Here is a 49,993-nt window from a genome sequence, read left to right as displayed (position 1 = left end):
TGTCGCCTGACAGAACAACCATACCTACAGTTAATCCTTCAGGAGCTATCATATATCTTTTTTCGCCATCGGCAAAGTGCAATAATGCTATACGTGCCGACCGGTTAGGATCATACTCGATAGTTGCCACTTTTGCAGGGATATCAAATTTATTACGTTTGAAATCTATTAACCTGTAAGCTTGTTTATGGCCACCACCTAAATAGCGCATGGTCATCTTACCGCTGTTGTTACGTCCGCCCGATCTTGTGTTCACCGAAACCACCAACGTTTTTTCAGGAACGTTAGTTGTGATATCCGATGTACTGGTATCAATGCGGAAGCGGGTACCCGGCGTAACCGGTTTAAATCTTTTAACTGCCATCTTTATATATTATATACCACTATAAAAATCAATTATTTCTCCGCCTTTCAACGTAATGATCGCTTTTTTGTAAGTTGCAGCGCGGCCGCTAACGGCGCCTGCCTTAGTATTGCGGGTCTTTAGTTTTCCAACGTATTTCATAGTGTTTACAGCTTTCACGTTAACACCATACATAGCCTCAACGGCTCCTTTGATCTGAATTTTGTTAGCTCTGTGATCAACTTTGAAAGCATAACGATTAAGCTTCTCTGTTAATTGAGTTACTTTTTCAGTAAGTAAGGGTTTCTTTAAAATTTCCATAATTACTTAGTTAATGCTTCCTCCAAAGTTTTAAGAGCACCTGTGGTTAAGATCAGCTTGCCTGCGTTTAACACATCATAAGTGTTTAGCTGGTTTGCCAGGATAACCTTAGTTTTTTTCAGGTTTCTGCTTGATAAATAAACATTGTTATTTGCAGCGCCTAATACTAAAAGTGTTTTCACATCACTAACATTAAGATCTGCTGTAAGCTGTATGTAGCTTTTTGTTTTGATCGAGTCAAAAGTAAAGTCTTCTACAACTACTATGCTGCTGTCTTTTGCTTTGTATGATAAAGCAGAGTTACGTGCCAGTGATTTAAGTTTCTTGTTTAACTTGAAACTGTAATCGCGCGGCTGCGGACCGAAAACACGGCCACCACCATTAAATAATGGAGATTTTACACTACCTGCACGGGCACCACCGGTACCTTTTTGCTTATATAATTTGCGGGTTGAACCTGCAATTTCGTTACGCTGTTTTGATTTGTGTGTACCTTGACGCTGATTAGCTAAATACTGCTTAACATCAAGATATATTGCGTGATCGTTTGGTTCAATACCGAATACGGATTCAGGAAGTTGCACCTTGGCACCTGTTTCTTTACCTGATACATTTACTACGTTAACTTCCATCTTATTTATCCACTATTACGAATGAACCCTTAGCTCCCGGGATGGAACCTTTAACAACCAACAGATTTTGCTCTGCGAAAACTTTCACAACCTGAAGGTTCTGAATTTTAACGCGCTCATTTCCCATCTGCCCGGCCATACGCATACCTTTAAATACACGTGAAGGCCATGACGAAGCTCCTAACGAACCTGGTGCACGTAAACGATTGTGCTGACCGTGAGTTTGCATACCCACACCACCAAAACCGTGACGCTTTACCACACCCTGGAAACCTTTACCTTTTGAGGTACCAACCACATCCACAAAATCGCCGATCTCAAAAATCCCAACGGTAACAGTGTCACCTAATGATTTTTCATCCTCGAAAGTTTTGAATTCAACCAGTTTACGTTTTGGTGTAGTACCGGCTTTTTGGAAATGGCCTTTTAAAGGACCTGTAGTGTGCTTGTCTTTTTTCTCGCCATATGCAAGCTGAACAGCTGCATATCCGTCTGTTTCAACAGACCTGATCTGTGTTACCACGCAAGGGCCAGCTTCGATTACTGTGCAGGGAATATTTTTTCCTGCTTCATCGAAAATGCTGGTCATTCCTACTTTTTTACCAATAATTCCTGACATTTTCTTTTTTAGTTTGTGTCCATCGAAGCAGTAGGGCTTCGTTCAAGACATATTATTTCCCCCGTAAGGGACGGCAAAGATAGAACTTTTACATTAATTGTCAAATAGTTAATGAGTTATTTTTTTATAAATTATTTTGAGGGGGATTTTGAGGAGAAATAGTTGATTAAGTGAGGGGTTGGATGGGTGGGATTAAGTTAATAAACAGGAGATATTTTTAAACAACGTTTATTAAACTGTTGTATATACGTTAAAATTTCTTTTATCCTCACTTGGATGTTTGAAATTAAACAGTTTGATTGTCCTTTTGGTAATCCTCAGAATTAGAAATCGTGACTAAACCAAACGTCTGTCTTTGTGAGTGATATTCAACCAATCATCATTTCTACCTTAAATAAATTTTGAAGATTTGCGAAGTTTTGAAACCCTCGTAAATCTGAAATTTTCAACTACCTGTACTACTATCTAAGACTTTTAATTCTAATCAATAATTGTTCTTCGGCTATAGTGCTTAATGATGATTTATCATATATGGATAACAGGAAAATCTCCTCGTTCATAAATCTTACATGAGTAATTACCCTGGCTCCGCCAGATTTACCCTTATTTTTTGAGGATATGCTCATGCATATTTTATAACAATTGTTACCAATAGATTCTCCTGACCTCGGGTTTTCATTCAAGAGATTGATAACTGCTTCTAAATCCTTTTTTAAAGAGCCATGCTTTTTTAAAGAGCCATGCTTTTTTAAAAGCTTTTTAAACTCCCGCTCAAAAAACGGGGTAAAATTAATACTATAGCTCATTTAACAATCGGTCGATCGTTTTGGCTTTAACCTTTCCTTGTTGGTGCAGGTTTACAAACTCAATGGCCTCATCAAACTCCTTTAAAAATTTCTTATCCTTTCGCGATAGTTTTTCTGTGACATGGGTTAGGTTTCTGTCCTCTTTTGAATTTGAATCACTAATAATTACTTTCCCCCCTAACTGTTCAATCAAATCTGACAGTGTCTTTTCAATCTTTTCCGGAATTTCAATAGTGAGCGTTGTCATATAACAAATTTAAGACAATTACCTTGAATAATAAAAAGTTTAGGCTCATTCAATTTACAAAAATTTCAAAATTTGACAGCTACAATTAATATTGTAACTTATATTAACTTTTACCATGGAGATGGTTCAGACACTCCGAAGTTTTGAAAATTAATCACCTTATTAGGATAATGAATATCCCGTTCCAGTTGAATGGATTTATTGGAATGGATTAGTATTATTATACTTGATATTGTAAATATATTTGGGAAACTAATATATATTATGCATATTTTTACATATGTAAATCATACCTATCCTTACCGATTTTAAACGGGTTTCCTAACTATTTTAATATGAACCTCTACTATTTAAAAAAAATCGGCTTAAATGCATTAACTGTATTGTTAATGCTGTCAATATCACCAATGGTGAAAGGTCAACTTCTAACTAAACTAAGTAAAACATTTAATGAAGGGGCGGATGTGGTGAAAAGTTTAGGAAGACTGGCAGATGCCACGAAAATGACCGCTGCCCAGTTTAATAAAAATGTTAAAGTGGTTAAAGGCACTCCTGCAGGCCAGGGCACCCCGGCAACCCCGGTGCCTGTAGTTGGCAAAGCTACTGAACCTAAATTTAAGAACGGGAAATTCACAAACTTTACCTGGGAGCCTGTATCATATTTTGATGGCCAGCTATTCCCATCAAGTATTATTTGCATGTCGACCTACAGGGGGCAATTAACACCAATGTTAGAGGCAATAAGCAGGCCTTTGGGCTTTAGAATAATCAGCAAGTCATCTAATATCCCGCTTCATTGGGAGATAGAATGTGTTGAAAAAAAATACTTTGATAAACTTACCGGAACTATAGTTTTCCAGGATGCCGGCAGGGAAGTAGACCTGCAGCCGGAGTTACCCTGGAACTTTGAAACATTAGGTAATCAATTTAGCAGCGCCCCATTAAATGTATACTTCAGAATTTTTGATGATGACGGGAATAAAGAAGAAAAAACAATACCAATTTATATAAGAAGCATAAATGATTGTATTACCGGTTATAAAGATCAGTCATTAGATTTTTTATTTACAGGCTATATCCAGGAACAACATCCCGAAATTGATAAAATATTAAAGGAAGCCTTAAACACAAAAATGATAGATGCCATTTTAGGTTACCAGGGCGGTGAAAATTATGTAGATCTGCAGGTTGCAGCTATATGGAGAGTTTTACACGACAGAGGGTTCCAATATAGCAGTATTACAAAAACTACAGGTAATAATGCTGCTATTAATAGTCAGCAAGTTCGCTCATTTGATAATTCAATAAAAACAAGCCAGGCAAATTGTGTTGATGGCACAATAGTGTTTGCCTCAATTTTAAGAAAAATAGGGATCCATACTTTTCTCGTTTTGCCGCCAGGTCATTGTTTTTTAGGTTACTATGCTGATAATGCAAAAACTAAAGTACGCTATCTCGAAACTACTATGCTCTCTGAATCAGGTTACATTGACAGTAAAAATAAAACCATTTTGCTTAGTGCTGCAAAAACTCCAGCTGCAAAAACCGTAGTTTATAAAGAATTATTTATTGCTGCGATAAAGAGCGCAAGTATTGAATTTGCACAGGAAAAAGCAAAAAACAGTGTTCAAACAATAGATGTTGATGAAATGCGGGAATTAGTCAGGCCCATGCCTATTTATAGTAAGCTGTAAAAAAAATGCTTTAAGTAGATAAAGCAATGTGTACCTGCCCCAAATGCAAACACTCATTCTATAATAAAAGCCAGTCGCATTCCTGTGGCAGCTCTAATTTGCAAAACCCGCCCAATATTTTATCTTTACCTTATGAAATGTTTATACCCTTTGCTTATCAGTCTATGAAATTAAACATCACCCGCTTTTTAAGCATTTGCATCATAATAGTGCTATTTAGCTGCAAAGAAAACCCAAACAAACATAGCCGCCTTGGCAACGCTACCCGCGAGGATAAGAATGGCTGGATCTATGTACACCTTGCAGGTTCACCGGCTGATATTGGATATCAGCATGGCTTTTTGGTTGCCAAAGAGATTGATACCTTAATTAAGGTGATGCAATATTACCTGCCGACTACCAGCGGTAAGGATTGGGCTTTTTACCGCGCTGCCTCGCAACGGTTTTTATGGAAAAAGATTGATAAGGAATATCAGGAGGAAATAAAAGGTATTGCAGAAGGCCTGCAGGCAAAAGGCATGCAGTATGATACGCTGGATATTATTGCCTTAAATGCCAATATTGAGCTGTCACAATACTACGTTGCTGGTCTGAATAATAAAGTTAAACCGGGCAGCGGCGATAATAAAGCACCGGGCAATTGCAGCGCTTTTATTGCCACCGGCAGCTTTACAAAAGATCATAAAATTGTGATAGGCCATAATAACTGGACAGATTATATTGTTGGCGAACGCTGGAATGTAATTGCTGATATTAAACCCGAAAAAGGGAACCACATGCTGATGGATGTAGCACCGGGCTTTATCCATAGCGGTGATGATTTTGTAGTAACCAACAGCGGGATTTTAATTACGGAAACTACTATTACCGGTTTTAAAGGCTTTGACACTACCCGCACACCCGAGTTTGTACGTGCACGTAAAGCGGCGCAGTATGCCCGCAGCATTGATGATGTGGTAAAAATAATGACTACCGATAACAACGGCGGCTATGCAAACGACTGGTTAATAGGCGATACCAAAACCAACGAAGTTGCCAAGCTTGAGCTGGGCCTTAAGAATTATAAAGTATGGCGATCAAAAGATACGGCGATTATCGGGTCGAATTTTCCGAGTGACCCTAAGCTGATAAAGGAGGAAACCACCTTTAAGGTGAATAACAAGGAAAGTTCACCTAACGCCCGCAGGCTGCGGATGGAAAAACTGGTAGCTGTTGATTATAAAGGGAAGCTTGATGAGGGCACCGGTAAAACAATTGAAGGTGATACTTATGATGCGTTGCACGGCAAAAATGCCTACAACCGCTGTGTAATTGACGGGCATGTGGATGAAGACCCCGTTGGTGTTCCTGAATGGAGTGAGGGTCCGTTTTACCCGATGGGCGCTGTACAGGGAAAAGTTAGCAGCACGGCACTGGCTAAAAAAATGTCGCTATGGGCACATATGGGTCACCCGGGTGGCGCTGATTTTTTAGCTGCTCCCTTCTTTAAAAAGCATCCGGAGTATTTTAAAACCCAGGGCAAATATTTAAGGGATATGAAAGCTTACCCGTGGACGTTGTTTAGCGCGGACCGGTGATTTAATATGATTAAATGATTTCGCTGATTCTTGATCCATTAGCGAAATCATTTAATCATTCTAATCAACGACTTATTCACTCATCAACCTTCGTATCAACTCCGCGCTCTGTTTATTTCCTTCTTCCAGTCTTCCGTCAAAAAATGCCTGCACATCATTAAACTGCCTTTTGTAACCTTGCATATCACCATGACCAATGATTGACGACCATTCCCTTACGGCCGAGTGAAACTCCAGATCATCACCACGGATGGTTTTATCATATAAAGCAGTTACTATCGATTCTTCCAGGAGTTCTTCATTTTTAAACAGGTATTCGGCTATGCCAAGGCGCAAACGAAACGGTGGAGTTTGACAGATGAGGTTATCATAAGGGTTTACTCCCAAATGGTACCAGGCATCAACCATACTTAAGATACTTAAATGAGAATTAGGCTTTTGTTGCTCCGGCTTTTGAGAGAGGGAAAATTCCTTCATCACCGAATCATTCAGCATAATAGGCTTGCGGCTTTCATGGAAAACAAAATCCCGGGCACGGTAAAGCCTGGCCCTGAATACTTCCTCCTCCTCCTTTATCATCAGCTTAAATAATTCCGATTCAGATACCGCATAACGCTTCACTTGCTGCCTGGCATACGGATTAAGGATAGCCAGGCCGGCATAAACGTGCGCCTTATAGCTAAAGATGCGCAGCGTGGTCAGGATCTTTACATTATCAATACCACCTATGTACGATGCATTTTCCCATGGAAAAAACCCGGCCTCTTTCCAGGCAGTGCCCATGCTTTCAAAACCAACATGGGTTACAGCCTGCGTATCGGCAACTATTTTATCATGCTCATGGTAATCGTTCATCTCCACAATGTCTGACCCTATTGCTGTGAAAAGATCCAGCATCCGTTGGTATGCATCATCATCTGCGCGATGACGGATCAGGATCAGCGTTTGTCCTTTAGGCTTAAAGCCGGGGCCATGCATCCCGTGAAAAGTAATAATTTGCGCATCAGCGGGCAGGTATTTCTCAAACGTGGTAATCTCCGGGGTTTTAACGGATGTTTGTCCGGCCACGATAGCGCCATATTTTGTTGATGAACCACATTCGGCAACAACCTGCAGCATCTTGTCGGCCTCAACCGAATAGATGATCAGATCACAAATTCGCGATACCTCCAACCCGCTATCCATAATTTTAATATGGTAAGGAGAAAGTTCTTCTTCCAGCCGGTTGCGGTTTTCGGGAAGATCGCAGCCGCAAACCTGGTAACCCGCATCTGCAAAAGCTTTGGCGTACAAACGCCCCATATCACCTAAGCCAATAATGCCTATATTCATGCTGCTAATATAAGTATGAGTAGCAAAATTCCGTACTAAACCTTACATTCGCTTTTATAAAAGGGGTTTTTAACACAATAAAAACCTTAAAAGCCCTGTTTTGTTAATATTATTGAACCAAATTTATACTATGAACAAGCTTTTTATTGTAAAATTATTCATCATTATAACGTTGATTTTCGCTGGCGCTGCTCCTGTTTTTTCAAATAACAATAAAAATTTTGTTGCTGTGCATAAAACACTTATGCAAATCCCTGCTGCTAAAGCGGCACCCGTGGAAGTAAAACAAGCGCCGGCTTACAAGCTGATCCACAGGAAACCTACCAAGGAAGACTCGGCCCTTATGCGGGATAAAACATTGAGCGGGCAGTATAAATATCTTTTAACTAAAACATATCACATCCAGGAGCCCTTTATTACCTCATTTTATAGAAATTTAAAAGATACAATAAATGTTGAGCGCCGTAAACTGCAGGAAGCCGAAACAAAGCTTGCTGCCCAAACTAAAACTACCAGCGACCTGCAAACCAATGTAAGTGAAAAAGAAAAATCGCTGGCGCAATCAAATGCCAGGGTTAATTCGGTAAACTTTTTGGGTATTTATATTGATAAATCTGTTTATAACCTAATAATGTGGGGGCTGGTGATTGTATTGGGCGCTACTGCCGCAGTGGTGATAGTCCGTTCGGGAAGTCACAGCCGCGAAGCCAGGTATAGGATAAATCTTTATAACGAGCTTGAAGAAGAGTTTAAAACATACAAAGCAAAGGCTAACGAAAAGGAAAAGAAACTTGCCCGCGAGCTGCAAACTGAGCGCAATAAGCTGGATGAACTGTTGGGAAGAAGTTAAGTAACCACTGCATGAAAGCCTACCTGTTTGGATGGAACCCTGCTAAATGGGAATGGCCCGGTCTGGATGACGACATTGAAAAGCTTAAAGCCGCCGGAACATTGGAAGACAACTGGAGCGTGGTAAGCCATAAAACCATTCAATCCGGCGACAGAGCATACATTGTACGGGTAGGTGTTGAGCCCAAAGGAATTTTTGCTTCTGGTTTCATTACTTCTCAGCCTTATCAAGCATTTAGAAAAGGCAGGGCATATTATCGAATTGAGATTACGCTTGATGTTTTACTCCATCCGGGTAAAGAGCAGATCCTTGCTATGGAGATTTTAAAAACAGGCAACCTTGCTGAACAAAACTGGACGCCGCAGGCATCAGGCATATCTATAAGGCTGCAATTGGTTGATGAATTAGAAGGTGTTTGGCTTAACTTTTTAGGTACGAAAGAGGAATTTAATCTTTAAAACAGATCCGTCATAAAACCGGCTTTTCGCATTTTCGATTGCGATAAAGCAGTGGAGTTTTATATCTTAATATTGTATTTATACAATCAGCGTATATTTGCATTTGATGGTATCATCGCAACTATCATTCATAAAATATTATGTCCGTAAAAAAACGCAATCCGCGTATCCGGCCGGTCTTTAAAGTATCAGCTATAGATGATCAGGAAAAGTTTAAACCATTACCTCCCCCATCCGGAAGCCCTCCTTACCGGCTTAATATTGAAAGGGTTTTACCTGGAATTGATCAAAACAAACTTGTTTTTCACATGGTGGGAGATACCGGCAGCCTGCGTTTACCTGGTTTTCAGAGGTTAGTAGCTAATGAAATGACGCTTCAATACCAGAATGCGATTACAGATGCAGATCGTCCGCAGTTCCTGTTCCATTTGGGCGATGTAGTTTATAATTTTGGACAAGCATCACAGTATTACGACCAGTTTTTTTCTCCATATAAAAATTACCCAGCACCCATATTTGCTATTCCCGGAAATCATGATGCGGATGTTGACCCCTTAGATCCTGAAAAACCACAAAGCCTGGATGCTTTCAGAGCAGTATTTTGTAATACAGAGGTGAAATCAATAGACCTTGCAGGTGATACTAACCGCAAAACAAACATACAACCAAACATATACTGGACCCTTCGTACTCCTTTAGCTGATATTATTGGTTTATGTAGCAATGTCCCAAAATTTGGTACTGTAACTGAAGAACAGAAAGATTGGTTTATCAACGAACTAAAAACACTTTCCGCTGGAAAAAAAGCGCTTATTGTGTGCATTCACCATTCGCCTTATTCGGCTGATATAAATCACGGCTCCAGCCTGCACATGCAGCGATTATTGGATGAAGCATTTTCTGCCGCCAACGTATTGCCTGATATCGTATTTAGCGGTCATGTGCACAATTATCAGCGGTTTAATAAAACCTATCCCGGTGGAAAAGTAGTTCCGTTTATAGTAGCCGGTGCCGGCGGTTATTCTGACTTACATGAATTGGCTGAGCCTAACGATCCTCAATTTCCGGATGAAAGCAGCCTGCTTAACGATGTTGAATTAAAAAACTACTGCGATGAAGCGCACGGTTTTTTGAAGATCAAACTCTCAAAAGAAAAAGAAGGTATTGTTTTATCCGGTGAGTATTATACTATCCCGCATACTGACTTAAGCAATACAGGCGCCACCTTATATGATTCTTTTACGGTAAGTATTAATTAAAGATCTCTGGAGTTTATAATTTCAAAATAAGCGGGTTCGAGACAAAGGAAAGGCTACTCTTTACAGAATGGCCTTTCTTTAATATCTGGCTTATCATAAAAATATTGGGTCTTGCCTGTTATCCCAGAAAAATAAAACTATTATGATGGAACCGTCAATCTCATAAAACATTGAGCAGTTTCGATGGATAAAAGCTTTGCGGATGTTCACGTCAAAGCTATCAACTTAAACACGAACGGCGCAGATGAAATTATTTCCAGAACGTGGGCAACCCTCTCTTCAAATTGGTCTGCATATTTTGCGCCCCACCTGTTTTCAACCTGAATTCTGATATCTTGAAACGTTTCTGTCGCCGCCTCAGAAATTACTACTTCATAGGTCATCTGGCTGACAAAAATCTTTTCCTAAATTCCTCTAAGGTTATCGTACGGCCAGCCTTTGCATCCTCTTGCCCTCTTTTAATGCCGTCTATTACATGTTGAGGGAGTTCTTCTTCAGCGTCATCATCCTCAAAAAAAGAGATGTTATTCGCCTCTAAAAAATCAGCGATCATTTTTTCCTGATCCCCATTTGGGTATAACAAATAAGTCTTCATAAATCAAAAATACAAAATACAAGCAAAACAAAAAAGCCACCTCTTTCGAAATGGCTTTTCTTTATCTTGAATCCTGATTTTTATATCCAGATTCTAAACAGTCCGGCTCTTCCGGTACTATCACACCTTGATCTCAACTTCAACACCGCTTGGCAATTCAAGCTTCATTAAAGCATCAACAGTTTTTGAGTTTGAACTGTAGATATCCAATAAGCGTTTGTATGAGCATAATTGAAATTGCTCACGTGCTTTTTTGTTTACGTGCGGTGAACGCAATACTGTGAAAATTTTCTTTTCAGTTGGTAATGGAAGCGGTCCGCTTACTACAGCGCCTGTAGGCTTTACTGTTTTTACGATCTTCTCAGCTGATTTATCAACCAGGTTGTAATCGTACGATTTCAATTTAATTCTGATCCTTTGGCTCATTTTGTTTTTTTTTATGATGATTTCACCGATTTACTGATGATTTCACCGATTTGATTTTACCTCCCCTAAGAGCTATTTGTTAGGGTTAGTTGATTATTTATTATGATTTCACCGATTTTTAGAAGATTACACCGATCTAAAATCGGTGCAATCATTTTTTATAATCGGTGTAATCCGAAATTATGCATTCGCAGCAGCTTTTTTGCCTCTTGCTTTGGCAACTACTTCTTCCTGTACGTTACGTGGCGCTTCAGCATAGTGATCAAACTCCATGGTTGAAGTAGCACGGCCGGATGTGATGGTACGTAACTGCGTTACATAACCAAACATTTCTGAAAGTGGTACAGTAGCTTTAATTACCTGTGCACCTGCACGAGAGTCCATACCTAACAGCTGGCCTCTGCGACGGTTCATATCACCGATAACGTCACCCATGTTTTCTTCAGGGGTTAAGATCTCGATTTTCATGATCGGCTCAAGCAATACTGGTTTACATTTTGGCAATGCCTCACGGTAAGCCGATTTTGCAGCTATCTCGAAAGATAACGCATCTGAATCGACCGCGTGGAACGAACCATCAATTAAACGTACTTTTAAGCTTGTTAACGGATAACCTGCCAACACACCATTTGCCATTGAAGCAGCAAAGCCTTTTTCAACAGATGGAATAAACTCACGTGGAATTGAACCACCGCTAATTTCATTCACAAACTGTAAGCCTTCTTTACCTTCATCATTTGGAGATATAATAACCTGTATATCGGCAAATTTACCACGACCACCGGTTTGTTTCTTGTATGTTTCGCGGTGCTGTGTAGTACCTGTTATAGCTTCTTTATATGCTACTTGCGGAGCACCCTGGTTAACTTCTACTTTAAACTCACGTTTTAAGCGGTCCATGATAATATCAAGGTGAAGCTCGCCCATACCTGAAATTACAGTCTGGCCGGTTTCTTCATCAGAGTTTACACGGAAAGTTGGATCCTCTTCAGATAATTTACCTAAAGCCATACCTAATTTATCTACGTCGGCCTGTGTTTTAGGCTCAATAGCTAAACCGATAACCGGCTCAGGGAAATTCATTGACTCAAGAACGATCGGGTGTTTCTCATCACAAAGTGTATCGCCTGTTTTAATATCCTTAAAGCCTACTACCGCAGCAATATCACCTGCCCCAACATTAGGGATAGGGTTTTGCTTGTTAGCATGCATCTGGAAGATCCGGCTGATCCGCTCCTTGTTGCCAGAACGCATATTGTGAATATATGAACCTGCCTCAAGGTTACCTGAGTATACGCGGATAAAGCACAAACGGCCCACAAACGGATCGGTTGCAATTTTAAACGCTAATGCTGCAAATGGCTCTTTTTCTGATGGCTGACGAACAATTTCTTCGCCTGTATCAGGGTTTGTACCAACAATACCATCAACATCCATAGGTGAAGGAAGCAATTCCATCACGTAATCAAGCATGGTTTGTACACCTTTATTTTTGAAAGATGAACCGCAAACCATAGGAACAATCTTAGCATCTAACACAGCTTTACGTAAAGCGTCAAGCACTTCGCGCTCAGTAATGGTATCAGGAGCATCAAAGAATTTCTCCATCAGGCTCTCATCATAGTCAGCTACTGATTCAAGAAGTTTCTCTCTCCACTCAGTTGCTTCCTCTATCATATCCTCAGGGATAGGCACTTCAGTAAAGGTCATACCTTTATCATGCTCATTCCAAACAATACCTTTCCAATTAATTAAATCAACAACACCTTTAAAGTTCTCTTCAGCACCAATTGGTAATTGTAAAGGAACAGCGTTGCTGCCAAGCATGCTTTTTACCTGTTTTACAACATTTAAAAAGTCGGCACCCGAACGGTCCATTTTATTAACGAAACCTATACGGGCAACATTGTAGTTGTTTGCAAGTCTCCAGTTGGTTTCTGATTGTGGTTCAACACCATCAACAGCTGAAAATAAGAACACTAAACCATCCAATACACGTAATGAACGATTTACCTCTACGGTAAAATCCACGTGTCCCGGTGTATCAATAATATTGATGTGGTATTGGTGGCCTCTGTATTTCCAGTCGATAGTAGTAGCAGCCGAAGTAATGGTAATACCACGCTCCTGCTCCTGCGCCATCCAGTCCATTGTAGCCGCACCCTCGTGTACCTCGCCAATTTTATGACTAAAGCCCGAGTAGTATAGTATACGCTCCGTAGTTGTGGTTTTACCGGCATCAATGTGAGCGGCAATACCTATATTTCTTGTATATCTTAGATCTCTTGACATGTCTTTTTAATGATTGAATTAGTGAATTGGCGAATGAGTGATTTTAATATGTCCTTATTATTAACAAATCACTAATTCGCTCCCTCACTAATTCACTAATTTCCTATTAGAATCTAAAGTGTGAGAACGCCTTGTTAGCCTCAGCCATTTTGTGCGTATCTTCTTTCTTTTTCACTGCTGCACCTTCACCTTTAGCTGCTGAGATGATCTCGCCTGCTAATTTCTCCATCATGGTTTTTTCACCGCGACGACGGGCATAACTGATCAGCCATTTCATACCTAGAGCTACTTTACGTTCCGGACGAACTTCTGTAGGCACCTGGAAGTTAGCACCACCAACGCGGCGGCTTTTTACTTCAACAGCAGGCATTACATTGTTTAAAGCCTTTTTCCAGGTATCCAATCCGTTTTCGCTGGTCTTCTTTTCAACAATTTCAACTGCATTATAAAATATGGCGTACGCGGTTGACTTTTTACCATCATACATCATGTTATTTACAAACCTGGTTACCAAAATATCATTGAATTTTGGATCAGGAAGAAGGATTCTTTTTTTTGGTTTTGACTTTCTCATTATTACTATCCTCCTTAATTATTTTTTCTTTTTAGCCGGTGCACCTTTGGTCGCAGCTGCTGCCTGACCTGGTTTAGGGCGTTTAGTACCATATTTACTTCTGCGTTGGTTACGACCTGCAACACCTGATGTATCTAATGCACCGCGGATGATGTGGTAACGTACACCTGGCAAATCCTTAACACGGCCACCGCGGATCAATACAATTGAGTGTTCCTGTAAGTTGTGTCCTTCACCAGGGATATAAGCATTCACTTCTTTTCCGTTGGTAAGGCGCACACGGGCCACTTTACGCATTGCTGAGTTTGGTTTTTTAGGGGTAGTGGTATACACACGTGTGCATACTCCTCTTCGCTGTGGACAGCTGTCCAACGCTGGCGACTTACTCTTGTCAACCAGAGCTACTCTACCTTTTCTAACTAATTGTTGAATAGTAGGCATTCTTCCTTTTTTTGTTTATTTGTTTTTAACCCGGTTTTCGGGACTGCAAAAGTACGGACTTATTTTTTGATTTTCAATAGGTTATTGAAAAAAGTTGCGGGTTTAAGTTGTAGAGGCCGAAAGGGTTGTAAAAGTTGGGGTTGTGAACTAAGATTTGTTGGATTTAGAAGATCCGGGATTAGCTAGTATTGGGCATACTGAAATCCGTTGACCCTAAGATTCTCCGTTCTTGGCCTTTTTCAAAAAGAATTCGGTAACGCATATATTATTTACCATCAAAAATATCAGAAATGGAATAAAATTTTGCCTTTCCCTCCTGTATCTTTTTAACTTCTTCCAGTCCCTGTTTTATTTGATTTAAAAGACTCGCCTTTTTTGCAGCCTGCTTATCTGTAGATATCGAAATAATCTCTCCCCTCATATCTTTAACAATAGCAGACAGTTTGGTTTTAGCTTTCCACGGAACTTGTATGATCATCGTGGTCATAAATCAAAGATACTTCATAATCAATATTTTTACAACTCTAAAAATCAGCATCAAAATAAAATCGGAGAAATCATTCAATCAAAAAAATCAGCATTCAAACAAAAAGCCCCGGATTACCCAAGGCTCTTTATACACACTTCACTTATCCTAAAACAATCTTAATAATCACGGTGATAATGGTGATACCTATGCGAATGTCCTCCATATCTGCCCTCCACATAACAACCATAAGTTACTGATACTATGGCGCTTACTAAAAGCGCAAATGCTACAAATTTCTTTTTCATGGGTTTAATTTTTAATATCAACATCCTTAATTGGGGCGTTTGTATGTTTGATGGATTTAAAACCGAAAGGATTAACCGGGATGCAAATATTGTCCGATCTATGATTTTCAGGAGGTGACTACCGCTTTTTAGCCTGCAGCTAAAACTTCTTTGGCCAGCTCACGGCCAAACCCGGTGGAGCACCCGGTTATAAACCATACTTTGTTTTTCATAAATAAATGTTTTCAAAGTTGATGAACCATCCTCCCGGGTTTAATTAGCCGGGAGGATGGTTACAGGTAGATTTCTAATAGCAAAATAACAGTTAACAAAAGGAATGTTTGTCAGGGGAGTTTAATATTGGAAAGTATTTTTTCTGTGGGATGCAAATGCTGGTAAAAAATGCTTCTCTCCGGGGCCAAGGGTAATCAAATCAGAACTGGCCATCAATTTTAATCAACTCAAAAACTAAAACACACTGATTATAAGTAAATTACATTAATTCATCAAAAAGTATTAAATTTATATGGTCTGATTATCAGATACTTACACCTATTTATTAACCGGGTCAAACATTAAAATCCTGATAATCAACATGTTTCACAGCGTTCCGCCCCGTTCCGCGGAAAAAATGGAACGCTTTGTCAGCGTGCAGCTCGTGCCCCCTTTGACGAGGAGGCAAAAAAGGTGAGCAAAAGCAAACACAATGCACCAGTGAACTAAAACCATTTTCAATATCTTTGATAACTAACCAAATCCGAATGAGAAAACTAAGCCTCCTGCTTATTGTGCTGCTAACTATCGCAATAAGCTACAAAACTTCAGCTCAAATTATCACCAAATACGGTGACAACGTAAGCACGCTTGATGGCATTATGAAAGCCTATTATGATGTGGTTACTGTTAAAAAAGGCGGCAAAGTTTATTTTGAGCGTGATAGCCTGCTACATTGGCCGGAAGCCAGGGTGGGTGCCGTTAATATTTCTAAAAACGGTAAGCCAAAGCTCAGCTACATCAGCCTGAAAGAGTTTCACCGCCTATCTGATGCGATGCTGGAGAAAGATGGTTTTGATGAACATGAAATCTCGCGCAAAACAGAAAAATTTGGCGCCATATATCATGTATGGAGTACCTATGAATCGCGAAACGAGCCTGGCGGACCAATTATTGAGCGCGGCATCAACAGCATCGAGCTTTTTAATGACGGAACCCGTTTCTGGATCCTGGGCTGGTTTTATGATGGCGAGCGAAAAGATAATCCAATTCCTGCCGAATATCTGCATTAAAGTAGCCGGTTATTATATTATTAGTCATTGAAAGTATATAGATTTACTGATTATCGAATAATAACTGACCCAAGAGCCGGATCAATGAGAAAATTCCTGTTATTAATCCCAATAGCACTATTATTTAGCTGCGAACAAAAAACACCCGCTACCACTACACCGGTATCTGGTGATGCTGCATTTCAAAAACTAGCTGATGATTACCTTACCGGCTACCTTGCATGGCGACCTGCAGCAGGTGTTGCATTGGGTTTTCATCAATATGATGGCAAGGTTACGGATCTGAGTAAGGAATCAATTGGTAAAGAGCTTGGGCGACTTAAAGATTTCGACCAGCGCCTAACCGCAACAGACACAACTACATTAAGCACAAAAACATTTTACGACTTTCGCATCCTTAGATCGGCCATAAAGAACGAGATCTTTAATTTCGAAGATATGGGTAACTTTGATAAAAACCCCATGACCTACGCCGGAGCCGTTGATATAAGCATTTACATAAAACGCAACTTTGCCCCTCTTGAAGATAGGGTAAAATCAATTATTGCGATAGAAAAAAATGCTGCCAATGTATTTACAGCAGCAAAAGGCAACCTTAATGATTCGCTGGCAAAACCTTATATCCAAACAGCTATTGAAATTGCGCACGGATCGGCCGATTTTTTAGGCGGTGATTTAAAGATCGCTTTAAAAGATGTAAAGAACGACTCATTAATGAAGGTGTTTAATGCTACTAACAAAACTGCTATTGCTGCCATAAACGGATTTGCAACCTGGCTGCAAAAGGAGAAGCTGCCAAAAGCAACCAATAAATATGCAATCGGCGAAGTCAGCTATCAAAAAATGCTGCTTTACAGCGAAGATATTACGCTTACTCCGGAAAAAATACTGGCAATTGGCCTGAGTGAATTAAAGAAAGAACAGGCTGTTTTTAATGCTGCGGCAAAAACCATCAATCCAAACAAAAAACCGGTTGAGGTATACCGCGATCTGCAAAAGGAACATCCAACTGCCGAAAACCTAATCCCCGAAGTAAAGAAAAATGTAGAGGCTATCCGTAAATTTTTGATTGATAAAAATATTGTGTCAATGCCATCAGTGGTAAATTTAAAAGTTGAGGAAACTCCCAAATTTGCACGCGCAACCAGCACGGCATCAAATGACGATCCGGGCCCGTTTGAAACCAAAGCCACCGAAGCTTTTTATTATATCACCCCGGTAGATCCAAAATGGAATGCCAAACAAAAGGAAGACTGGCTAAGGCAATTTGACTATTACACTACCGATAATATCACCATTCATGAAGCCTACCCGGGTCATTATACCCAATTTTTGCACTTGAATGCATCATCTGCAACTAAAATTGAAAAGGTGTTTAGCAGCTATGCCTTTGTTGAAGGCTGGGCGCATTACTGCGAAAAAATGATGGCCGATGAGGGTTATGGCCACAATGGCGATACTATAAAGGCAGCCAAATTCAGGCTAACACAATCGGGGGATGCATTGCTGCGCCTGTGCCGTCTATGCGTATCCATTAAAACCCATTGCCAGGGAATGAATGTTGATGATGCAACCAAATTTTTTATGGACAACTGGTACCAGGGCGATAAGCCATCTCGCCAGGAAGCCCTGCGCGGTACATTTGATCCGGGTTATTTGTTTTATACGATAGGGAAATTAGAGATCCTGAAACTTAGGGCAGATTATGAAAAACAGGAAGGCAAAAATTTCTCTCTCAAAAAATTCCACGATGAAGTATTAGACCATGGGATGCCACAAATAAGGCTGTTGCGCGAAGTGATGCTAAAGGATAAAAATAGCTGGGGTGATGTAATGTGATTTTTTTTGATTACACTGATTGGAGATTGATTACACCGATATTTTAAGCAATACCAAAATGATTTATTATACGCAACTTATTTTTATAAAGCCGGGGTGCGAGCAGGAGTTCCATGCTTTTGAGGAAAAAGTGTTACCGCTTTTGAAGGAATATAATGGGGAACTTGTTTATCGCATCAGGCCCGCTAAAAGTGCATTTGTTGAAAGCAGCCGGGAACTGCCCTATGAGATCCATTTAATAACTTTTAGCAGCAAAGCTGATTTTGAGCGTTATAAAATTGATCCGAAGCGGCTGGATTTTATCGAAATGAAAAACAATTCGGTGGAAAAGATAATTTTAATTGAAGGTTTCGCATTGTGATGATGCTGGTTAGTTTAACACTAAGGATTTAGTAATTGCAGGCAGGCAGAAAATTAAAATGCACCGACTATTTCACAATCTCCAAATAATCGGTGTAATCATTCTCCAATCAGTATAATCATGAAACATTAATGTGCCGGTGCTCCTGGTGGGGCTGGTGGTGGTTTCATGTGCCTTGGCGGCGCGCAATTTGTGCTCAATGCCGCATATACAGCAGTAAGCAACACCATTGTTATAACTTTCTTTCTCATAGTGGTATATTTTTAATTATAACCACTTCAAACCGGCAATTGTTTTATTCATACCATCAGCTTAACATAATGTTAATGACTAATGACTAATGACTAATGACTAATGACTAATGACTAATGACTAATGACTAATGACTAATGACTAATGACTAATGACTAATGACTAATTCCCTCCTATCAGGCTTTGTACCTTACGCTTTTCGGGCGGTAATGCCAGGTATTTTTTGTAGCTGTCATTAATATAAACTGCCAGGGATGTATTGTCGTTACCTTTTATAAATGAATAGGTTGGACGGTATAAAACCATAAAATCATCAAGATCGCTGCCTTTTAATGGCACAATACTGCCAACATAGGCTCTTGTAAATACGGCATCAATGCGCCGCTCTTCTTCTTCTCTTTTAAAATAACGTTTAAGCCTGCGTGCATCTTTAGCGTCCTTGCCAAACCATGTGGTTGGCGATAATATATAAAGCTTGCTTTTGGTATAAATTTCGGGATATTCTTTATGTGCATCAAATGCCTGTTTTGTTGAGCTGATCTTAACTTCACGTAATGCTATGCTTTGGATTACCATCTCTATTTTTTTAGGCGACAGATCAATCAAATACAAGGTATCAGATACATAACCCGGCGAATCAAATATGAGCAGGTTCCCGGTTTCGGCTTTTATGCTGAAATTTCCGTCCTTATCAGTAAGCGCTAATTGCTTATTGTTGGTGTTCCTTATAAAAACATTGGACAGTTTATTACCGCTCCCTCTTTCATATACAGTACCTTTTAAAAGCACTTGTGCATTTACAGATCCTGCTATTAACCCTAGCAGTACAACCAAAATATACTTTATTTGCATGGCAGATGAATTACACTGTTAATATAAACCTATTTTTAATGATAAAGGTTTTTACTTTAACATTTTACACAACCCTGTCTCAACCTATTTATTTTATACCAAAAAAACACCTTAAAAACAAGGACCCGGCAAAAACCGGGTCCTTTTCATCAAATCTCTTATCACGCTAAAGGAGTCCTTCGGAGTAATCTTTTTCTCCTAATCTCTAACCTCCGGTCTCTAATCACTAACTACTGTTTCTTCCAAACATTATTAGCCTCATTATAATCAGGCAATACTTTATCCGGATCATAAGTAACAGATTCTATAGCTTCGGTTGACGGATACTTAAACTTCCAGCTGCTGTTGCGTTCCCAGATCTCTACAGACAATTTAACCCTTTCTGTTTTACCGCTAACGGTTTTAACTTCAAGTATTACCGGCATTGCCATTTTTTCAAGGTTATCAATAGTAATGTATGCCCCTTTTGCAGGGTCATTGTCAACATAATCAACACTACGAACAGATACATCCAGGCGCCAGTTGTTAAGGAACCAGCCTCTCCAAAACCATTGCAGGTTTTCGCCGCCCGCATTTTCAATAGTGCGGAAAAAGTCATCAGGTGTTGGGTGTTTAAAGGCCCATTTTGCAATGTATGTTCTGAATGCAAAATCAAAACGCTCAGGGCCTAAGATCTGCTCACGCAATAAGGTAAGGCCGGCACCCGGTTTTGAATAAAGCAATGTTCCTGTGTTTCTTTCTTTAAGGTTAGCAGGCTGGCTCAACATTGTCTCTAAACCAGGTGCGGTAAATGCGGCTCCGGCAATGTGCATACTTCTTGGCTTTCTGTTATACTCGCCATTATCGAAGTCAGCAGTGGATAGTGTATTGATAAAAGTATTAAAACCTTCATCCATCCAGCCATACATCCGCTCGTTTGAGCCTACTATCATCGGGAACCAGGTGTGGCCGAACTCATGGTCGTTAACACCCCAAAGCTGTCCTTTTTTTGCACCTGCTCCACAGAAAACAATGCCTGGATATTCCATACCACCAACTATACCTGCAACTGCAGTAGCTGCCGGGTAAGGAAACTCAAACCATTGTTTTGAATTATATTCAATTGATTTTTTAACATACTCTGTTGAACGGCCCCAGGCATCAACACCATCGCTTTCAACCGGGTAGGCTGAAATTGCTATTGATTTTTTACCGCTTGGCAGATCCATTTTGGCAGCATCAACGATAAACGATGCTGACGAGCCCCATGAAGCATCGCGGGCATTCTTTATTTTAAAGTGCCAGGTTAAGGTTTTTTTACCTGCAGGGCGTGATGCCGGGTCAGTAACCTCAGTTGCAGAACGGATAATTACTGTTTTTTCGCTTTTTTCGGCTTCAGCCCAGCGTTTTAATTGTGTTGGCGTATAAACTTCCTGCGGATTAAGCAACTCACCAGATGCTACTACAATGTGGTTAGCAGGAGCAGTAATGCTCAAATCAAAATCTCCATACTCCAAATAAAACTCGCCGGGACCTGAATAAGGGATAGTGTTCCATCCATAAACATCATCATAAACGCACATACGTGGGTACCATTGCGCTACCTGAAAGATCTTTCCATTTTTAGTGTCCTGAATGCCCATCCGGTCTGATCCATAATTTGGCGAAATAAATGAATATTCGATCTTCAATTTTACCTGGCCGCCGGCAGCTGCAACTTCCTTAGGTAGGTAAACCTGCATCCGGGTGTCCGAAACCAGGAACTTAACTTCGGTCATGGCGCCTTTAAGGCCAATCACCTTTATCGATTTTATTTTAAAGCCGGCGTCGAAATCCTGGCCACGGCCCCAGTTACGACTAACTTGCTTCGGCGGATTTCCAACCCATGGTACTATTTGACTTCCCCTTGAATCGGCCTTAAAAAGATTTTGCTCAAGGTTCATCCATAAATAGCCAAGCTTTTGCGGGCTGTTGTTGGTGTAAGTTAATACTTCTGATCCCGTAATTTCATTGGTTTGATCATTCAGCGAGGCTGCCAATTGATAATCGGCACGGTTTTGCCAGTATTTTGGGCCCGGTTCTCCATCCGCAGCACGATATTCTGATCCATTTTTTGCATAAAATAATGGACCGAAAGCTTCATGGTAATCATAATTAGTAGCCGGCGGGGTTGCTGGTGTAGCTTGTCCGGCAGGAGTCTGTTGTGCCTGGCTAACACCGGTTACAACAATAAAAGCCAGTGCAAAACCAGCTAATAGTTTTAATTTCATTTTGAGGTCAGTTTGTAATTTACGGCAATTATACTACAAATTAAGTAATGCTGTAGTACGTAAAATGATTGTTACCATTATGTTAGCCAATAAAATTAAAAAATCACCCTTATAGGGTGATGGTTATTTTTAGTTGAGTGGTTGATTAAGTTAGATTGAGTTGAAGACAAATCCTTTTAAACCAAATCCACTCAATTAACAGCTCGCTTAATCAACTTAAAATTTCCTTTAACCTAACCTAATCAACTCAATCAACCACTCACTTAATCAACTTACTTTCATACACCCCTTCATCAAACCCAAAAAATAAAAAACCGCCATCTTCAATAACCGGGCGTTTTATCATGCTGGTTTTTTCCTGCAGCAGCTTTAAAGCATCTGCACTGGTTTTTACGTTTTCTTTTACTTGTGGGTCAAGCTGTTTCCAGGTAAGGCCCTGTTTGTTTATAAACTTTTCATAACCGGCTTTAGCATCCCACTCCTGTAACTTTTCATTGCTTACACCAAGCTTTTTAAAATCGTGAAATTCATAGGCCACATTGTGGGCTTTTAGCCAGTCGAGCGCTTTTTTTACAGTATTGCAATTGGTTATTCCGTATACCTTCATATTGCAAAGCTATTAATTTCCGCTGGCAGGTTTAGCAGCGCCTTTTGTATCATCATTGTCAATACCACGCTGGTTCTTTTTAATATCTGCTTTAAGCTTACCAAAGCGGTAGTTAAACCCAATGTTAAATGACCTGTAAGGATTTACAGAAGAACTGGTTTGGTAAAATGCAGGGTCACGGGTATAGCTGTTATAGGTACGGTATTTACTGTAAGGATTATTTACGTTAAAAAATAAAGATCCTTTTTTATTCAATATATCTTTTGAAGTACTTACTGAGGTAAACACATTTGAGCTTGACTTACCCTGCAGCAAAATATTTGCACTGTAAAATCCACCGTTTATACCGGCACGCCAGGTGTCGGTTATGCGGTAACCGGCATAAACAAATGTATAACCTTGTATCCCCCTATTGCTAAGTTGGCGGCCATTATAAAATCCGTTTATCCAAACATTTGATACCCGGCTGTTAATATTAATATTGAATTTTTTAGTAATAGGGTAGTTAAAACCTGCATTTAAGCCCAGATTTTTATTACTGCCCAAATTTTCATTAGTTGTATAAGTAATAGTATCAATAAGCTTGCTCACACTCTGGATAGAATTATTTGAAAATGAATAAGACAAACCAAGGTTTAATGAACCTTTTGAAAACTTGCTGTAGTTAAGCTCAAAAGAGTGATTTAGTACCGGCTTCAAATCGGGATTCCCGGTGCTGATAAATTTGGGATTTGTTTTGTCAACAAAAGGGTTCAGCTGATAAATATCCGGCCTTTGAATCCTGTTGGTGAAACCAAAGGTAAAGCTTGCATTGTTTTTAAGCTTGCGCTGAATTGATATTGATGGAACAACATTATTATAACTGCGGTCAACATTATTTAGCTCCGAAATAAAATGAGCATTTATGTCGGTGCCCTCCACCCTGAAACCTGCCTTTACTCCCCAATTATTTAAATTATATTGGTAAGTGTTGTAAAAGCTATATACATCCTGGTTGTAATTAAAATTATTGGTGCTGGCAGGATCAACCACGTAAGTTTGCGTCGAGTCGATAAAGTTGCTGTTCCCAAACTGGCTTGAACTTTTTCTTAATATTGCTTTAAAGCCGCCTTCAATTGTAATATTTTTTAAAGGATGGATATAATCGGCTTGGATAGTTTGTTCTTGTGTCCTGGCATTGTTGTGCTGTAAATAACCTGGTTGGCCGTAATCAAACCTATCTGTAATCGTATTTATGATATTATTGGTATTGGGCTGGTTTGAAAATTTGTAGCTAAAAGTTAATAAACGATCCTTCTTATGTTTAAAACCCAACTGGTAGTTTATCCCAAAATCCATCCCTTTATAGGTTGAAACACTGCTATTGTTTATCCTGTAACTTTGATTTAGCAGATTGTTATGATTAAACTGGTTCGAAAACTGATCATTTTCTCCATTATTATGACTATCGTTAAAGTCTATTGATCCGGTTAACAGGTTTAGAGTATCAATCTCGTAGCTTATTTCAGTACTGGTATATAAGTATCTTCCGCTGTTAACGCTGGTTGACGCCTGGGTTAAATAGGTTGCACTATCACCATAAGTTTGTCGCGTAGAATGCGATGAAGCATGACGTTTTATCTGATCTCCGTAACCTGTATAGTTTGATATTCCCAGCTTTCCCTGTTTTACGGTGAGTGAAAGGCCTCCGCCCGGTCCATAAAGACTGTTATAACGCAGGTTAACACTTCCATTATATCCCTGGTCTATTTTTTTATTAGTGATAATGTTTATTATCCCTGCTAAACCTTCGGCATCATATTTTGCAGGCGGGGTGGTAATTATTTCTATCTTTTGAATGCTGCTTGCCGGCATCGACTTAAATACATCCGATGGGTTATGGGCAACCAGTGATGATGGTTTACCATTGATCAGGATCTTGTAATTACTGCCACCTTTTAGCTGGATATTATCGCTTGCATCAACAGTAACCAGTGGTACCTTGCGCAGCATATCCAAAACGTTTTGTGTCTTAGTTTCGGGGTCGGCTTGCACATCGTAACTTATCCTGTCAATCTCCTGCTTTACCACAGGCCTTAATGCCGTAACCGAAACTTCCTTTAATTGATTTTTTGCGGGCGATAATGTGATGTTCCCGACGTTTATTTCCGTCTCATCCCCTGTTATTTTAATGATTTTATCTTTATACCCTACGGATGCAAGTGTAAGCTGGTATGCTTTTCCTGTTACGGTTTTTAATTCAAAAGTGCCGTCGTCTTTTGTCAGCCCGCCTCTCACTGATTTTTTGGTCATTGCATCCTGCAGGGCAACGGTAACATAACCCACAGGCTTATTTGTTACCGAGTCAATAGCTGTGCCTTTAACAGTTAATGCTTGTGGTGCAGGTTGAGCCAATACTGTGGCCGACAAGTAACAGCACAGGGCCATCAGTAAAAGTCGTTTCATTTGGTTTTTTGGATGTTTTGCGCGAAGATATTAACCCCATCCGCAGAAAAAAAATGATTTACCGGAATTTAACTATCATTTTAGTTACGTAACACCAATGTTACTTTGTTGCAATAAAGGTTGCTATCGCACGGTTTGTTTTTAATGCATCAGGACCCGCCGCCGCTGGTATTATTGCCTCCACCGCCTTTAGTATCATCATTCTTAATTCCACGCTGGTTTTTCTTAATCTCGCTGTTTAGTTTCCCAAATCTATAGCTAAACCTAATGGCATAATTGCGGTACGGGTTTTCGAAAAATGACGATTGTGTAAATTGCGGTGTTGTAGTTGTGGAGGTAAATTTGCGGTATTTGCTGTACGGGTTATTTGTTACTAACGATATAGTGGCTTTTTTATTTAAAAACTCTTTGGTAAGCACATACGAATTAAATATAAAATTGCTCGACTTTCCCTGCAGGTTTACATCACCGCTAAAAAAGCCGGCATTAAAACCAAAGCGGTAGCCGCCATCAAACTTATAGCCAAGACTGCCGAACGCTTCACCCCTGAAACCCGAATTTGTATAATACTGGCCCGCATAACTGCCCTTTAACCAAATGTAGGAAATCTCAGAATTCAAGTTAAGTGTTATTCTTTTAGTGATTGATAAATTGGTGTTTAAATTTAGACCCAGGCTCCGGTTGTTTCCTAAATTCTGGTAGGTTGTTGTGGTAATGGTGTCAACGGTATTGTCCGGATTTTTATCAATTCTTAAATTACTTATATTTTGGATGGAGTTATTTGAAAAAGCGTAACTAAGCCCGGCGTTAAATGAGTTTTTTGAAAAATTACTGTAAGTAAACTCGAAGGTATTATTTAGTTCCGGCTGCAAGTTGGGATTACCGGTACTTATAAACTGCGGGTTTGAATTATCAACAAAAGGGTTAAGCTGGTAAATGCCCGGGCGCTGGATCCGTTGGGTAAAGCCAAAATTTATGCTGCTGGTTTTAAAACTGCGCTGTATGGAGATTGACGGAATGAGGTTATTGTAATTTTGATTAACCTTTGCATTAACCGATGAAAAATCGGCGTCAATGCTTGTATGTTCAATCCGCAGGCCGGCCTTAGCTGTATATTTATCCAGCTTTACCTGGTACGAGTTGTAAAAGCTATAAACATCCTGGTGATAATTAAAATTATCTGTATAAACCGAATTTTGAATATACTGGTTCGTTGCCGAATCGCGGTCAGATCTGTTGAAATTACTGAAGTTATTCCGCAGTATGGCTTTCCCGCCTATTTCAAGGGTAACCACTTTAAAAGGTTCGGCATAATCAACCTGTACTGTATGCTCCTTGCCGCCGGCATTATTGTATTGGTTAAAGTCGGGCTGTTGTGAATGATAAATATTTACCAGGTCGGCAAAGGCTTCGTTATTATATTGTGAATTTGGGGAGTAGCTGTATTTGTAGGATATAGTTAGCAAACGCTCCTTCTTCTGTTTAAAGCCAAGCTGGTAATTAATAGCAGCATCCAGGCCCTGCCAGTTATTATACCCATTTGAGAGCTGGCTGTATTGTTGTACCACCGATCCGTTGGCATTCAGATTGTTAGTGAATTGGCTGCTGTTTTGCTGATTATTACCTTTAAAAAACTCAATCGAGCCCGTTAGCAAATTAAGGCTGTCTATCTCGTAGCTCAATTCAAAATTGCCATAACGGTTGTTGCCCTTGCGCGTGTTAGCACCACTTTGTGTGATGGATCCGCCGTTTGTAAATAGTTGCGAGTTCCCCGAGCTGGATTCATTAGTGTTCCGCTTGTTTACACCAAAAAACAGGGTTACACCCAATTTTCCCTGTTTTGCATTAGCGCTAATATTTATACCCGGCCCCCAGATACTGTTATAACGGCCGTTTATGTTTGCGTTATAACCCTTGTCAGCATTTTTTTTGGTAATGATATTGATGATCCCCGACAGTCCTTCGGCATCATATTTTGCCGGTGGCGTGGTAATTACTTCTATCTTTTCAATATTGGTTGCAGGCATGGCCCTTAAAACATCCGACGGATTTTTAGCCATCAACGCTGATTCTTTTCCATTTATCAGGATCTTATAATTGCCGCTGCCCTTAAGCTTAATATTGTCATCGGCATCAACTGATAATAGCGGAACTTTGCGCATCATATCCAATGCGGTTATTGCTTTGCTTTCCGGGTCGGCCTGCACATCATAGCTTATACGGTCAACCTCCTGCTTCATTATCGGTCTTACAGCTGTTATTGAAACTTCTTTTAGCTGGTTGCTGGCAGCTGATAATAATACATTGCCAGCATTTACTTCTGTACCGGTACCGGTTATTTTAATTGTTTTGCTTTTATAGCCAACGGAGGCAAATGTTATCTGGTATTCTTTAAGGGCCAGATTTTTAAATTCGAAGGTACCATCGTTCTTAGTTAAACCGCTTTTTACAGCTTGCTGTGTTTTTGCATCAAGCAATACCACGGTGACATAGCCCAATGGCTTGTTGCTCACTGAGTCAATAGTAATGCCTTTAACTGTCAGCGTTTGAGGAGCGGATTGAGCCATTACTGTAGCCGACAGGTACCAGCAAAATGCCAGCAGTAAAAGTTTTTTCATATTTAATTTTTTTGATTTCACTGATTTTGGGGTGATTTCACCGATTTGATTCTTTGATTTACTTGATTTTTTCTAAATCAGTGTAATCAATTACATAATCAGTGCAGTATATAATCAGTGTAATCTTCTTAAAATCGGTGTAATCATTAAATAGCCTAAATGACGCTTGTGAACACGATCCGTTACAGGGAAATTAAGATTTAACAGAATTTTAACATTTGAATTGCGGATTTACCGGGATACTACTTATTGTACCTGGTCATGGTGAGTTCAGTACCTATTGTGGCGAAGCTTTTTATCATTTCAATAGAGCGGTCTATCAATGCAGGAAGTTCAGGTATTTCATCTTTATCAAAGCCATCAAGCACATAATCAACCTGGCGCCCTTTGGGATAGTTATCGCCCACACCAAAACGCAGTCGGGCATAATTGCTATGGCCAAAAGTGGCTTCAACATGTTTTAAACCGTTATGCCCGGCGGCGCTGCCCTTGGGCTTTAAGCGCAAAGTGCCAAAAGGCAAGGCAATATCATCAACTATTATCAATACGTTTTCAATAGGGATCTTTAACTGCCTCATCCAGTGGCTAACGGCTTTACCGCTAAGGTTCATATAGGTAGTTGGCTTTATAAGGTGCAGGGTGCGTGCCTTATGGCTTATTTCTGTATAGTAAGCCAGGCGCATATTGTAAAATTTGGCACCTTCCTGTTTTGCCAATTCATCCAATACCATAAAACCTATGTTATGCCGGGTATCGGCATATTCAGGCCCTATGTTTCCTAAACCAACTATTAAATATTTCATGCCCCCTGGCCCCCTAAAGGGGGAATTGATTCGCGTATGCGTTATTAAATTCAAAGTAAACAAAAAACAGCGATAAGATAAACCCATCGCTGTTAAATGTTATCCCTTTATTCCCCTTTAGGGGTTAGGGGCTTTATTTTTTACCAGAAGCAGCTTCTTGCTCAGCCTGGCGTAATGCACGTGAAGTAGTTACTGAAACTATAGTATCTTCCTTAGCATTCATGATAATTAACTTATCAAGTATAATATCACTAACCTTTACAGATTTACCAACTTCTAAAGTTTCGATGCTTACTTCAATAGCATCCAAATGATCTTTAGGTAAAGCTTTGATACGTAATTTTCTTAATTTTTGTACAAGCTTACCACCTGTTTTAACACCTGGAGAAGTTCCGGTTAATTTAACAGGGATCTCGATGGTGATAGGTTTTTTCTCGTCTAAAAGTAAAAAATCTACGTGGATGATCTGTTCAGTTAACGGGTGAAACTGAAGATCTTTAATGATAGCCTGTGATTTTGTACCGGCAATATCTAAGTCGATGAAATGAACAACCGGTGTATAAACTACGGCTTTCAAATCACTTGCGGACACTGAAAAGTGGGTTTGGGTAGCCCCACCGTAAAGTACTGCAGGCACCAGACTCTGGTAACGCAGTTCTTTAGCGTCTCTTTTCCCTACGTTCTCTCTTGGAGAACCGCTAATAGCAATTGATTTCATTTTTTGTTATTTATTTATGTTAAAAGTCCATGGTCGATAGTATAGACCATGGTTTATAATTACTCACTTTTCAATTCGTCTATGGACTATTGACCATGGACTATGGACTTCTCAGTCCACTTTAAACAACTGGCTTATTGAGCCGTGTTCATTTACATTCATTATCGCTTTGGCAAACAGCTCAGCAGTGGTTAACACCCTGATCTTGCTGCTTTGATATTTAAGCGGGATAGTATCAGTAACGATCAATTCTGTCAATACAGAATTTTCTATGGTTTCGTAAGCCTTGCCCGATAATAAGGGATGCGTACAAACAGCGCGTACACTGCGTGCGCCACGCTCCATAATTAACCCGGCTGCTTTTGCCAGCGTACCGGCAGTATCGCATATATCATCAATCAACACTATATCCTGGTCGGTAACATCACCTATAAGGGTCATGGCCTCAATTTCATTAGCACGTTTACGGCGTTTATCGCATATTACCACTTCGGCATTAAAGAACTTTGCAAAAGTACGCGCCCTGTATGAACCGCCCATATCCGGCGAGGCAATAGTTAAATTGCCAAGGCCGAGGCTTTTAATATAAGGCACAAAAATTATAGAAGCATCAAGGTGATCAACCGGGATATCAAAAAATCCCTGGATCTGCGCAGCGTGCAGGTCCATTGTCATAATGCGGTTTATACCGGCAGCTACCAGCAAATTGGCAGCCAATTTCGCACCTATGGCAACGCGCGGCTTATCCTTCCTGTCCTGCCTGGCAAGTCCGAAATAAGGAATAACAGCGGTTACATAATGGGCAGATGCACGGCGTGCGGCATCGGTCATCATCAGTAATTCCATCAGGTTATCAGTAGGCGGATTGGTACTTTGGACTAAAAATACATCACAGCCACGTACAGATTCATTAAAATGAGGTTGAAATTCACCATCGCTAAAACGCGAAATATCAATGTCGCCTAACTCGCGGCCATATGAAGCAGCAATATTTGCCGCTAGTACCGTAGTACCAGAGCCTGCAAATAATTTAACAGGGTTAAATTGTAATGGCATTTTTTTATTTCGGATGTCGGATTTTCAATTTCGGAAGTTGATGCGAAATAAGTCTCCTGATTACCAGCTATTATAAAAAACAATTCGGATTTCGATATAGTTCTCCGGAGTAAATCCGAAATTGAACATCCGAAATCCGAAATTTCAACTGTTGCCCGACCAGGATTCGAACCTAGACAAACGGTACCAAAAACCGTCGTACTACCATTATACTATCAGGCAATCTCCTTAGGGTTTGTTATCCATTCCAAAAAGGAATGCAAATATAGGAGGTTTTTTCTGTTCTCAAAAAGCTTTTTTAAAAAAGATTTTGGGAAAGAAAAAAAGAGTCAACGCAACGAGAATCAAGAGTCAGGATATGAAGAGCTTTAAATGAAAATAAATCATAACATTTTTATCTCGATTCCTGACTCCTGATCTCCTGACTCTCTTCTCTCCCTAAATGTTTATTTCCATTTGATAGAAAACTCCGGGGTTACTTTTTATTACAAGTGTTGAATTTAATTGTCGTGCCATCAAATTCACCAATCTTAAACCAAAAGAAGGGGCCTTATCTTTATTTTCTTCTTTCAAACCAACGCCATTATCGCAAAGGGTTAGCAACAGTTTCGATTTTTCAATCAATTTAAGACCGAGGTGAATTTCACCCCCAGCTTCTGTAAAGGCATATTTGAAAGCATTGGTGGCCAGCTCATTGGCTATTAATCCAATTGCAACCGCCTTATCAGCTTCAAGCATTATGTTACCTACCTCTATCCTCAAATTAACCTCCCTCTGCTTATATACACCAAACGAATCTTTTATATGATTTAATAGCTTGGTTAAATAATCATTCATTTCAATTTTGGTAGTGGTATTGTCAAGGTATAGTTTATTGTGGATCAAATTCATGGAGGTTAGCCGGGCCTCATTTTCACGAAGGGCGATCTTTGTATTTTCATCGCTCAGGTTTTCAATCTGCATAGAAAAAAGACCCGAAAGGATCTGCAGGTTGTTTTTAACCCGGTGGTGAAGATCCCGCATCAGGGTTTGGATCCGCTGGTTGGCTTTGTTTTTTATTCTGAAGCTGTTATAAGCTATAGCAAATAATAACAAAAGTAAAACTGCTGCAATCACCAGAACGATAATAGATAGTTTTTGCTGCTTTACAATTTTTTGCCCCAGGCTATTTTGTAAATGGAGGGCTGCTATATCCTTTATTTTTTGGTCGGTTTGGTATTTAATTTCCAGTTCATCAATTGTTCTGTTTTTAGCAACAGAAAACAGACTATCTTTTAAATCGCCCCGTTTATTAAGGTAAAGAAGCGCGTTTTTAAAATCACCTGCATAATTATACAAATTATATTTAATGGTGTAAGCCTCCATTAATAATTCGGGCAGTTTAAGCTTTTGTGCTGTACTACTTGTAATATTAATTGCAGTTAATGCCTGACCGTATTTTTTCTGCTGTGTGTAAATTTCGGCAAGGTCTGCATCTCCCCTGGCTATCTCTTCGGTCATGCCATAATTTGCTGCTATATGCAATGATCTTTTAACATAGTTTTCGGCTTTTTTCAAATCGCCCTTCATTTTCCAGGAAGAACCCAGATTTTGTAAGGTGAGCACTATTTCACTTGAATCTTTTGCGGGCTTATACATAGCCAGCGACTTATTGAGGTAATAAATAGCAGAATCTGGATGCTTATATCGTTTAAATGTAAACCCAATATTGTTTAATGATTGTGCGATTGCTTGCCTGTCATTTAACTTCTGCCTTATAACCAGTGACTTCTTATTATATTCCAGTGCTTTCGGATAATTATTTAATTCAACAAAACATAAAGCGATGGAATTAAAAGTATGGGATAAGTTTTCCTCATTTTTTAAGCTTTCAAAAATCGCAGATGATAATAAGTAATAATTAATAGCTTCGGAATATAGTGAAAGCTTCCGCTCACAAATACCAATATTCAAATAAACAGCAGCTAAACCAGATAATTGATTTGTATTTTTAAAAATAATTGATGCTTTTTTATATTCATCAATCGCCTGTTTAAAAGCACCTGTTCCATATTCTGACATACCTAAATAAAGCCATGAATCACCACTTAACGAGTCTGTGTGATAACCCTCAGCAATAGATAATGCATTTTTAGCCGTTATTTTTCCATTACGATAATCCCTTAAATCGTAGTAATATCCAGCTATTATGTTTAAACTTTTAATGACAATTCTTTTGTCCTTTTTTAGTTCGGCTATCTTATAAGCTTGCTTAGCTAAATTAATACCTATTAAGGGATCTTTAGCTGAATTAGCTTTTTTAAGTAAAGTATCTGGGTTCTGATTATTATTGTCAAAAAAGGGATAAGCATTATTTAACAGTATAAAAAAGCTGATAAATACTAACAAACTTTTTTTCAATAAAACCATTATTTTTTTTTGATAAGGGATAATAAAATACAAAATTAAGTATCAAATTATAAACTTAAAATTTGCTGATTTAAAATTAATAAAAAAAGGCTGCAAAATGGCAGCCTTTAATATTAATTAAGCATCAATGCTTAATTGGCCCATCGCCTCCCCCGGAGAGGTTTGTAGAATCAGCTGAAGCCAGTTTGATTGGTTGATAGTTTTTTGTTGGAGTCACAGATGAATCTTTTTTACACCCGGTTGCTGCGATTGAAGCCATAACTATTATAACTGCAATGAATAATTGTTTACTTTTCATTTTACCCTTTTTTTTAAATTTAAAAAACAAGGGCATGACTTTTCCAGGGCCGGGGCTATGCCCGTAACCCGCTTTCCCGAAAAAGACTTTTACAATTTTGGATATCCTATATTAGTATATCAGTCCGATATCTCTTTTTTGAAATACTTTACGGCGGCACAATAAGTAATAGGTAATGATGCAACACGTATGTATATTCGGATTCATACGTGATAAGGTTTAGGTGAACTTCTATAATATCTTTAGTATAAACCGGTATTATTTTTTCCTGACCGGCAACTATAGTATTTTATTGTTTTTTGTTTGATTTTCCCCGGTTAAAATCAGGGCCTCTTTTTACTTTTTTCAATTAAGCTGCATCTAAAGGGTTGTACTAAGTTTATACCTTAGTTTATCAAACGATTGAAATTAATTCAATTGGCTAGTAAAGCAAGTAACAAGTTTACGAACTTGCTGTTTTACCTTGTGAATAAGCCGTTTTTGTACAGGAGCAATAATTAGAACAGGAACGTAAAATTGATGTTTAATAATTTGTATTAAACCATCATTTGTTATTATAACTTTGAAATTATGTTAGGTAAAGTCAAAATCCTTGTTGTCGAGGATGAAATACTAATTGCCGAGTCGTTAAGAATGATGCTTGAAGGCCTTGGTTATGAGGTACCGGCGATTTTTAATTCGGGCTCGGAGGCAATTAAAAATTTTAAGCCTGGGTTTGCTGATATCGTAATTATGGATATCGAGCTGGCAGATAACACCAATGGCATTGATACCGCAATTGAATTAAAAAAGATCTGCGATCCACCAATAATTTTCATCACCAATAATACTGATGAGCGCCTCCGTAAAAAAGCAATTTATGAAACCAGTGCATTGCATTATGTTTCTAAACCTTTTACAAGACTTGATATTAGTATAGCTATAGACCTTACGCTTAAGTTAGCCGGCGATAAAGAAATTGCCTCAAAAAAAGCCAATGAGTTTTCCTATTTAATGAATGATTCCATATTTGTTAAAGATGAAGGCAGTTTCAAAAAAATAATGATCAGCGATATCCGCTTTTTAAAGGCCGACGGGAGCTATTGCAACTTATATCTTAAAAAAGATAACATCATGTTCTGTGAGAATTTGAGTTTTTTGGAAGGGAAACTTTCCTTTGCCAAAAACCTGGTGCGTGTTCACCGTTCTTACCTGGTAAACATTAACTACATAACCAAAATACAGGATAACAGGCTTTGGGTTGAGGATGAAGAAATACCAATCGGCACAACCTACAAAAAAGACCTGGGCGAATTAATAAGATTTATCTAATGGTTCATGGTTGCCGGTATTGCCATTGAATCCGGATTTAATTTCGGCGATATTTCTCTTGAATTTGTAAAGGGAGATGGCAGGGTGAATAAATTTGTGGAGCACCAGGATGGTAAAGATTACGATTGAAAAAAAAGTAGATTGATTGCACCGATAAAGAATGATCCAAATGTGATAGGTGTCACCTCCCCCTCTTTTTTCCCTTTAGACTCCACAGAACTTTAACGCAGGATGGTAATGAAAACACCGTAAACTTACGGTTAAACAATAAATTTTATTTAATTTTAGTGGTATAAACCAATTAAACAATCCCTTATAAACGGATTCAAAAGAACCTTATGCCTGCAACAAAAAATCTAAACCCTATATCCACCCGCCTCCTCTCTCTCGATTTCCTCCGCGGCTTTATTATGGTATTGCTTGCCATTGAATCAACCGGTTTGTATGATTATTTGTATGAGCATACCCATGGGCGTTTTATAGAGCAGTTTACCCATCACCCCTGGCATGGCCTCCATTTTTGGGACTTGGTGCAGCCTGCTTTTATGTTTATGGCGGGGGTAGCTATGGCGTTTTCATTAAACAAGCAATGGGCAAATGGTGTTACCTGGAACCAATCGTTTAAAAAAACATTAAAGCGCTGCGGCTGGCTGTTCTTTTGGGGGGTGCTGGATTATGCCGTGCGCCCAAAAGGTTTATCGTTTGAGCTGTGGGATGTTTTAACCCAGCTTTCATTCACAACTTTAGTAGCTTTCCTTATTTTCAGGTGGAGCTCAATTGCACAAATAAGTGTTTGCATAGGTTTACTGCTCCTTACCGAAGTTCTGTACCGTTTTACCCATGTCCCTGGCTTTGACCAGCCCTTTACCGATCAGCACAATTTTGGAAATTATGCTGATCTGCTGCTTATGAACAAGATCAATAATGGCGGCTGGGTAGCAATCAATTGCATCCCAACGGCTGTACATACCATTGCCGGGGCGCTGGCAGGCAAGCTATTGTTAAATGGCAATAATAAATTAAGGCAATTAATACTTTGGGGCCTTGCCTGCCTGCTTATTGGTTATGGCCTTGATGCATTAAATATAACCCCAATAATTAAACGTATTGCGACTAGCTCGTTCACAATAGCATCGCTAGGCTGGTGCCTTTGGTTTTTAGCGATCAGTTATTGGTGGGTTGACGTAATGGGGCATCGTAAATATTTAACCTTTTTTACCATTGTGGGCATGAACTCCATTTTCATCTACCTGTTTTTTGAAATTGTTGGCAGCCGATGGTTTAATGGCTACATACACAGTATCTCTAACGAGGTGCTAAGCTGGTTTAATGCCGGCGAGCTGCTGAAAGTTATTGTTGGGGCTATCTGTATTTTTGGGTTGGAATGGCTGCTTTGTTATTTTTTGTATAAGAAAAAGGTGTTTTTTAAATTATGATTGAACAATCTTTGTTTTATTTAGTTAATTAAGCTGGATTGAGTTAATTAAGTTGCACCGGGGACTGCCGGCAGTCTATTTTTCAACTTAATTAATCATTCCCATAATTCAGCTTAATCAACTAAATATGAAGAACTTTTTATTCGTATTTTTCATTTTAATGATCTTCATTAAGGCAAACGCCCAATCCCCTGCCGATAGCGCCACCATCAAAAAATCAACCCTTAAAACTTTAACTGACGAAGAATATACGGCCTTGTTAAATGGCAGCGACCTTTACCACATGTCATTAGCTGCTGAATTAAACCATTTTCCATCACCGGAAAAAGCCTTGAAATATAAAAAGGAATTAGACCTGAGTCCGCAGCAGTTAACTAAGTTTACTGCCATAGTAAAGGAGCTGCACCGTAAAATACTGGAAATGGGCCTGATAATTATCCGCAATGAACGCACACTGGATAGTATTTTTAAGTATAATAGGCTGGATAATGGCACGCTAATATTTTATGCAAACCGCTACGGATTATACCAGGGCGAGCTCAGGAACGTTATTTTACAGTCGTGCCTGGTAACCAAAAACTTATTAACGCCGCAGCAAGTGCGCAAAATTGAGTCGTTAGAAAAACGTAATTGACAAAATACCATTAGATTTATTTAATTTAGCGCCCCCTAATTAAGTGTAAAAACATTTGTTGTGTTTTTTAACACAAAATGGGTGTGAATTTGATTTATATAGAAAGTTCATCTCACTAATAATAAAATTGTTGAATGAAGATTACTTTTGACTTTGAAAAACCACTTGCCGAGCTGTTGCAGCAAATAGAAAAGGTAAAGCAGGTTGAAGATAAAAACAAGCTGGATATGTCGGCAACGATAGCGGAGCTTGAAAATAAATTAGAGACCGCTAAAAAAGAGATCTACGCCAATTTAACCGGCTGGCAAAAAGTACAGATCTCGCGCCACCCGGAAAGACCCTACTCATTGCAATACCTGGAACTGATGTGTGATGATTTTATTGAGCTGCATGGCGACCGCACAGTTGGCGATGATAAAGCAATAATTGGCGGTTTTGGAACCATTGGCGGACAAACAGCAATGTTCATCGGTCACCAAAAGGGCCGTAATACCAAAGAGCGCCAGATGCGCAATTTTGGTATGGCTAATCCCGAAGGTTACCGCAAAGCATTAAGGCTGATGAAACTGGCCGAAAAATTCAACAAGCCGGTTATAACACTGATTGACACCCCTGGAGCGTTCCCAGGCCTGGAGGCAGAGGAGCGCGGACAAGGCGAAGCCATAGCGCGCAATCTGCTGGAAATGTCGATATTAAAAGTGCCCGTTATTTGCGTTGTTATAGGCGAAGGCGCATCAGGTGGGGCATTAGGAATAGCTATTGGCGATAGGGTGTTAATGCTGGATAACTCATGGTATTCAGTTATTTCTCCCGAAAACTGTTCAACCATCCTGTTTAAAACCTGGGAGCACAAGGAAAGAGCAGCAGAAATGCTGAAGCTTACCAGCACCGAAATGTTGAAAAACAAGCTGATAGATGGCGTTATCAAAGAACCCCTTGGCGGTGCCCACCAGGACCCGGTTGCAATGGCTGCCACATTAAAGAAACAGCTTTTAAAAGACCTTAAAGTATTAAAAGAACGCAATATTGATGAGCTGGTTACCGAAAGAATAAACAAGTTTTGCAATATGGGTGTGGTAATAGAAGATTAAGATATACTTAGTAAACAAAAAAAGCGGCTGATGGCCGCTTTTTTTGTTTACTCTCAGGGAAGAATTACTCCACTACCAACGTCGTAATTGAATGCGCCAAGCTGGTTGTTTTTGCTGCCTTGCCTTTTATCCATAAAGAATAATCAATATTCTCGTCACCACGGTTCATTACTACAACAGCAAGCTTGCCATCAGGGTTAATATAAGCGGTGGTTAATAGCTTATCCCTGCTTGCGGAGCTTACGATGCGTTTAGCACCGGGATGAATAAATTTAGAGAAGTGCCCCATGTAATAGTAGGAGTTTGTATAGATCAAACTTCCATTGCGGGTATCGGCATGTACCGGTGCAAAGCAAAAGTTGCCTACATGGTTTGGTCCGCCTTTTTCATCAAGCAGGATGTTCCAGTCTGTCCAGCCTACGGTGCCGGCATTAAAATCATTCATCATTGAGAGGCCATAACGTTCGCCTAGCGCCCAATCATTAAGCCTGTTAAAATCAAATTTCTCTACACAGCCTTCGGTAAATATCAGTTTTTTATCAGGAAAGGCTTTAGCAACCAGGCGGGTATTCTCAAAGTTCATGCCTGCGCCTGTCCAGGTTTCGTACCAGTGAAAGCCTATGCCCCAAACATATTTTGCAGCTGCTGGATCTTCCAGTATGGTACTGGCACGCTGGTACATTAAATCGCGGTTATGATCCCATGCAATCAGCTTTTTACCTGCCATGCCTGCTTTGTATAAAGTTGGGCCTAAAAAATTCTTAATAAAATCGCGCTCGTCTTCAGCAGTGTACAGGCATGATTCCCATGTTTGAGTAGCCATTGGCTCATTCTGTACTGACAGGCCCCAGATAGGGATGCCCAGCTTTTCATAGGCCTGGACAAATTTCACATAAAAGTTTGCCCATGACTGGTCGTATTTAGGCAACAGCTTACCACCATGTAACACATCCCCATTGGTTTTCATCCATGCCGGCGGGCTCCATGGGCTGGCGAACAAGGTAAGCTTACCACCTGCAGCAGCAGTAACCGCTTTTATAAAGGGAATGCGGTATTTTTTATCATGACTTACATCAAATGATTTTAAGCTTGCATCATTATTCTTAACATAACTATAGCTTTCACTCGAAAAATCACTGCTTTGAATACTGGTGCGGCCAAGCGTGTATCCAATCCCCTTATCTTTATCAAAATAAGCGGTCAGAAATTCCTTTTGCTTGTCCTTAGGTAATTTATAAAATGTTTCTGCGGCAGCATCTGTTAATGCCCCGCCAATACCAAGCATAGTTTGGAACGTTTTTGAGGGGTCAACAAATATAGCAACCTCCGTTTCAACCGGCTGTGGGTTGCTGGTAAATGTAAGGGTTGCGGTTTGCTTCATGCGGTCGTCGGTGCCTTTGGCGGTTACATAAACCTTTACCGATTTATTGGCGGCGGAGTAAGCTGTACCAACCTTTTTTTGCGCTGTCGCCTGCTGAACAGATAACAAAACAAGTGCGGCAAAAACATAGTACAGCCTAATGAATCTTCTTTTCATAGTTAATTAATAATTGATAATGATGATTGGTATAGTGGGTTATGACACCAAATCTATTAAAGATAATTAAAATATCGGCACAAAAAGCCGTTTAATTAATTGGCTTATAATGGATTGGAATACCACTGATACGCATTAATACCGCAGCTAATTATACTCATTACCAGAAAGTTCCTTTTTACCCACCATATTATGGCAATGCGGTTAGATACCACGCTACAAGTACGTAATTTTACCTGTAGCAACGTCATAAATCCCAGCCAATATTTTAACTTTCTTATCTTGCACAAGTTTGTCGATTATCGGGCTGTCTTTGCGCATTTTTTTTATGGTAAGCTCCACATTTTTTACCATCACCGCGTGCACAAACTTTTGGTTTCTTGATGTCCTGTCCCCTGGCATTTCCACAGCATACACTGCGGGCCTAATTTTAGCTAACAAGGCGGTAATATTCCCCAGCTTCACATTATCGATAGCAGACGTAATCGCCCCGCAATCCGTATGCCCCAGCACCACAATTACTTTGGCGCCCATCACATGACAGGCATACTCCAAGCTGCCCCAAATGTCCTCATTTCCAATATTACCAGCCACTCTGGCTACAAATAAATCGCCTATGCCCATATTAAAAACAGTCTCTACCGGCACCCTTGAATCAAGACACGATAGAACAGCTGCCATGGGGCGCTGGCCGCTAGCTGTTGAGCGAATCCGAAGGCTGTCTTTCATCACCAGCGGTTTAAAGGTGTAAAAACGCCGGTTACCACTTTTCAGCAAAGCTATAACGGCGTCGGATGTCAGTGGTTTGGCGGTAATTACGCTGTGGGGAGCAGATTTTGAACTGCCTGCAGCCGCGTCATTTGTTTTGTACGATGTTTTGCTGCTGAATGAAAGTGAAATTGTTGCGATAAGAATAAAGACTAACTTCTTCATAAAATTTAGGTTTATAGGTTTAAATAAATAATATACAATAGTATAAAAAAATATTTATCATAAGCAATTAATAATAAGACAATTAAATTATTGTGAAAATATATTTTAGACTGTAACAAAACCGGACACTTACCGTACGGATATGCACCATTTACACACACTTTAATTTATCACTAAACTACTGATAATCAAATATTTAAATTATCGGCATAATTTTGAATTGTAGAATACCTGTTACGGCCGTAAAGTGCAACACACCAATGACTAAATACCATGATAAGAAACTATTTTAAAATCGCCTGGAGAAACCTGCATAAGCACCGTTTTTTTTCATTGGTAAATATTGGGGGCCTGGCCATTGGCGTGGCTGCCTTCTGGATTATTGCATTATATGTAACCGATGAGTGGAGCTATGACCGCTATAACGAAAAGTCCGATAGGATCTTCAGGGTAGTTCAGCATGGTAAATGGAATGGCGGCAGCTTTAACCTGGCAATAACCTCAATCCCTTATGCACCCGCTTTAAAGGCAGATTATCCTGAAGTTGAGGAAGCCATCCGTGTTGATATGGAAGGTGGCGGAAAAATAATTTATGGCGATAAACAGATCCAGGCAGGCGATATTTCATTTACTGATGCCGCTATATTCAACGTATTCACCTATCATTTTTTATCAGGCGACCCTAATACGGCATTGGCAAAGCCCCATTCTATCGTTTTAACAAAAACCCTTGCCGAAAAAATCTTTGGCGATCCATCATCAGCCCAGGATAAAACGGTATTCTTTGATGGCAATGATGGGCAGGTAGTTACCGGTGTAATTGATGATGTACCAGCAAACTCTACATTTAAATTTAGCGCGCTGCGGTCTTTTAATGCAAACCCAACAGGCAAATGGGGCAGTGCAGGCATCTTTACTTTTGTTCTGTTAAAAAACCATGACGATTATAAAAAGATAGAGGCCCGCTCTGATGCTTTTTTTAATAAATATTTAAAAGCAGACCTTGCAGGAGTAAAATACAAAATGGAGCTGCAGCCATTAACATCTATCCACCTGCACTCAAACCTTGATTATGAGATGGGTAATGCCGGCAACATTGCTTATGTATATATATTCAGTATTGTTGGTTTGTTAATACTCGCTATTGCAGTAATAAATTATGTTAACCTTACCACAGCCCGCTCATCAGTAAGGGTTAAAGAGATCGGCATCCGTAAGGTTATCGGCTCAGGCCGTAAACAGCTCCTTTACATGTTCTTTTCCGAATCCATTTTGCTGGCAGTATTGGCTACTATTTTAGGTATGGTTTTAATCCAGGCGACCCTGCCTTATTTTAATCACCTTTCGGGCAAATCACTAGATGTTTGGTACTTTGGGGTGAGGAAATCACTGGCAATATTTGCTGTATTCGCTTTTGTAACCGGCATTATCAGTGGCATTTACCCTGCATTGTTCCTGTCTGGCTTTAACACTATCCCGGCAATGAAAGGGCAATTGGGGAACCAGTCGTCAACTATTCTTTTCCGGAAAGGACTGGTTATCTTCCAGTTTGTTATAACAATTGTAATGATTGTTGGCTCGTGTGTAATTTACCAGCAGCTGCATTATGTTTTAAATAAAGATCTTGGCTTTAACAAATCACAGATGCTAACGTTCCATATTCATAACAGGGGTGCGCGTGCAAAAACTGACGAAATTAAAGCCCAATTACTGCAAAATCCTTTGATTCAGAGTGTTGCCGTTGCGGGTAATCCCATAGGCAATAATGATATCGGCTCAAGCGATTTTAACATTGGTGCCGATGGCAACAATGCGCCTGATACTAAAATGGTGGAGTCGTTAATAGTTGATGAGGATTTTATACCAGCCATGCAGATAAAAATGGCTACAGGTCGTAATTTTATAAAAGGCGTTTCAGATACTGCAAATCATTCAATCATAGTTAACGAAACATTGATAAAGGAACTGGGATGGAAAAACCCAATTGGCAGGCGTGTACGCACAGGTGTTGATCGCGGCATTATCAAATATTCAACCATTATAGGTGTCACAAAGGATTTTAATACCTATTCCCTGCAGCACAAAATATCGCCGATGGTATTAAACTTACCCGCAGTTGCCGATGACAAGGATAACCTGTATGTGCGTTTAAGCAAAACCAATATCCCGGCTGCGCTAAACTACCTGCAGCGGGTTTATGCCAGGTTCGACTCTGAAAACAAAGTTGATTATCATTTTCTTGATCAAAACTTTGCCGTTCAATATCAATCAGAACAAAAGCAAGGCAACCTGCTGCTTATTTTCACTGTGCTTGCAATAAGTATTGCCTGCCTGGGCTTATTTGGCCTGGTCACCTTCACTGCTGAACAGCGTGTAAAAGAGATAGGGATCCGTAAAGTATTGGGTGCAGGCATCCGTCATATAATAAATATGCTGGCTAAAGAACTGGTGTTGCTGGTATTAATTGCTGCAATTGTTGCTGCGCCAATTGCCTGGCTTGCCGCAAGCAAATGGCTGCAAAATTTTGAATATCGTACAAATATCCACTGGTGGGTATTTGTTGCAGCAGGTTTGGCAGCCATGCTTTTAGCCTTTATAACCATAAGCGTACGCTCGGTTAAGGCCGCAATGGCCAACCCGGCTAAGAGCCTTAAAACAGAGTGATTAGAGATTAGAGACCAGAGGTTAGTTGAACTTTAAAACGATCTCCGGCTATGAATCAATAAAACAGTGACCTAATGAACTAACATCATGATAAAAAATTATTTAAAAATTGCCTGTCGTAACCTTGTACACAACAGGGTTTCATCACTGATCAATGTTGGTGGCCTGGCTGTGGGTATGGCAGTGGCTGTATTGATCGGCTTATGGATCTGGGATGAATTGTCGTTTGATAAATACCATAAAAATTACGACAATATCGCCCGGGTTATGCAGAATCAAACTACGAACGGAGAGGTCAACTCATTGAAAGCTATGCCAATTCCTGTGGCTTATGAACTTCGTCATCTTTATGGCAATGATTTTAAATACGTGGTATTATCTTCATGGACCAACCCCCACCTCCTTTCATTTGAAGATAAAAACATCTCTATGCCTGGCAATTTTATGGAACCCGGTGCGCCTGAAATGCTTACCCTAAAAATGACGAGAGGAACAGGAAATGCCTTAACAGATCCTTCGTCAATATTGCTATCAGAATCGGTATCCAAGGCTATTTTTGGCAGTGCCAACCCAATAAACAAAATATTAAAGTTAGATAACTTCACTTTAAAGGTTGCGGGCATATACCAGGATTTACCTTCAAATACAAGTTTCACTGATGTTAAATTTATTGCTCCCTGGGAATTATATGAGCACACACCAGAAATGCAGCAAGCCAAAACCAACTGGAATGCTAATTCTTTCCAGGTTTTTGCCCAGGTGGCTGATCAAAAAAATATAGTTGAAGTTTCAGCAAAAATAAAGGACCTTAAACTTAATAATGAAGACCAGGATGGTAAAAAAGGAAATTCGCAAATTTTCCTTTTCCCAATGAGTCGCTGGCATTTATATGCAGAGTTTAAAAATGGCATAAATACCAGTGGAAGTATCAGATATATTTGGCTCTTTGGGGTCATTGGCATTTTTGTGTTAATGCTGGCGGGGATCAATTTTATGAACCTAAGTACTGCCCGATCAGAAAAACGGGCTAAGGAAGTTGGGATCAGGAAATCAATAGGCTCATTGCGGGGGCAACTGATCTGGCAATTTTTAAGTGAATCTTTGTTGGTGGCAGTTCTGGCTTTTTTAGCGGCGTTGTTCTTCGTGCAATTAACCCTTCCATTTTTTAATGAATTAACGGGTAAACAATTATTTATTTTATGGAGTAATCCTTCATTTTGGCTAACAGGGATAGGATTTGTAATTATTAGCGGACTGTTTGCCGGCAGTTACCCTGCTTTTTATCTTTCGTCTTTTCAGCCGGTAAAGGTATTAAAAGGTTCATTTAAGGCCGGTAAAATGGCCACCCTTCCCCGTAAGGTACTTATTGTTGTTCAGTTTACATTTTCAGTAACAATGATCGTTGGAACTATAGTGGTGCTGCAACAAATTCACTTTGCTAAAAATCGTCCAATAGGTTACAGTCGCTCCGGATTAATTATGGTTAGGCCATATTCAGAGAATCTACACAGGAATTTTGACGCGCTTAGGAATGAGTTGCTTCAAACAAGAACAATAACAGAAATTGCTGAATCCGGAAACCAGATAACAAAAGGGAGCAGATCAAGCGGCGGTTTTAACTGGCAGGGTAAAGACGCCGGTACCGCTGGTGAATTTGCCACTTTTGCCGTAACTCCCGGGTACGGTAAAACAGTAAGCTGGCAATTTACCCAGGGCCGGGATTTTACAAATTCATCTGCTTCAGATTTAAATGGATTGATCTTAAATGAATCCAGCGTAAAATACATGGGACTTAAAAATCCTGTTGGTCAAATAATACGCTGGGATGATAAAAAATATACCGTATTGGGTGTTACGAAAGATATGATCGTGGAATCGCCATATGAACCTGTAAAACCAACTATTTTTTATATTGATGGCGGTGCAGGCCTGGTAAATGTCCGCATTAATCCTAAAATGAACGCAAGTGCCGCAATAAGCAATATTGAAGCTATTTGCAAGAAATATGCTCCCGGCGACCCTTTTGATTACAAATTTGTTGATAACGAGTATGCCAAAAAATTCGGCGACGAAGAACGCGTTGGCAAGCTTGCAAGTTTTTTTGCCAGCCTTGCTATATTCATCAGCTGCCTTGGTTTGTTTGGCATGGCATCGTTTATGGCAGAGCAACGGACTAAGGAAATTGGAGTGCGAAAGGTTTTAGGAGCTACAGTATTTAACCTATGGAGTATGTTATCAAAAGATTTTGTGCTGCTCATAATTATTTCGCTGCTTATTGCCACCCCGGTATCTTATTATTTTATGCATAACTGGCTGCAGAATTATCAATATCGATCTGTAATAACATGGTGGATCTTTGCTGTGACCGGGTTGGGTGCAATGACGCTTACCTTACTTACAGTTAGTTATCAAAGTATTAAAGCAGCATTGGCAAACCCGGTAAAAAGTTTGCGTTCGGAGTGATCAGAGATTAGAGGCCAGAGGTTAGTTGAAGAATAAGTAATTATATTATATAAGAAAATAAATAAAAGTTCAGAAGTTAACAGTTTGCAGTTGGCCGTAAGCAGTTAATGCCCTTAGATAAATTGAAGATCTGAAAAAGTAACTCAGCAGGTGATTAAATCCAACTGCTGAATTATCTATGGCATAATGATTAATGACCAAATAAAATGATAAAGAATTATTTAAAAATCGCCTGGCGAAACCTGATCCATAACAGGGTTTCATCAATGATAAACATTGGCGGGCTGGCTGTTGGGATGGCTGTAGCTATGCTGATAGGCTTATGGGTTTGGGACGAGCTTGCTTTTGATAAATACCATCAAAATTACGGCGGTATTGCCCAGGTAATGGAAAACCAGCAGCTTGGCGATGATATAGGCACGCAGGGTTCCAAACCGATGCCACTGGCTAATGAATTGCGAACCAAATACGGCGAAAACTTTAAATATGTTGCCGCAGCCACATTTGGCGACCAGGTTATTGCCGTTGACAACAAACCAGTAACCAAATTCGGTGCGTTTGTTGAGCCTGATTTCCCGGTGATGATGACGATTAAAATGTTGCAGGGAAACCGGGCATCATTAAAAGACCCATCGTCGGTATTAATTTCGGCACCGCTTGCAAAAACACTATTCGGCAATGCCGACCCAATGAACAAAATTATAAAAGCAGGCGACAGTTTCACGCTTAAGGTGAGCGGTGTTTACCAGGATCTTCCTAAAAACACAACCTTTAGCGATGTTACTTATCTGGCGCCGCTTGATTTGCTTTTTAAGGGTAACGACGGAAAGACCGATTGGCACAGCAGTTCGTTGGAAATGTATATACAGCTTAATCCCAATCACACGTTTGAGGCAGCTTCTGTAAAAATCAAAAACGCTTTATACGAAAACACCAAAAGTGCAACCAAGCCTGCATTGTTTTTATACCAGATGAGCCGCTGGCATTTATTTTCCGATTTTAAAAATGGGATAAACACCGGCGGACGCATCCAGTTTGTTTGGTTGTTTGGCATAATCGGTTGCTTTGTTTTAATACTGGCTTGTATTAATTTTATGAACCTGAGTACCGCCTGGAGCGAAAAACGCGGCAAAGAGGTAGGGATTCGCAAGGCTATAGGCTCGATGCGAAGCCAGCTTATAGGCCAGTTTTTCAGTGAGTCGATTTTAATTGCAGGGCTTGCATTCTTATTTTCATTGGTTATTGTACAAGTTGCCCTGCCGGTTTTTAATGACATTGCAGGTAAACAGGTAGCCATTTTATGGGCAAACCCTATGTTCTGGATGCTGTGTACCGGGTTTAGCCTTTTCACAGGAATAGTTGCAGGCAGCTATCCTGCGTTTTACTTATCATCGTTTCAGCCGGTTAAGGTTTTAAAAGGAACATTTAAGGCCGGCAAATATGCCGCAGTGCCGCGTAAAGCGCTTATAGTTTTACAATTTACGGTTTCAATAATTTTAATTATCGGCACTATTGTAGTATTCAGGCAAATACAATTTGCTAAAGACCGGCCGATAGGCTATAGCCGCAATAACTTAATAACCATTCCGCTTAATAACGACTTCCAAAGTCACTACAGCGCCTTGCAAAATGATTTGTTAAAAAGCGGGGCGATCAGCCTTATGTCTGAATCATCAAGCGCTACAACAAACATTTCATCTGGAGCCGACAATTTAGCCTGGAAAGGTAAGGATCCAAACCGGCAGGCGGCATTCGGCACCATTTCATCGTCGGCTGATTATGGTAAAACCATCGGATGGAAAATAAAAGAGGGGCGCGACTTTTCCGCACAGTTCACCACCGACTCCGCCGCTTTTATATTTAACGAAGCGGCAATTAAACAGATGGGATTGAAAAACCCTATTGGTGAAACCATAAGATGGCACGGTAAAAATTTTACAGTGATTGGCGTGGTAAAAAACATGATAATGCGATCGCCCTTTGACCCTGCTGTGCCAACAGTATTTATGATGAATAGGGAAAGGGATTTCAATGTGATTAATATCAGGCTGAATCCTGCTATGGGTACCGAAAGGGCGCTGAATATAATAGGGGGTATTTTTAAAACCTATAGCCCCGCCGCTCCGTTTGATTACAAATTTGTGGACCAGGAATATGCTGTAAAGTTTGCAAACGAAGAACGGATTGGCAAACTGGCCAGTTGTTTTGCGGGCCTGGCTATATTTATCAGTTGCCTTGGTTTGTTTGGCATGGCATCGTTTATGGCCGAACAGCGCATAAAAGAAATTGGGGTACGAAAAGTATTGGGTGCAACAATTTTTAATCTGTGGCAACTATTGTCAAAAGATTTTGTCTTGTTGGTAATTATCGCTCTGCTGATAGCATCGCCAACGGCATATTATTTTATGCATAACTGGCTGCAGGGCTACCAGTACCGCACCGAAATTAACTGGTGGATCTTTGCCATAGCCGCCGCAGGTGCCATGGCGATAACACTTTTAACCGTGAGCTACCAGGGTATAAAAGCCGCATTGGCAAACCCTGTGAAGAGTTTGAAGTCAGAGTGATCAGAGGTTAGAGGCCAGAGATTAGTTAAAAAATGTTTCGACTATGAACTATCAACCATGAACTAAATAAAATGATAAAGAATTATTTAAAAATTGCCTGGCGAAACCTTATCCATAACAGGGTTTCATCAATGATAAACATTGGCGGGCTGGCCGTGGGGATGGCTGTTGCTATGCTGATAGGCTTATGGGTTTGGGACGAGCTATCTTTTGATACGGGCTATACAAATCGCGACCGCATTGCAAGGGTAACGGATAACTCCTTTATCAATGGCCAAACGGAAACCTGGGGCTCATCGGCCTGGCCGCTGGCACCGGGCCTGCGAAGTAATTTTGGCAACTATTTTAAACATGTGATCATCACCTCATGGACCGGCGACCACCTTTTAACCTACGGCGATAAAACTGTTACTCAAAAGGGTAATTACATGGAGCCTGCAATTACCGATATGCTCTCCATAAAAATGCTGAAAGGTACTGCCAAAAGTTTAAACGACCCTACATCTATCATACTTTCCCAAACAACAGCAAAAGCAGTTTTCGGCAATATTGACCCGATAAATAAGCTTATAAAGATTGACAAAACTCAAAATGCCAAAGTAACCGGCGTTTATGAAAATCTGCCCGAAAATTCATCATTTGGCGATTTAACTTTTATTGCGCCTTGGCAAATGCTGGCCATCAGTCAAAATTATCCCGGCAGGTTTAATAATCCGTGGGGTGCCAGCTGGTTCCAAACGTTTGTTCAAATTGCCGACAATGCCGACATGGCACAGGTATCAGCAAAAATTAAGAATCTAAAGCTAAACGCACTGCGGGGCCTGAATAATAGCGATGCCCGTCACAAATCGCAGCTGTTCCTGCACCCTATGGGCAAGTGGTACTTATATGGCGAGTTTAAAAACGGGATAAACACAGGTGGCCGCATCCAGTACGTTTGGCTGTTTGGCATAATCGGCGTGTTTGTGCTGCTGCTGGCATGTATCAATTTCATGAATTTGAGCACTGCGCGTTCCGAAAAACGGGCAAAAGAGGTTGGCATTCGCAAAGCTATCGGCTCCGTCCGCAGCCAGCTTATTGCACAGTTTTACAGCGAATCGTTATTGATCGCTATTCTTGCATTCTTTTTATCACTCCTTTTTGTTCAGCTATGCCTGCCCGAATTTAATCAGCTTGCGGCTAAAAAAGTAAGTATTTTGTGGGGCAATTCATTGTTTTGGATTTTGGGCATCGCCTTTACTTTATTTACCGGGCTTATTGCGGGGAGCTATCCGGCATTATATTTATCATCCTTCCGCCCGGTAAAAGTGCTGAAGGGAACATTCAGGGTGGGCAGATTAGCGGCTATTCCACGCAAGGTGCTGGTAGTAGTGCAATTTACCGTGTCGGTAGTGCTCATTATCGGCACCATAGTAGTTTTTCAGCAGATCCAGTTTGCTAAAAACCGACCTGTCGGCTATAGCCGAAATAATTTATTAAATGTAAGCCTGCAAACGCAGGATTTGAACAAACAATATCAGGCTTTAAGAAATGACCTGCTTGCAAGCGGTTCAGTAAGTAATGTATCCGAATCGGAGAGCCCCATAACCGCAATATACATTAGCAATGGTGGTTTTACCTGGAGAGGAAAAGATCCCGTTGTACAGGAGCAATTCAACAGCATGTCTGTAACTGCCGACTTTGGAAAAACGGTGAACTGGCAAATCAAAGAAGGCCGCGATTTCAATCCCGCATTTCTGTCAGATTCTTCGGGCTTTATAATTAATGAGGCAGCCGTAAAATTCATGGGCCTTAAACATCCTATTGGGGAAACTATCGAGTGGATTGGTAATGGCAAGTATAAAATTATTGGTGTAGTAAAAGATATGGTTAATCAGTCGGCTTATGAAACCGCTAAACAATCCTTCTTTTATTTACCAAAAAATTGGAGCCAGCTATCAAACATCAACATAAAAATTAACCCGCTGGTAAGTGCACATGCCGCAATGAATAAGATCAAGGCCATTTTAAAGAAATACGACCCTTCAACCTCTTTTAACATCCAGTTTGTTGATGATGATTATGCCGGCAAGTTTGATAATGAAGAACGGATAGGTAAACTGGCCAGCTGTTTTGCGGGTCTGGCCATATTCATCAGCTGCCTTGGTTTGTTTGGTATGGCATCATTTACAGCTGAGCAACGCATTAAAGAAATTGGCGTGCGCAAGGTATTGGGCGCAACGATATTTAACCTATGGCAATTATTATCAAAAGATTTTGTGGTACTAGTAACCATATCGTTACTGATAGCATCGCCAATGGCCTGGTATTTTATGCATAACTGGCTGCAAAGCTACCAGTACCGC

43 protein-coding genes, 1 tRNA gene and 1 pseudogene (1 of these 45 running past the window's edge) are annotated in these 49,993 nt (G+C 40.0%); 17 read left to right on the top strand and 28 right to left on the bottom strand.

Going from position 1 to position 49,993, the window contains the following annotated elements; genetic code table 11:
- The 6 genes and pseudogenes from rplB to JWQ54_RS10605 form a co-directional block, all read right to left on the bottom strand.
- Positions 1-364 (bottom strand): annotated as a pseudogene (gene rplB, locus JWQ54_RS10630) (50S ribosomal protein L2); the annotation flags it as partial.
- Positions 365-373: 9 nt separating this feature from the next.
- Entirely contained in the window at positions 374-664 is a 291-nt protein-coding gene (gene rplW / locus JWQ54_RS10625) for a 50S ribosomal protein L23 (protein WP_299584247.1), read from the bottom strand.
- 2 nt (positions 665-666) lie between these two features.
- Entirely contained in the window at positions 667-1,296 is a 630-nt protein-coding gene (gene rplD / locus JWQ54_RS10620) for a 50S ribosomal protein L4 (protein ID WP_299584245.1), read from the bottom strand.
- Between the two features lies 1 nt (position 1,297).
- Entirely contained in the window at positions 1,298-1,915 is a 618-nt protein-coding gene (gene rplC / locus JWQ54_RS10615; RefSeq protein WP_299584243.1) for a 50S ribosomal protein L3, read from the bottom strand.
- A 461-nt stretch (positions 1,916-2,376) separates the two neighbouring features.
- Positions 2,377-2,721, bottom strand: coding sequence for a hypothetical protein (locus tag JWQ54_RS10610; protein ID WP_299584241.1), 345 nt, complete (start codon positions 2,719-2,721; stop codon positions 2,377-2,379).
- A complete protein-coding gene (locus tag JWQ54_RS10605; protein WP_299584239.1) occupies positions 2,711-2,968 on the bottom strand; it encodes a hypothetical protein in 258 nt (85 codons plus the stop codon). The genes JWQ54_RS10610 and JWQ54_RS10605 overlap by 11 nt, the downstream gene beginning before the upstream one ends.
- A gap of 335 nt (positions 2,969-3,303) precedes the next feature.
- Here JWQ54_RS10605 and JWQ54_RS10600 point away from each other — a divergent pair, with 335 nt between their 5' ends.
- Both JWQ54_RS10600 and JWQ54_RS10595 read left to right on the top strand, forming a co-directional pair.
- On the top strand, positions 3,304-4,662 hold the full coding sequence (locus tag JWQ54_RS10600; protein ID WP_299584237.1) for a hypothetical protein: 1,359 nt from the start codon (positions 3,304-3,306) through the stop codon (positions 4,660-4,662).
- A gap of 164 nt (positions 4,663-4,826) precedes the next feature.
- Positions 4,827-6,239 carry a C45 family peptidase gene (locus JWQ54_RS10595; protein ID WP_299584234.1) on the top strand — a complete coding sequence of 471 codons (1,413 nt, stop codon included), beginning with the start codon at positions 4,827-4,829 and terminating at the stop codon, positions 6,237-6,239.
- A 72-nt stretch (positions 6,240-6,311) separates the two neighbouring features.
- Here JWQ54_RS10595 and JWQ54_RS10590 read toward each other — a convergent pair whose 3' ends face one another.
- Entirely contained in the window at positions 6,312-7,571 is a 1,260-nt protein-coding gene (locus JWQ54_RS10590; protein WP_299584232.1) for a prephenate dehydrogenase, read from the bottom strand.
- A 130-nt stretch (positions 7,572-7,701) separates the two neighbouring features.
- Between JWQ54_RS10590 and JWQ54_RS10585 the strand changes: the two genes are divergently transcribed.
- The 3 genes from JWQ54_RS10585 (at position 7,702) to JWQ54_RS10575 (ending at position 10,138) form a co-directional block, all read left to right on the top strand.
- On the top strand, positions 7,702-8,421 hold the full coding sequence (locus JWQ54_RS10585) for a hypothetical protein (protein ID WP_299584231.1): 720 nt from the start codon (positions 7,702-7,704) through the stop codon (positions 8,419-8,421).
- An 11-nt stretch (positions 8,422-8,432) separates the two neighbouring features.
- Positions 8,433-8,879 (top strand): hypothetical protein, encoded by a 447-nt coding sequence (locus JWQ54_RS10580; RefSeq protein ID WP_299584228.1) that lies wholly within the window; start codon positions 8,433-8,435, stop codon positions 8,877-8,879.
- Between the two features lie 140 nt (positions 8,880-9,019).
- Positions 9,020-10,138 carry a metallophosphoesterase gene (locus tag JWQ54_RS10575; RefSeq protein ID WP_299584226.1) on the top strand — a complete coding sequence of 373 codons (1,119 nt, stop codon included), beginning with the start codon at positions 9,020-9,022 and terminating at the stop codon, positions 10,136-10,138.
- Positions 10,139-10,517: 379 nt separating this feature from the next.
- Here JWQ54_RS10575 and JWQ54_RS10570 read toward each other — a convergent pair whose 3' ends face one another.
- The 7 genes from JWQ54_RS10570 to JWQ54_RS10540 form a co-directional block, all read right to left on the bottom strand.
- Positions 10,518-10,733, bottom strand: coding sequence for a hypothetical protein (locus tag JWQ54_RS10570; RefSeq protein WP_299584223.1), 216 nt, complete (start codon positions 10,731-10,733; stop codon positions 10,518-10,520).
- A 120-nt stretch (positions 10,734-10,853) separates the two neighbouring features.
- Positions 10,854-11,159 (bottom strand): 30S ribosomal protein S10, encoded by a 306-nt coding sequence (gene rpsJ, locus JWQ54_RS10565; protein ID WP_022830652.1) that lies wholly within the window; start codon positions 11,157-11,159, stop codon positions 10,854-10,856.
- Positions 11,160-11,339: 180 nt separating this feature from the next.
- The gene (fusA, locus tag JWQ54_RS10560; RefSeq protein ID WP_299584220.1) at positions 11,340-13,451 is read right to left on the bottom strand and encodes an elongation factor G; all 2,112 of its coding nucleotides are present in this window, start codon (positions 13,449-13,451) and stop codon (positions 11,340-11,342) included.
- A 106-nt stretch (positions 13,452-13,557) separates the two neighbouring features.
- Complete coding sequence (rpsG, locus tag JWQ54_RS10555; RefSeq protein ID WP_299584217.1) at positions 13,558-14,025, bottom strand: 30S ribosomal protein S7; 468 nt, start codon at positions 14,023-14,025, stop codon at positions 13,558-13,560.
- 18 nt (positions 14,026-14,043) lie between these two features.
- Positions 14,044-14,466: a 30S ribosomal protein S12 gene (rpsL, locus tag JWQ54_RS10550; RefSeq protein WP_096350116.1), complete on the bottom strand. Its 423-nt coding sequence runs from the start codon at positions 14,464-14,466 to the stop codon at positions 14,044-14,046.
- 265 nt (positions 14,467-14,731) lie between these two features.
- Positions 14,732-14,944 (bottom strand): hypothetical protein, encoded by a 213-nt coding sequence (locus tag JWQ54_RS10545; RefSeq protein WP_299584215.1) that lies wholly within the window; start codon positions 14,942-14,944, stop codon positions 14,732-14,734.
- A gap of 167 nt (positions 14,945-15,111) precedes the next feature.
- Positions 15,112-15,240 (bottom strand): hypothetical protein, encoded by a 129-nt coding sequence (locus tag JWQ54_RS10540; protein ID WP_299584212.1) that lies wholly within the window; start codon positions 15,238-15,240, stop codon positions 15,112-15,114.
- 740 nt (positions 15,241-15,980) lie between these two features.
- Between JWQ54_RS10540 and JWQ54_RS10535 the strand changes: the two genes are divergently transcribed.
- The 3 genes from JWQ54_RS10535 to JWQ54_RS10525 all read left to right on the top strand — a co-directional run bounded on the left by JWQ54_RS10535 (position 15,981) and on the right by JWQ54_RS10525 (position 18,705).
- Positions 15,981-16,505 (top strand): hypothetical protein, encoded by a 525-nt coding sequence (locus JWQ54_RS10535; RefSeq protein ID WP_299584209.1) that lies wholly within the window; start codon positions 15,981-15,983, stop codon positions 16,503-16,505.
- 84 nt (positions 16,506-16,589) lie between these two features.
- Positions 16,590-18,344 (top strand): DUF885 domain-containing protein, encoded by a 1,755-nt coding sequence (locus tag JWQ54_RS10530; RefSeq protein WP_299584206.1) that lies wholly within the window; start codon positions 16,590-16,592, stop codon positions 18,342-18,344.
- Between the two features lie 58 nt (positions 18,345-18,402).
- Complete coding sequence (locus JWQ54_RS10525; RefSeq protein WP_299584204.1) at positions 18,403-18,705, top strand: hypothetical protein; 303 nt, start codon at positions 18,403-18,405, stop codon at positions 18,703-18,705.
- A gap of 128 nt (positions 18,706-18,833) precedes the next feature.
- On the opposite strand, the gene JWQ54_RS10520 is transcribed toward JWQ54_RS10525, so the two are convergent.
- The 12 genes from JWQ54_RS10520 to JWQ54_RS10465 all read right to left on the bottom strand — a co-directional run bounded on the left by JWQ54_RS10520 (position 18,834) and on the right by JWQ54_RS10465 (position 33,012).
- The gene (locus JWQ54_RS10520; RefSeq protein WP_299584201.1) at positions 18,834-18,956 is read right to left on the bottom strand and encodes a hypothetical protein; all 123 of its coding nucleotides are present in this window, start codon (positions 18,954-18,956) and stop codon (positions 18,834-18,836) included.
- Positions 18,957-19,119: 163 nt separating this feature from the next.
- Positions 19,120-19,809, bottom strand: a complete 690-nt coding sequence (locus JWQ54_RS10515; protein WP_299584198.1) for a hypothetical protein — start codon at positions 19,807-19,809, stop codon at positions 19,120-19,122.
- Between the two features lie 230 nt (positions 19,810-20,039).
- Positions 20,040-22,058: a M1 family metallopeptidase gene (locus JWQ54_RS10510; protein ID WP_299584195.1), complete on the bottom strand. Its 2,019-nt coding sequence runs from the start codon at positions 22,056-22,058 to the stop codon at positions 20,040-20,042.
- Positions 22,059-22,317: 259 nt separating this feature from the next.
- Positions 22,318-22,665, bottom strand: a complete 348-nt coding sequence (locus JWQ54_RS10505; protein WP_299584192.1) for a Spx/MgsR family RNA polymerase-binding regulatory protein — start codon at positions 22,663-22,665, stop codon at positions 22,318-22,320.
- Positions 22,666-22,677: 12 nt separating this feature from the next.
- Entirely contained in the window at positions 22,678-25,110 is a 2,433-nt protein-coding gene (locus JWQ54_RS10500) for an outer membrane beta-barrel family protein (RefSeq protein WP_299584189.1), read from the bottom strand.
- Positions 25,111-25,259: 149 nt separating this feature from the next.
- A complete protein-coding gene (locus tag JWQ54_RS10495) occupies positions 25,260-27,728 on the bottom strand; it encodes an outer membrane beta-barrel protein (protein WP_299584187.1) in 2,469 nt (822 codons plus the stop codon).
- Positions 27,729-27,970: 242 nt separating this feature from the next.
- Positions 27,971-28,531 (bottom strand): aminoacyl-tRNA hydrolase, encoded by a 561-nt coding sequence (pth, locus tag JWQ54_RS10490; protein WP_299584184.1) that lies wholly within the window; start codon positions 28,529-28,531, stop codon positions 27,971-27,973.
- Positions 28,532-28,664: 133 nt separating this feature from the next.
- On the bottom strand, positions 28,665-29,249 hold the full coding sequence (locus tag JWQ54_RS10485) for a 50S ribosomal protein L25/general stress protein Ctc (protein ID WP_299584181.1): 585 nt from the start codon (positions 29,247-29,249) through the stop codon (positions 28,665-28,667).
- Between the two features lie 111 nt (positions 29,250-29,360).
- Complete coding sequence (locus JWQ54_RS10480; protein WP_299584179.1) at positions 29,361-30,305, bottom strand: ribose-phosphate pyrophosphokinase; 945 nt, start codon at positions 30,303-30,305, stop codon at positions 29,361-29,363.
- Between the two features lie 151 nt (positions 30,306-30,456).
- Positions 30,457-30,527, bottom strand: a tRNA-Gln gene (locus JWQ54_RS10475).
- A 216-nt stretch (positions 30,528-30,743) separates the two neighbouring features.
- Positions 30,744-32,714 (bottom strand): tetratricopeptide repeat protein, encoded by a 1,971-nt coding sequence (locus JWQ54_RS10470; RefSeq protein ID WP_299584177.1) that lies wholly within the window; start codon positions 32,712-32,714, stop codon positions 30,744-30,746.
- Between the two features lie 124 nt (positions 32,715-32,838).
- Positions 32,839-33,012, bottom strand: a complete 174-nt coding sequence (locus tag JWQ54_RS10465; protein ID WP_299584174.1) for a hypothetical protein — start codon at positions 33,010-33,012, stop codon at positions 32,839-32,841.
- A gap of 570 nt (positions 33,013-33,582) precedes the next feature.
- Between JWQ54_RS10465 and JWQ54_RS10460 the strand changes: the two genes are divergently transcribed.
- From JWQ54_RS10460 to JWQ54_RS10440, 5 genes are all read left to right on the top strand, one after another.
- Positions 33,583-34,323, top strand: a complete 741-nt coding sequence (locus JWQ54_RS10460; RefSeq protein WP_299584171.1) for a LytTR family DNA-binding domain-containing protein — start codon at positions 33,583-33,585, stop codon at positions 34,321-34,323.
- A gap of 6 nt (positions 34,324-34,329) precedes the next feature.
- Complete coding sequence (locus tag JWQ54_RS10455; RefSeq protein WP_299584168.1) at positions 34,330-34,452, top strand: hypothetical protein; 123 nt, start codon at positions 34,330-34,332, stop codon at positions 34,450-34,452.
- A 209-nt stretch (positions 34,453-34,661) separates the two neighbouring features.
- A complete protein-coding gene (locus JWQ54_RS10450; protein WP_299584165.1) occupies positions 34,662-35,759 on the top strand; it encodes a DUF5009 domain-containing protein in 1,098 nt (365 codons plus the stop codon).
- 127 nt (positions 35,760-35,886) lie between these two features.
- The gene (locus tag JWQ54_RS10445; RefSeq protein WP_299584162.1) at positions 35,887-36,393 is read left to right on the top strand and encodes a hypothetical protein; all 507 of its coding nucleotides are present in this window, start codon (positions 35,887-35,889) and stop codon (positions 36,391-36,393) included.
- 134 nt (positions 36,394-36,527) lie between these two features.
- Entirely contained in the window at positions 36,528-37,484 is a 957-nt protein-coding gene (locus JWQ54_RS10440; RefSeq protein WP_299584159.1) for an acetyl-CoA carboxylase carboxyltransferase subunit alpha, read from the top strand.
- A 64-nt stretch (positions 37,485-37,548) separates the two neighbouring features.
- Here the strand turns inward: JWQ54_RS10440 and JWQ54_RS10435 are convergent, their stop codons facing one another.
- Together JWQ54_RS10435 and JWQ54_RS10430 are read right to left on the bottom strand one after the other, a co-directional pair.
- Positions 37,549-39,021 carry a glycoside hydrolase family 30 protein gene (locus JWQ54_RS10435; protein ID WP_299584156.1) on the bottom strand — a complete coding sequence of 491 codons (1,473 nt, stop codon included), beginning with the start codon at positions 39,019-39,021 and terminating at the stop codon, positions 37,549-37,551.
- A 216-nt stretch (positions 39,022-39,237) separates the two neighbouring features.
- On the bottom strand, positions 39,238-39,954 hold the full coding sequence (locus JWQ54_RS10430; protein WP_299584153.1) for a carbonic anhydrase family protein: 717 nt from the start codon (positions 39,952-39,954) through the stop codon (positions 39,238-39,240).
- A gap of 273 nt (positions 39,955-40,227) precedes the next feature.
- Between JWQ54_RS10430 and JWQ54_RS10425 the strand changes: the two genes are divergently transcribed.
- The 4 genes from JWQ54_RS10425 to JWQ54_RS10410 form a co-directional block, all read left to right on the top strand.
- The gene (locus tag JWQ54_RS10425) at positions 40,228-42,618 is read left to right on the top strand and encodes an ABC transporter permease (RefSeq protein ID WP_299584150.1); all 2,391 of its coding nucleotides are present in this window, start codon (positions 40,228-40,230) and stop codon (positions 42,616-42,618) included.
- A gap of 87 nt (positions 42,619-42,705) precedes the next feature.
- Positions 42,706-45,081, top strand: coding sequence for an ABC transporter permease (locus tag JWQ54_RS10420; protein WP_299584148.1), 2,376 nt, complete (start codon positions 42,706-42,708; stop codon positions 45,079-45,081).
- A gap of 206 nt (positions 45,082-45,287) precedes the next feature.
- Positions 45,288-47,648 (top strand): ABC transporter permease, encoded by a 2,361-nt coding sequence (locus JWQ54_RS10415; RefSeq protein ID WP_299584145.1) that lies wholly within the window; start codon positions 45,288-45,290, stop codon positions 47,646-47,648.
- 71 nt (positions 47,649-47,719) lie between these two features.
- On the top strand, positions 47,720-49,993 hold the 5' portion of the coding sequence (locus tag JWQ54_RS10410; protein WP_299584142.1) for an ABC transporter permease. It continues 129 nt past the right edge of the window; only the first 2,274 of its 2,403 coding nucleotides appear in the window; the start codon lies at positions 47,720-47,722; its stop codon lies off the right edge, out of view.

Source organism: Mucilaginibacter sp., assembly GCF_028288225.1.
GTDB lineage: Bacteria > Bacteroidota > Bacteroidia > Sphingobacteriales > Sphingobacteriaceae > Mucilaginibacter.
The sequence above is the reverse complement of the archived record's forward strand: the minus strand, read 5'-3'. Positions and strand labels throughout refer to the sequence as shown.

Bases quoted from the DNA above. Each gene is read 5' to 3' on its own strand.
- JWQ54_RS10445 (WP_299584162.1), top strand. From the start codon at position 35,887: ATGAAGAACTTTTTATTCGTATTTTTCATTTTAATGATCTTCATTAAG.
- JWQ54_RS10425 (WP_299584150.1), top strand. From the start codon at position 40,228: ATGATAAGAAACTATTTTAAAATCGCCTGGAGAAACCTGCATAAGCAC.
- JWQ54_RS10465 (WP_299584174.1), bottom strand. From the start codon at position 33,012: ATGAAAAGTAAACAATTATTCATTGCAGTTATAATAGTTATGGCTTCA.
- rplW (WP_299584247.1), bottom strand. From the start codon at position 664: ATGGAAATTTTAAAGAAACCCTTACTTACTGAAAAAGTAACTCAATTA.
- JWQ54_RS10515 (WP_299584198.1), bottom strand. From the start codon at position 19,809: ATGCAAATAAAGTATATTTTGGTTGTACTGCTAGGGTTAATAGCAGGA.
- JWQ54_RS10495 (WP_299584187.1), bottom strand. From the start codon at position 27,728: ATGAAAAAACTTTTACTGCTGGCATTTTGCTGGTACCTGTCGGCTACA.
- JWQ54_RS10590 (WP_299584232.1), bottom strand. From the start codon at position 7,571: ATGAATATAGGCATTATTGGCTTAGGTGATATGGGGCGTTTGTACGCC.
- JWQ54_RS10530 (WP_299584206.1), top strand. From the start codon at position 16,590: ATGAGAAAATTCCTGTTATTAATCCCAATAGCACTATTATTTAGCTGC.
- JWQ54_RS10455 (WP_299584168.1), top strand. From the start codon at position 34,330: ATGGTTGCCGGTATTGCCATTGAATCCGGATTTAATTTCGGCGATATT.
- rpsL (WP_096350116.1), bottom strand. From the start codon at position 14,466: ATGCCTACTATTCAACAATTAGTTAGAAAAGGTAGAGTAGCTCTGGTT.
- JWQ54_RS10500 (WP_299584189.1), bottom strand. From the start codon at position 25,110: ATGAAACGACTTTTACTGATGGCCCTGTGCTGTTACTTGTCGGCCACA.
- JWQ54_RS10440 (WP_299584159.1), top strand. From the start codon at position 36,528: ATGAAGATTACTTTTGACTTTGAAAAACCACTTGCCGAGCTGTTGCAG.
- JWQ54_RS10580 (WP_299584228.1), top strand. From the start codon at position 8,433: ATGAAAGCCTACCTGTTTGGATGGAACCCTGCTAAATGGGAATGGCCC.
- rplC (WP_299584243.1), bottom strand. From the start codon at position 1,915: ATGTCAGGAATTATTGGTAAAAAAGTAGGAATGACCAGCATTTTCGAT.
- JWQ54_RS10525 (WP_299584204.1), top strand. From the start codon at position 18,403: ATGATTTATTATACGCAACTTATTTTTATAAAGCCGGGGTGCGAGCAG.
- JWQ54_RS10540 (WP_299584212.1), bottom strand. From the start codon at position 15,240: ATGAAAAAGAAATTTGTAGCATTTGCGCTTTTAGTAAGCGCCATAGTA.
- JWQ54_RS10605 (WP_299584239.1), bottom strand. From the start codon at position 2,968: ATGACAACGCTCACTATTGAAATTCCGGAAAAGATTGAAAAGACACTG.
- JWQ54_RS10545 (WP_299584215.1), bottom strand. From the start codon at position 14,944: ATGATCATACAAGTTCCGTGGAAAGCTAAAACCAAACTGTCTGCTATT.
- JWQ54_RS10520 (WP_299584201.1), bottom strand. From the start codon at position 18,956: ATGAGAAAGAAAGTTATAACAATGGTGTTGCTTACTGCTGTATATGCG.
- JWQ54_RS10535 (WP_299584209.1), top strand. From the start codon at position 15,981: ATGAGAAAACTAAGCCTCCTGCTTATTGTGCTGCTAACTATCGCAATA.
- JWQ54_RS10480 (WP_299584179.1), bottom strand. From the start codon at position 30,305: ATGCCATTACAATTTAACCCTGTTAAATTATTTGCAGGCTCTGGTACT.
- JWQ54_RS10415 (WP_299584145.1), top strand. From the start codon at position 45,288: ATGATAAAGAATTATTTAAAAATCGCCTGGCGAAACCTGATCCATAAC.
- rplD (WP_299584245.1), bottom strand. From the start codon at position 1,296: ATGGAAGTTAACGTAGTAAATGTATCAGGTAAAGAAACAGGTGCCAAG.
- fusA (WP_299584220.1), bottom strand. From the start codon at position 13,451: ATGTCAAGAGATCTAAGATATACAAGAAATATAGGTATTGCCGCTCAC.
- JWQ54_RS10430 (WP_299584153.1), bottom strand. From the start codon at position 39,954: ATGAAGAAGTTAGTCTTTATTCTTATCGCAACAATTTCACTTTCATTC.
- JWQ54_RS10505 (WP_299584192.1), bottom strand. From the start codon at position 22,665: ATGAAGGTATACGGAATAACCAATTGCAATACTGTAAAAAAAGCGCTC.
- JWQ54_RS10460 (WP_299584171.1), top strand. From the start codon at position 33,583: ATGTTAGGTAAAGTCAAAATCCTTGTTGTCGAGGATGAAATACTAATT.
- JWQ54_RS10450 (WP_299584165.1), top strand. From the start codon at position 34,662: ATGCCTGCAACAAAAAATCTAAACCCTATATCCACCCGCCTCCTCTCT.
- JWQ54_RS10575 (WP_299584226.1), top strand. From the start codon at position 9,020: ATGTCCGTAAAAAAACGCAATCCGCGTATCCGGCCGGTCTTTAAAGTA.
- rpsJ (WP_022830652.1), bottom strand. From the start codon at position 11,159: ATGAGCCAAAGGATCAGAATTAAATTGAAATCGTACGATTACAACCTG.
- JWQ54_RS10470 (WP_299584177.1), bottom strand. From the start codon at position 32,714: ATGGTTTTATTGAAAAAAAGTTTGTTAGTATTTATCAGCTTTTTTATA.
- JWQ54_RS10600 (WP_299584237.1), top strand. From the start codon at position 3,304: ATGAACCTCTACTATTTAAAAAAAATCGGCTTAAATGCATTAACTGTA.
- JWQ54_RS10435 (WP_299584156.1), bottom strand. From the start codon at position 39,021: ATGAAAAGAAGATTCATTAGGCTGTACTATGTTTTTGCCGCACTTGTT.
- rpsG (WP_299584217.1), bottom strand. From the start codon at position 14,025: ATGAGAAAGTCAAAACCAAAAAAAAGAATCCTTCTTCCTGATCCAAAA.
- JWQ54_RS10485 (WP_299584181.1), bottom strand. From the start codon at position 29,249: ATGAAATCAATTGCTATTAGCGGTTCTCCAAGAGAGAACGTAGGGAAA.
- JWQ54_RS10585 (WP_299584231.1), top strand. From the start codon at position 7,702: ATGAACAAGCTTTTTATTGTAAAATTATTCATCATTATAACGTTGATT.
- JWQ54_RS10420 (WP_299584148.1), top strand. From the start codon at position 42,706: ATGATAAAAAATTATTTAAAAATTGCCTGTCGTAACCTTGTACACAAC.
- JWQ54_RS10510 (WP_299584195.1), bottom strand. From the start codon at position 22,058: ATGAAATTAAAACTATTAGCTGGTTTTGCACTGGCTTTTATTGTTGTA.
- pth (WP_299584184.1), bottom strand. From the start codon at position 28,531: ATGAAATATTTAATAGTTGGTTTAGGAAACATAGGGCCTGAATATGCC.
- JWQ54_RS10610 (WP_299584241.1), bottom strand. From the start codon at position 2,721: ATGAGCTATAGTATTAATTTTACCCCGTTTTTTGAGCGGGAGTTTAAA.
- JWQ54_RS10595 (WP_299584234.1), top strand. From the start codon at position 4,827: ATGAAATTAAACATCACCCGCTTTTTAAGCATTTGCATCATAATAGTG.
- JWQ54_RS10570 (WP_299584223.1), bottom strand. From the start codon at position 10,733: ATGAAGACTTATTTGTTATACCCAAATGGGGATCAGGAAAAAATGATC.